General features: G+C 46.5%; 41 protein-coding genes and 1 tRNA gene (1 of these 42 running past the window's edge). 17 read left to right on the plus strand and 25 right to left on the minus strand.

Features of this window, described 5'->3' with window-relative positions; genetic code table 11:
* Positions 1-33: 33 nt before the first annotated feature.
* Together H5T88_00005 and H5T88_00010 are read right to left on the minus strand one after the other, a co-directional pair.
* Positions 34-2274, minus strand: a complete 2241-nt coding sequence (locus tag H5T88_00005; protein ID MBC7328722.1) for a sodium-translocating pyrophosphatase — start codon at positions 2272-2274, stop codon at positions 34-36.
* A 199-nt stretch (positions 2275-2473) separates the two neighbouring features.
* The gene (locus tag H5T88_00010; protein ID MBC7328723.1) at positions 2474-3502 is read right to left on the minus strand and encodes a hypothetical protein; all 1029 of its coding nucleotides are present in this window, start codon (positions 3500-3502) and stop codon (positions 2474-2476) included.
* 222 nt (positions 3503-3724) lie between these two features.
* Here H5T88_00010 and H5T88_00015 point away from each other — a divergent pair, with 222 nt between their 5' ends.
* The 5 genes from H5T88_00015 (at position 3725) to H5T88_00035 (ending at position 12259) form a co-directional block, all read left to right on the plus strand.
* Positions 3725-4933: a serpin family protein gene (locus tag H5T88_00015; protein ID MBC7328724.1), complete on the plus strand. Its 1209-nt coding sequence runs from the start codon at positions 3725-3727 to the stop codon at positions 4931-4933.
* 8 nt (positions 4934-4941) lie between these two features.
* Positions 4942-6150, plus strand: coding sequence for a serpin family protein (locus H5T88_00020; GenBank protein ID MBC7328725.1), 1209 nt, complete (start codon positions 4942-4944; stop codon positions 6148-6150).
* 145 nt (positions 6151-6295) lie between these two features.
* The gene (carA, locus tag H5T88_00025) at positions 6296-7384 is read left to right on the plus strand and encodes a glutamine-hydrolyzing carbamoyl-phosphate synthase small subunit (protein MBC7328726.1); all 1089 of its coding nucleotides are present in this window, start codon (positions 6296-6298) and stop codon (positions 7382-7384) included.
* Positions 7377-10595: a carbamoyl-phosphate synthase large subunit gene (gene carB / locus H5T88_00030; GenBank protein ID MBC7328727.1), complete on the plus strand. Its 3219-nt coding sequence runs from the start codon at positions 7377-7379 to the stop codon at positions 10593-10595. The genes carA and carB overlap by 8 nt, the downstream gene beginning before the upstream one ends.
* A 65-nt stretch (positions 10596-10660) precedes the next feature.
* Complete coding sequence (locus tag H5T88_00035; GenBank protein ID MBC7328728.1) at positions 10661-12259, plus strand: hypothetical protein; 1599 nt, start codon at positions 10661-10663, stop codon at positions 12257-12259.
* On the opposite strand, the gene H5T88_00040 is transcribed toward H5T88_00035, so the two are convergent.
* Positions 12237-15038 (minus strand): hypothetical protein, encoded by a 2802-nt coding sequence (locus tag H5T88_00040; protein ID MBC7328729.1) that lies wholly within the window; start codon positions 15036-15038, stop codon positions 12237-12239. The two genes, H5T88_00035 and H5T88_00040, sit on opposite strands and share 23 nt — an antisense overlap.
* Before the next feature lie 55 nt (positions 15039-15093).
* Positions 15094-15939, minus strand: a complete 846-nt coding sequence (locus tag H5T88_00045; GenBank protein ID MBC7328730.1) for a sugar phosphate isomerase/epimerase — start codon at positions 15937-15939, stop codon at positions 15094-15096.
* Positions 15940-16078: 139 nt separating this feature from the next.
* On the opposite strand from H5T88_00045, the gene H5T88_00050 reads away from it, so the two are divergent.
* Positions 16079-19267, plus strand: a complete 3189-nt coding sequence (locus H5T88_00050) for a family 78 glycoside hydrolase catalytic domain (GenBank protein MBC7328731.1) — start codon at positions 16079-16081, stop codon at positions 19265-19267.
* A 7-nt stretch (positions 19268-19274) separates the two neighbouring features.
* On the opposite strand, the gene H5T88_00055 is transcribed toward H5T88_00050, so the two are convergent.
* From H5T88_00055 to H5T88_00075, 5 genes are read right to left on the minus strand one after another with little or no spacing between them, the layout of a single operon-like run.
* A complete protein-coding gene (locus H5T88_00055; GenBank protein MBC7328732.1) occupies positions 19275-20264 on the minus strand; it encodes a (4Fe-4S)-binding protein in 990 nt (329 codons plus the stop codon).
* 29 nt (positions 20265-20293) lie between these two features.
* Complete coding sequence (locus H5T88_00060; protein ID MBC7328733.1) at positions 20294-21286, minus strand: hydroxyacid dehydrogenase; 993 nt, start codon at positions 21284-21286, stop codon at positions 20294-20296.
* Positions 21274-22647: a mandelate racemase/muconate lactonizing enzyme family protein gene (locus H5T88_00065; GenBank protein ID MBC7328734.1), complete on the minus strand. Its 1374-nt coding sequence runs from the start codon at positions 22645-22647 to the stop codon at positions 21274-21276. Before H5T88_00065 ends, H5T88_00060 begins: the two co-directional genes overlap by 13 nt.
* Positions 22644-23351, minus strand: a complete 708-nt coding sequence (locus H5T88_00070) for a glycerophosphodiester phosphodiesterase (protein ID MBC7328735.1) — start codon at positions 23349-23351, stop codon at positions 22644-22646. Before H5T88_00070 ends, H5T88_00065 begins: the two co-directional genes overlap by 4 nt.
* Before the next feature lie 8 nt (positions 23352-23359).
* On the minus strand, positions 23360-25342 hold the full coding sequence (locus H5T88_00075; GenBank protein MBC7328736.1) for a hypothetical protein: 1983 nt from the start codon (positions 25340-25342) through the stop codon (positions 23360-23362).
* A 90-nt stretch (positions 25343-25432) separates the two neighbouring features.
* Here H5T88_00075 and H5T88_00080 point away from each other — a divergent pair, with 90 nt between their 5' ends.
* From H5T88_00080 to H5T88_00105, 6 genes are all read left to right on the plus strand, one after another.
* Positions 25433-26413, plus strand: coding sequence for a hypothetical protein (locus tag H5T88_00080; GenBank protein ID MBC7328737.1), 981 nt, complete (start codon positions 25433-25435; stop codon positions 26411-26413).
* 4 nt (positions 26414-26417) lie between these two features.
* Positions 26418-26777, plus strand: a complete 360-nt coding sequence (locus H5T88_00085) for a prepilin-type N-terminal cleavage/methylation domain-containing protein (protein ID MBC7328738.1) — start codon at positions 26418-26420, stop codon at positions 26775-26777.
* A gap of 77 nt (positions 26778-26854) precedes the next feature.
* Entirely contained in the window at positions 26855-27127 is a 273-nt protein-coding gene (locus H5T88_00090; protein ID MBC7328739.1) for a hypothetical protein, read from the plus strand.
* Positions 27128-27150: 23 nt separating this feature from the next.
* Entirely contained in the window at positions 27151-30495 is a 3345-nt protein-coding gene (locus H5T88_00095) for a beta-galactosidase (GenBank protein ID MBC7328740.1), read from the plus strand.
* Positions 30492-31367 (plus strand): NAD(P)-dependent oxidoreductase, encoded by an 876-nt coding sequence (locus H5T88_00100; GenBank protein ID MBC7328741.1) that lies wholly within the window; start codon positions 30492-30494, stop codon positions 31365-31367. The genes H5T88_00095 and H5T88_00100 overlap by 4 nt, the downstream gene beginning before the upstream one ends.
* Positions 31348-31950 (plus strand): hypothetical protein, encoded by a 603-nt coding sequence (locus tag H5T88_00105; protein ID MBC7328742.1) that lies wholly within the window; start codon positions 31348-31350, stop codon positions 31948-31950. Before H5T88_00100 ends, H5T88_00105 begins: the two co-directional genes overlap by 20 nt.
* A gap of 2 nt (positions 31951-31952) precedes the next feature.
* Here H5T88_00105 and H5T88_00110 read toward each other — a convergent pair whose 3' ends face one another.
* From H5T88_00110 to H5T88_00120, 3 genes are all read right to left on the minus strand, one after another.
* The gene (locus tag H5T88_00110; protein MBC7328743.1) at positions 31953-33173 is read right to left on the minus strand and encodes an ATP-binding cassette domain-containing protein; all 1221 of its coding nucleotides are present in this window, start codon (positions 33171-33173) and stop codon (positions 31953-31955) included.
* A gap of 73 nt (positions 33174-33246) precedes the next feature.
* The gene (locus H5T88_00115; GenBank protein MBC7328744.1) at positions 33247-33768 is read right to left on the minus strand and encodes an ECF transporter S component; all 522 of its coding nucleotides are present in this window, start codon (positions 33766-33768) and stop codon (positions 33247-33249) included.
* Complete coding sequence (locus tag H5T88_00120; protein MBC7328745.1) at positions 33765-34487, minus strand: DUF1559 domain-containing protein; 723 nt, start codon at positions 34485-34487, stop codon at positions 33765-33767. The genes H5T88_00115 and H5T88_00120 overlap by 4 nt, the downstream gene beginning before the upstream one ends.
* Before the next feature lie 588 nt (positions 34488-35075).
* Between H5T88_00120 and H5T88_00125 the strand changes: the two genes are divergently transcribed.
* A tRNA-Pro gene (locus H5T88_00125) sits at positions 35076-35150 on the plus strand.
* A gap of 25 nt (positions 35151-35175) precedes the next feature.
* Positions 35176-36420, plus strand: coding sequence for a hypothetical protein (locus H5T88_00130; GenBank protein MBC7328746.1), 1245 nt, complete (start codon positions 35176-35178; stop codon positions 36418-36420).
* Position 36421: 1 nt separating this feature from the next.
* Here H5T88_00130 and H5T88_00135 read toward each other — a convergent pair whose 3' ends face one another.
* The 13 genes from H5T88_00135 to H5T88_00195 form a co-directional block, all read right to left on the minus strand.
* Positions 36422-37576 (minus strand): hypothetical protein, encoded by a 1155-nt coding sequence (locus H5T88_00135; protein MBC7328747.1) that lies wholly within the window; start codon positions 37574-37576, stop codon positions 36422-36424.
* Positions 37577-37593: 17 nt separating this feature from the next.
* Entirely contained in the window at positions 37594-38034 is a 441-nt protein-coding gene (locus H5T88_00140) for a hypothetical protein (protein MBC7328748.1), read from the minus strand.
* Positions 38035-38115: 81 nt separating this feature from the next.
* Entirely contained in the window at positions 38116-39981 is a 1866-nt protein-coding gene (locus tag H5T88_00145) for an S-layer homology domain-containing protein (protein MBC7328749.1), read from the minus strand.
* A 346-nt stretch (positions 39982-40327) separates the two neighbouring features.
* Positions 40328-40738 carry a hypothetical protein gene (locus H5T88_00150; GenBank protein ID MBC7328750.1) on the minus strand — a complete coding sequence of 137 codons (411 nt, stop codon included), beginning with the start codon at positions 40736-40738 and terminating at the stop codon, positions 40328-40330.
* Positions 40739-42223, minus strand: a complete 1485-nt coding sequence (locus H5T88_00155; protein MBC7328751.1) for a DUF3084 domain-containing protein — start codon at positions 42221-42223, stop codon at positions 40739-40741. It lies immediately after the preceding gene.
* 563 nt (positions 42224-42786) lie between these two features.
* Complete coding sequence (locus H5T88_00160) at positions 42787-43869, minus strand: LptF/LptG family permease (GenBank protein ID MBC7328752.1); 1083 nt, start codon at positions 43867-43869, stop codon at positions 42787-42789.
* Complete coding sequence (gene lptB / locus H5T88_00165; protein ID MBC7328753.1) at positions 43859-44569, minus strand: LPS export ABC transporter ATP-binding protein; 711 nt, start codon at positions 44567-44569, stop codon at positions 43859-43861. Before lptB ends, H5T88_00160 begins: the two co-directional genes overlap by 11 nt.
* On the minus strand, positions 44566-45075 hold the full coding sequence (locus H5T88_00170) for a hypothetical protein (GenBank protein ID MBC7328754.1): 510 nt from the start codon (positions 45073-45075) through the stop codon (positions 44566-44568). The genes lptB and H5T88_00170 overlap by 4 nt, the downstream gene beginning before the upstream one ends.
* Positions 45072-45629: an LPS export ABC transporter periplasmic protein LptC gene (lptC, locus tag H5T88_00175; protein ID MBC7328755.1), complete on the minus strand. Its 558-nt coding sequence runs from the start codon at positions 45627-45629 to the stop codon at positions 45072-45074. The genes H5T88_00170 and lptC overlap by 4 nt, the downstream gene beginning before the upstream one ends.
* Positions 45572-46249 (minus strand): glycosyltransferase family 2 protein, encoded by a 678-nt coding sequence (locus H5T88_00180; GenBank protein MBC7328756.1) that lies wholly within the window; start codon positions 46247-46249, stop codon positions 45572-45574. Before H5T88_00180 ends, lptC begins: the two co-directional genes overlap by 58 nt.
* Positions 46246-46932 (minus strand): metallophosphoesterase, encoded by a 687-nt coding sequence (locus H5T88_00185; protein MBC7328757.1) that lies wholly within the window; start codon positions 46930-46932, stop codon positions 46246-46248. Before H5T88_00185 ends, H5T88_00180 begins: the two co-directional genes overlap by 4 nt.
* Entirely contained in the window at positions 46932-47483 is a 552-nt protein-coding gene (locus H5T88_00190; GenBank protein ID MBC7328758.1) for an HAD hydrolase family protein, read from the minus strand. Before H5T88_00190 ends, H5T88_00185 begins: the two co-directional genes overlap by 1 nt.
* Positions 47484-47636: 153 nt before the next feature.
* The gene (locus tag H5T88_00195; GenBank protein ID MBC7328759.1) at positions 47637-48977 is read right to left on the minus strand and encodes a hypothetical protein; all 1341 of its coding nucleotides are present in this window, start codon (positions 48975-48977) and stop codon (positions 47637-47639) included.
* A gap of 118 nt (positions 48978-49095) precedes the next feature.
* Between H5T88_00195 and H5T88_00200 the strand changes: the two genes are divergently transcribed.
* The 3 genes from H5T88_00200 to H5T88_00210 form a co-directional block, all read left to right on the plus strand.
* On the plus strand, positions 49096-50745 hold the full coding sequence (locus tag H5T88_00200) for an alpha-L-fucosidase (GenBank protein ID MBC7328760.1): 1650 nt from the start codon (positions 49096-49098) through the stop codon (positions 50743-50745).
* Positions 50746-50856: 111 nt separating this feature from the next.
* Positions 50857-54084 (plus strand): hypothetical protein, encoded by a 3228-nt coding sequence (locus H5T88_00205; protein MBC7328761.1) that lies wholly within the window; start codon positions 50857-50859, stop codon positions 54082-54084.
* An 84-nt stretch (positions 54085-54168) separates the two neighbouring features.
* Positions 54169-57671, plus strand: the 5' portion of a protein-coding gene (locus H5T88_00210; protein ID MBC7328762.1) for an Eco57I restriction-modification methylase domain-containing protein. The gene runs 331 nt beyond the window's last position; 3503 of the gene's 3834 nt are visible here — the first part of the coding sequence; it begins with the start codon at positions 54169-54171; the stop codon falls past the right edge of the window.

Below are 57671 nucleotides of genomic sequence, written 5' to 3' on the forward strand. Positions count from 1 at the left end.
GGGGGCGGAGCAAAGCTCCGCCCCCCCAACTCTTTACTCTTTCTTTTCTGGATTACCAGCTACTGCTCCTGCTGCCCTTGCTTCCTCCGCCAAGCCTCCACGCTTGCTCATCCACACAGCTACCGCTAAGGCTACGACTGCCAATACCGCAACTACTACTTTCACCCCAACAGCCATCTCCTTTATGACCATAGGAGCAATCAATATGCCCACCAAGTTCATAACCTTTATCAAGGGGTTTATCGCCGGACCAGCTGTATCCTTTAGAGGGTCGCCAACGGTGTCTCCGATAACAGCCGCTTTATGATACTCCGTCCCCTTGCCACCGAGATAGCCGTCCTCTATCTTCTTCTTTGCGTTGTCCCAAATCGCGCCGGTGTTTGCCATGTAGACAGCCAAGAGCTGACCAGTTAATATCGCTCCTGCGAGATAGCCTCCAAGTCCACCCGCACCAAGGCTGAACCCAACGAAGATGGGGGTAGCAATGGCGAGAATGGCAGGTCCAATCAGTTCCTTTTGTGCCTCGGCGGTAACTATATCAACGCATCGTCCATATTCAGGCTTCGCTTTCCCCTCCATCAATCCAGGAATCTCCCTGAACTGCCTCCTTACTTCCTCAACAACCTTAAAGGCAGCTCTTCCCACTGCCTTTATAGCAAAGGATGAGAAGAGGAAGGGAACAGCTCCACCGATAAGGAGACCTACAAAGACGGAAGGTATGTTGACTTGGATACCAGTATGGAGTAGTTGTGCCTCCTCGGTGAAGGAGCGGAAGAGGGAGATAGCGGCTATTACGGCAGTTGCTATTGCAAGCCCTTTAGTGAGAGCCTTTGTTGTGTTTCCTATCGCGTCGAGCCAGGCAACTATCCTTCCTGCCTGAGAGCCCTCCGGTGGGCGAACGCCTGACATCTCAAATATGCCATTTGCATTGTCTGTAATCGGACCATAAGTATCCATAGCGAGGATGAAGCCCGTGGTGGTCAATAGACCCAAACCTGCAAGGGCTATTCCATAGGCGCCCAGCGCAACGCTTTCAGGGAAGATAATCATTGAAAGGATTATGGTTGCGGCAATAGATAGAATAGCCCAAACGGAGCTCTCAATACCGCTCGCCATACCGGTGAGGAGCATAGTAGCTGCGCCTGTGCGGGTGGAATAAGCTGTTTCGGTTGTAGGGTTTTTGTCAGGATGAGTGAAGTAGTTGGTGAGCGCCATTGTAGCAAGGGCGAGGAGGATACCGATTGTTGAGGCAATGCCGAAGCGAATATCGTTGAGATAGAAGTAGGAGAGGAGGAAGAACCCGACCACGGAGACGAGCGCCGATGTCCAGTAGCCCATAGAGATGGGACGCATAGGGTCTCCCATCGCTTCGTCTCTTGCTCTCACGGACCATGTTCCTATTATGGAGGAGAAGACGCCAACTGCTCTTACCATTAGAGCGTAGAGGACGAGCTTGAGTGCGAAGAGGGTGGGGTCGGCGAAATGGCGGTGGAAAGCTGGGTCGGCGAGGCAGCCGACCGCCAAGATAATGGCAGCGACGAGGGTCACCTCATAGGATTCAAAGACATCCGCTGCCATACCGGCGCAGTCTCCCACATTATCTCCAACATTATCGGCGATTACAGCGGCGTTTCTCGGGTCGTCCTCGGGAATCCCCGCTTCTACTTTTCCAACCAAATCCGCGCCGACATCAGCTGCTTTTGTGTAAATCCCTCCACCTACTCTCATGAAAAGGGCTACGAGGCATCCCCCGAATCCGAATCCCACCAAAACCTTCATAGCGTTTTCTTTGAATAAAAGGAAGATGAGCGTGGCTCCCAGGAGCCCCAAGCCAACGGTGAACATCCCGGAAACAGTTCCCGCTTGGAAGGCGAGTTCCAGAGCCTTTTTGAAGGATTGGAGGGCGGCGTTAGCAACTCGCACATTACCTTGCACTGCCAAGGTCATTCCCACATAGCCAGCGCTGAAGGAAGCGAGGGAGCCCAATAGGAAAGCCAGGGCTATTCCTATGGGGATAAAGATGTTATCGGGATAGACGGGACGGTAGACGAAGAAGAGACCAACGGTTATGACGATTATGAAGATGATGAGCGCCTTGAACTGGCGGGATAGGTAAGCTATCGCTCCCTCCTGAATAGCTTGTGCGACCCTTACCATCTCTTGTGGTCCTTGTTCCTGCCTCAAAACTTTCGCCCTCAAATAGGCGCCGTAAAGGAGGGCGATTATAGCGGAAGCAAGGACTACATAGAGGATGGCCAAGTGCTGACTGCTCATGGGAGGGAGGGAAACTGCTTCCCCTTGAGCAAAGGCTAGGCTCACGGGTAGAGCCGGAAGCAAGAACTTCATCCAACGGTGCAAAGCAATCACCTCCTAAAAAGAAAAGGTTAAGTTCAAAAGAAGATTATATAACGAGGTTTAAAGAAAAGCAAATTATTGTATAATGCCATAGCATTTGGGCTTCTTAGGAGACTTCCTATTTACCTTGCCAATCGCTAATCGGCTTTATTGGTCCTATGTAGCTCTTGGCGACAACTATATTATCGAACCAGACCCGGCTTATATGTCCCTCTGGCGATTTGGTGATATATAGAAGCACCCAGATGAAATTAATTTTAAGATTTGGGTCTTTTCGCCATCGGAATCCTTCAAATGGTGCTCCTCCCTCTGGAACCTTGAAATGCTCTGGACCACCCTTCTCATCGCTCCAGCGAATGCATTCGCCCCCTTGACCGGGAATGAACTTATCGTATACCCATTTCCCCTTAGGGAAACCCTTTCCCAAATGGCTGACGAGCTTGCCATTAATCCATAGCGCCATCTCCCCGTTATTATCATCCACTGGGTCGTTCATTTTCATCATAACCTCAACGCAAATCCACTTTCCCTTTTCAACTTTAAGCTTGGGGTCCCTTATGAAGCTATTCCCCCATGTCTTTCCCTCTGGCGGGCTTCCCCGCATTTCCATCCAATATGTGTAATAATCCCAAACCCAAGCGTCGCCGTAGGGTTCAATTCCCGTGGTGAATCGCTCGTCTCCCCTTGGACGCTCTCCCGCCCCTCCCTGTGGCCAAGGCGTAGGAGGATTATAACCACCTATGTGGAAGAAGTGATGGATGGGGGCGCAATCCGGGTCGAATTTGACATAGAAACGGATGAAAAGCTGGTCATACCCGGGCAGGAGTCTACGATATAGATGCCCACCTGTCCCTTCTCCGCCTATGTGGGTCATTAAAAGAGAACTTTTGCCGAAGCTATTGGGTGGGGTATCGGAGGATAGGGACATAATTTCAGGATGAGATATGTTCTCCCAGCGACCTTTCAATTCTTCAATTGAAGCTACCTCAAAGCCCTCAAAAAATATAACTGAGGGGTCTTTTTCTATCCCCTTATCTCCTGGGTACTTGGCGGATATCCCATAACCCTGAGGAAGACTCTTTTCTCCTCCGTGCGCAGCGAGGGCGAAGAAGGTGAAGAGGGGAATTAAAAAGAGAAGATTCCTCATATAATATCACCTCCCCAAATATTCTATCTCTTTTTGAGGAAATGATTAAGCTCTCAGAGAAACTTTTTGCTTTCAAAGGTGGTCTAAAAATTGAAAGACAAAGCCCAGATTTAACGAGATTGTGATTTACTGATAAAATTGTAAGCGATGAGAGAGGATTTGGACATGATTTTAGCGGAATTAAATAGCCATCAAAAGGTTCAAGAAAGGAGATGATTTTGAATGAGGAGTTTTCTTCTTTTGCTTCTTTTCCCCCTCGTTTTCGGAGGGGCAGATGGGATGCTTTCCTCCGACTCCCAAAGCGTTAAGGCGGTCGTTGAGTCTAACAATCGCTTTGCCCTTAAGCTTTATCTCTTTTACAGGGAGAAGTATAAAGATGACAACATATTTTTTTCTCCCTTCAGCATATCCTCTGCCTTCTCAATCCTTTATGAGGGAGCGAGGGGAAGAACCGCTGAGGAGATAAGAAATGTGTTTCTCTTTCCCTCTCAGTCAGATGTGAGAAGGGGAGGGTATCTTTCCCTCTATGAGGAGATGAACAAGCCTGGTAAGAAGTACGAGCTCGCCCTTGCTAACGCTCTCTGGGTCCAGAAGGATTATCGGTTCTTGAAGGAATATCTGAATTTGATTAAGGAATATTATGGTGGGAAAGCGACGAATTTGGATTTTCGGAGAGACCCTGAGGGCTCACGAAAGGTAATTAACGAATGGGTTGAAAAGACGACGAAGGAGAAGATAAAGGATTTGCTCCCAAAAGGGAGCATAGATTCGCTAACGAGGATGGTTATAACTAACGCGATTTATTTCAAAGGGTTATGGATTTTCCCTTTTGATAAGAAAAAGACAAGCGATGCGGATTTCAAGATAAGCCCTGGGGAAATAGTGAAGGTTAAGATGATGAGCTTGCCTCGTCCTCAGAGATTCAATTACGCCGAGACGGAGGACCTTCAGATATTGGAGATGCTATATGAGGGAGAGGAGCTTTCCATGCTCGTTTTGTTGCCGAAGGAAAATTCGCTTGAGAAGTTGGAGAAGAAGTTGAGCTTGGAGAATCTAAATAAGTGGAGGGACATGCTTCAAAGCAGGGAAGTACTGGTTTATTTACCCAAGCTGAAGATTGAGAGGAAATATGCGATGGTTGATGATTTGAAAAAGATGGGGATGCCAAGCGCCTTTGACCCCTCAAAGGCTGACCTATCGGGACTCACTGGGAAGAGGGATTTGTTTGTAACGTGTGTTTACCATCAGGCTTATGTTGATATAAATGAAGAAGGGACGGAGGCAGCGGCTGCCACAGGGATAGTGGTTGGGAGAACAGCTGTGGAGAAGAGGATAATCTTTCGTGCCGACCACCCCTTCATATTCTTGATTCAGGATAGGAGGAATGGGAATATCTTGTTCATGGGCAGGGTTTACAATCCCACAAAATAGGGGAGGTTATGGTGAGGAATTTTCTTTCTTCTCTACTTCTTCTTTTCCTAGCTCTCGGTTTGATTTGCGAAGCATCCTCCCCAAAACTGCAAAATATAAAGGCTGTAATTGAGGCTAACAATCGTTTTGCCTTTGACCTTTACCACCTATATAGCCAAAAATACAAAGAAGAGAATATATTCTTTTCTCCACTCAGCATCTCAAGTGCCTTCTCAATGCTCTATGAGGGGGCGAGAGGAGAGACAGCTGAGGAGATAAGAAAGGCGTTCCATCTGCCCGGTCAGGTGGATGTTTTAAGGGACGGCTATCTTTCGCTATACGAGGAGACGAAAAAGCCAAAGGAATACGAGCTAACATTAGCGAATGCTCTTTGGGTTCAAATGGGTTATCCCTTTCTAAAGGAATATCTGAGCGTTGTAGAAAGGTATTATGGAGGTAAGGCAACGAATTTGGATTTTCGGGGAGACCCTAAGGGTTCTCGTCAGATAATAAACGAGTGGGTTGAGGAAAAAACAAAAGGAAAAATAAAGAATCTGGTTCCTGAGGGAAGCATAAATCCAGAGACCACAAGACTCGCAATCACGAACTCGCTTTACTTTAAGGGTTTGTGGCTTAATCCTTTTGACACTGAACTTACCAAGGAAGCCTATTTTAAGATTAGCCCCCAAAAGAAGGTCAAGGTAATGATGATGTGCACTCATGGTCCCTGGAGTTTTCAATATGCTGAGACGAAGGACTTACAGATATTGGAGATGGAGTATAAGGGGGAAGGGATTTCTATGCTCGTTTTGTTGCCCAAGGGTTATTCCCTTGCAAAATTGGAGGGAATGCTTAATTGGGAGAATCTGAAGAAATGGAGGGGAATGCTTCGAAAGGAGGACCTAATGGTTTACTTCCCGAGGTTCAAGATGGAGAAAAGATATCAGATGGTTGATGACCTTAAAAGGTTAGGGGTGATTAGTGTCTTTGAGCCTGCAGAAGCTGACCTTTCTGGTTTAGACGGGAAGAGGGACCTTTTTGTCTCAAGGGTTTTTCATTCCGCAAAGATTGAGGTAAATGAGGCGGGGACGGAGGCGGCGGCAGCGACTATTGTTTTTGCCGAGGGCGAATTTGAAGTGAAAACATTCCGCGCCGACCATCCCTTTGTTTTCATAATTCAGAACAATAACACGGGAAATATCTTGTTTATAGGGAGAGTTTATAATCCGGAAAAATAAGGATTTGACGGGTAAACCATTTCGCGTTAAAATTTTAATGACAATTAAATATGCCCTTTAAATCTAGTCCTGTGAGGCTAGGAAGGGCAGGCGAGCTATAAATTGCCCTCCTGTGGCTCACAGGGGGGCAATTTTTTTGACTAAAATGGAGAAAGCTTATCTGGTCTTAGAAGATGGGACGGTCTTCGCCGGCAAGCCCCTTGGCAAAAGGGGAACTGTAGCTGGTGAAGTTGTTTTCAATACCTCTATGACTGGCTACCAGGAAATCCTCACTGACCCATCTTACGCTGGGCAAATCGTAACGATGACCTATCCACTCATCGGTAATTATGGCACCAACAATGACGATATGCAGTCCCGCAGGGTCTGGGCGAGCGGTTTCGTCGTAAGGGAAGCTTGCCCCTTGCCATCAAATTTCCGAGCGGAAAATCGGCTTGAAGAGTTTCTCATAAAATGGGATGTAATAGGGGTTGAGGGCGTGGATACGAGGGAGCTCACTCGCAAATTGAGGTCTTATGGCGTAATGATGGGAGCAATTTCCTCGGAGATGGACCCTGATTCTCTCTTGGAATGGCTTTCCAATCAGCCTCGCTATGATGAGCAGGATTTCGTGAGAATCGTCACAACTCCTCAGCCCTATGAGTGGAAGGCAGAAGGTGAGGAGAGATTCCGATTAGCAATATTGGACTGCGGGGTTAAATACAATATACCGAAAATCCTTGCCTCTCTTGGCTGCACAAGCACGATTTATCCTGCCTTCACTTCTGCTGAGGAGATTCTCTCCGGAGGTTACGATGGCATCGTATTTTCCCCTGGTCCAGGCGACCCAGCAAAGCTCGGCTATGTAATAGAGACGATTAAAAAACTCTTGGGGAAGAAGCCGATTTTGGGAATTTGTTTGGGGAATCAGCTTTTGGGCTGGGCGCTTGGTGGCAGAACCTTCAAGTTGAAGTTCGGGCACAGGGGTGGGAATCATCCCGTTAAAGATTTGCGCACGGGTAGGGTACATATAACGAGCCAAAATCACGGCTATGCGGTTGACCCCGATTCAATAAAAGGCTCAGGCGCGATGGTATCCCATATAAATTTGAATGATGGGACGGTTGAGGGATTAATGCATCCTGAGTTGAAAATAATCTCCACCCAGTATCATCCTGAAGCGGCTCCCGGTCCAAGGGACAACATCTACATATTCAGGGAATTCTTGAAAATGATAGAGGGAGGATATGCCTAAAAGAAAGGATATAAAATCCGTTTTAGTTATAGGCTCTGGTCCGATTGTAATCGGGCAAGCGGCGGAGTTTGACTATTCGGGCTCGCAAGCTTGTAGGGCTTTGAGGGAAGAGGGGATAAGGGTGATTCTCGTGAACTCCAATCCTGCGACTATTATGACGGATACAGAGATGGCGGATAGCGTTTATATTGAGCCCTTGACGGTTGAGTTTTTGGAGAAAATTATCGCAAGGGAAAGACCAGATGGTCTCCTACCAACTTTGGGAGGTCAGACGGGTCTGAATTTAGCTACCCAGCTTTATGAGGAGGGGATACTGGAGAAATACGGAGTTCAGCTTCTTGGAACGCCGATAACCGCTATCAGGGATGCCGAGGATAGGGAATATTTCAAGAGGTTGATGCAGAGGATAGGAGAGCCTGTTCCGGAAAGCGTGACCGTGAACGATGTGGAATCAGCTGTTGAGTTCGCTAAGCAGATGGGCTTCCCCTTAATAATCAGACCGGCATATACGCTTGGAGGGACGGGAGGAGGGATTGCTCATAATATGGAGGAGTTGAGAGAGATAGTGCATAGGGGGCTCCTCCTTTCTATGAGGAAACAAGTGCTGGTTGAGAAATGCGTTTTGGGTTGGAAGGAGATAGAATACGAGGTAATGAGGGATGCAAACGACAATTGCATAACCGTTTGTAATATGGAGAACTTAGACCCAATGGGGGTTCATACGGGAGATAGCATAGTGATTGCTCCCTCTCAAACTCTCTCCGATGAGGAATATCATATGCTGAGGACCGCTTCGCTCAAAATAATAAGGGCTTTGGGAGTTGAGGGCGGATGTAACATACAGTTCGCTTTGGACCCGAAATCGTTCCAATATTATGTGATAGAGGTGAATCCCAGAGTATCTCGTTCGTCGGCGCTTGCTTCCAAAGCGACTGGTTACCCGATAGCGAGGGTTGCCTCAAAGATAGCCATTGGTCTTACCTTGGATGAGATTCCCAATAAAGTAACGGGTAAGACTATGGCCTGCTTTGAGCCAGCTCTTGATTATGTAGTTGTAAAGATTCCGCGCTGGCCTTTTGATAAGTTCCCCACAGCGGATAGGGAAATCGGCACACAGATGAAGGCGACTGGGGAGGTAATGAGTATAGGACGCACCTTTGAGGAGGCATTGCTCAAGGCTGTCCGCTCACTTGAGATAGGAACTTATGGGCTGAATATCAGAGGTAGCGCCAGCTGGGGAGCGATGGAGCTTGAGGAGCTGATAAGCACTCCCAATGACCTGAGGCTTTTCGCCATAGCGGAAGCCCTGAGGAGGAAGATGCCGGTTGAGGAGATAGTGGCACTATCTAATATAGACAGATGGTTCATTGAGAAGATGAAGGGAATTATTGAAATGGAGGAGAAATTGAAAGATGTGAAGGGAGATAAAGAGAAATTGAAGGAGTTGCTTCTCCCTGCAAAGAGGATGGGCTTTTCCGATAGGTGGATTGGCGAGTTGGTGAGTATGAGCGAGGATGATGTGAGGAATTTAAGGCATGAGATGGGGATAAAGCCCGTTTATAAGATGGTGGATACCTGTGCGGGTGAGTTTGAGGCGCAGACGCCCTATTTCTATTCAACCTATGAGAGGGAGAACGAAAGCAAGAAAACGGGGAGGAGGAATGTGGTTGTTTTGGGAAGCGGTCCCATAAGGATTGGGCAGGGGATAGAATTTGATTACTGTAGTGTTCACTGCGTTTGGGCTCTTCAGAAAGAGGGCTATGAAGCGATACTAATAAACAATAATCCCGAAACGGTATCAACAGATTTTGATACCTCTGATAAGCTTTACTTTGAGCCTCTGACCTTAGAGGATGTTTTAAATGTGGTTGAGAACGAGAAGCCAGAAGGGATAATAGTGCAATTCGGTGGGCAAACGCCCCTTAATTTGGCGAGAGCGCTCGCTGAGCGGGGAGTTAAAATACTTGGAACATCTTTCCAAGGCATAGATATAGCAGAGGATAGGGATTTATTTGAGAAGCTTCTCAGAGAGCTTGATATACCCAAGCCAGCAGGGAGGGCGGTAGAGTCGGTGGAAGAGGCAATTTCAGTAGCCCGGGAAATTGGTTATCCTCTTCTCGTGCGTCCCTCCTTCGTTTTGGGTGGGAGGGCTATGGAAATCGTCTCCAGCGAGGAGGAGCTTCTCCGCTACATAACTTACGCCGTTTCTGTCTCACCTGAACATCCCGTTTTAATAGATAAATACATTCGGGGATTGGAATGCGAGGTTGATGCGGTTTCCGATGGAGAGGATGTCTTGATTCCCGGCATAATGGAGCATATAGAGAGAGCAGGGGTGCATTCGGGTGATTCAATGGCTGTCTACCCACCTCGCTCCCTCTCCGAGGAGGAGAAGGAGAAGATAATAGATTATACGACTCGCATAGCGAGGGCATTGAATGTCAAGGGATTGATAAATATTCAATTCGTCGTTGCCAATGGCATTGTTTATGTTATTGAAGCCAATCCGCGTGCCTCCCGCACGATTCCCTACATCTCAAAAATCACTGGCGTTCCCATGGTCTCGTTGGCGGTGCGTGCTATGTTGGGAGAGAAGCTCAGGGATATGGGCTATGGCATAGGGTTGTATCCAGAAGGAGAATATATAGCGGTTAAGGCGCCGGTTTTCTCCTCAGCAAAGCTCACGGGTGCGGAGATAGTCTTAGGACCCGAGATGAAATCAACTGGGGAGATAATGGGGATAGATAAGGATTTCGGTAAGGCGCTATATAAGGCAATGGTGGCGGCTGGCATCGGCGTACCAAGGGGAGGGAAGATAATGGCAACGATAGCGGATAGCGATAAAGAGGAAGCTTTCCCGATAATTAGGGAATTTTATGAAAGGGGATTCTCAATATATGCTACGGAGGGAACCGCTAAATTTCTTCAAATCCACGGAATAAAGGCGGAGAAGGTGAAGAAGATCGCTGAGGGAAGCCCGAACGCGATAGATTTGATAAAGAGAGGGGAGATAAAATTAGTTCTAAATACTATGTCTAAGGATGGGAAAGTTGAAAGGGATGGGGCGAAGATAAGGAGGGCGGCGGTTGAGCATGAGGTTCCTTGCTTGACTTCTTTGGATACCGCGAGAGCATTGCTTTTGGCTATGGAGAGTGAGGACGGCGGTTTTTCCTGTCTTCCCATAGACCAATACCAGCCCAAGAGAACATAAACACCAGCTAAATCCAAAAAAGAGAAACTTTTCCCCAACCAAATTAGTCTATAAAGTGAAGGGAAATGAGGAGACTTTTACTATCTCTCTTTATGTGCAGCCTTGTCTTCGCAACCCAGCCAATAGACTTTTATTGGGAAACGAAAAAAATAACCTTTGATTGTTTTAAATTGCTCGGTGCCAATGGCAGTCTCTTTCTTGAGGAGACATCTAAAGCGGGGCATTGGCTACGCCTTTCTCAATCGGTAATGGACTATTTAGGGATGAAAGGGAGATTGAAAGTGAAATGGCGTGTAGGAAGTCATAATTCTGTAACTGCCGAGCCAGGCATAGAAATGAATTATGGAAGGAAACAAACAAAAATTCCCTTTGGCGCGGACGAATTTACTTACCTAAGTGCCCTTTTGAAGATATTGGGTAAGAAGGTGAATCCCAAAGAGTTGCTTTATCGTTTACACGATTACGGAGCGCCAACTATCAGTATTGATGGAGAAAGGTTAGTGTATAGGGTTTGGCGGGATGGGAGGATGGTCGTTGTTGTGGGGGATTTGAAAGGCAAAATCTTTTGGAAATGGGGTTTCCCATTGGAGGAGGGAGAGATTCCTGCTGACCCATCTATTTCTCCCAATGGCAAAATAGCATGTTTTCTCTATGAACATCCCTCCTCCACCTATAAGCTTTATATTAAAGACCTGTCTAAAAACAGGTTCTATAAACATAACATCCCGTTACCCGACACTAAAAACGTCTATCTATATAATACCCCCTTTCTATATCCCTCGGACAAATTCGTCCTATGTGGAATAGCTTGCTATGATTTCCAAGACAAAATTGATGACCACTATGTGAAGCTATATTTTTATGAAATGGACAAGATGGTCTACGCCCTTAACGAGAAACTTCACGGTATTTTGAATTTCCTTTGGTCTCCCGACCAACAGAAGCTATTGATAGCTTTTGAAAATAGGCGAGAAGATTGGTTTAAATATTATAAAGATTTATGGGTGGTGGATGTGCCAAGGAAGAAGCTTTATCGCTTTAAGCTTTTACCGGCTCATTATACTTTCGCTTGGGATAATAACAGCAGAGGCATTTTCCTCGCCACTAAGGGGAAGAGCAGGGGAGAAATCTTCTACCTGCCAATCAAAGGTAAAAAGGCGTTTAAAGTGTATAAATGTAACGAGGGTTTGGAGATTTTTAGCCTGCAAAACGATGGGACCCTTCTCCTAAAGAAAGGAGCAACAAAAGTCCTCTTTTTCGCAAAAGGAAGAGTGGTAAAAGAAGTTAAGGCGTTCTTCCACAAATACATAGAAAATACACCTGCGTTGCCTGGTGTATGTTGTTGTGTGGAATGGATATCCCGGGGATGTTATGTAATTGTGGGACCTTTTCCCACAAATTGTATAGAAATTGGCGTAGTTAATGAACCCATATTTACAAAACATCAAATTTTCGTCTACTCTAATTACATCGTCGGAGACATTATAAGAATAAACAGGATACTTTTATCGGAGAAGAATTGGCAATGCGTAAAGGAAATCTTAGCGAAAAATACCCCAATCTATTTTGACATTCATCCCACAGAAGGAGTTGCCTTGCTTAATTCTTTGTATGGTGGCTGTGCTAAATTAGCCCTTTTCTCTATTCAATCAACAATGGAATGAGCTGTTGTGGCTGGAAGAGACAAAGCCAGCGTGGGCTGTCTTTCTCCGCAAGAACCTCAATATTTAAGCCGATTCTCTCGCCTTCCTTTATATCCAAGCCAATAATAGGGTAACGCTTAATTGAGAATGAGATTTCATAGTGCCTATCGTCTAACTTTCGGACTGTAGCTTTCATATTATCAGCGGGCGGAGCTAAGGTTGAATCTGTGAATGGCCACTTCTCCGTTGAACTTGCATTTGTTACTTCAGCCCTTAGCCTTGTCTTTTCCTCTTGCCAGTCCGTATAAATCCTAATATCAAGATTGTCAGCTCCAACATAATAGCCGTCCGCATTGCAGTCCAATTGGATGTGAATCTGGGGAACAGGGAGGTTGAAGACGAAGCGGAAATTCAACCATTCTCCATCGTGATAGAGATATATATCGCCATGGAGGGGATTTTCTATGGGAGGGATAGGGTAGGGGCGGGGAATATCAGATGTATCCTCATCAATCCAAAACCATCTCTTACTTTGGTCCCTATCTATTATAGGCTTGCATGCGTAAATAGGGAAGGGGTCGTAGCCATCAATCACTCCATCGCCATCGCTATCGGGATTTTGAGGGTCAGGCATCACATATTTCGCTCTTGCATTTATATCATTCGGCCAGACGAGGGTTTCATATACCCAGCTGGATGCCATAACCTCTCCCATATCATCTAAGCCATCTGAGTCGGAGTCCGTTTGGCTTGGGTCGCTTCCAAACCTCTTCTCATCAAGGGGGACAGCAGGGCAATCGTCGGGAATCCCATCCCCATCAGCGTCCTTGACGCTAACAACTTCCCCGAATTTATTCGTAAACCAGAGGTTTAAATCACCGTAATGCCAGTGGCGAAGCAGCCAGGCATTCCCATCGTAATGGCTGCCGAAGTTATCGGCAAAACCATCGGGAGTTATGCTAAAATGATTGAAGGGATATTCGGGATAACCGCTCTCATGATATTCGCTGTCCAATTGGTGGTGAAATTCATGGACGAAGAGCCAGGCTGGGTCGTGCCCACCAAGAAAGTGGGAGCTTCCCGGTCTCATATCCACCCCGTAAGTTCCACCACCGCTGGGAGTGAACTCGTACTGCTTCTTTTGAGGGTTCCAGTGCCTCTCGCAAGTTATCGCTACGACTGCGGGATATTCATCTAATGAGCGCCCACGCAGGCGGAGGAGCTCTTTCAAATCCTCTATCGGCTTGTCTCTCCAAAAACCGTTTCCATTATAGCCCGGTTGTTCTTTGCTTATGTTTATCCTTTTATTGATGAAGAAAAGGTCGCAATCCAACCAGAGCTTCATATTGGAATTAGTCCAATAGAAAATCTGAACCATCTCTATTTCCCGGCGAATGTAATCAAGATAAGAACGGCTAACGGGCGGAGCGGGAGGCGCTTCAGGATTGTCAACCTTCACAACATCCGAATAGATGATAACCGCAATGGGAATCCTGAGGAAAGTCGTATAGCCAGCACTGGGTTGGGTAGAAAAGGCGAATTCAAACGAATAGAGGTTGTGGGAGCTTGTGTCATCACTGAACTCTACGGCACGAGGGATGGGAACGCGGATAAGATACTGGGTTGCTGGCTCCAGTTCCTCTATTTTTAGCCTATGCTTTTTCCTTTCCCCCGGTATAGAGAACGACTGCCATCTATTTACCCCTTTCTTTGAGATCTCAACAATGCTCTGGGAGGGGAAAGGAGTTTCCCATCTTATTGTTACTTTGTTTTCTTCTGGCTTTACCGCCGGGCGGATAGGGATTTGGAAGTTGAGACGAGGGTCAAGGGGAAGGATTATAACCCTATTCCCCGTTGCAATGGCGACCTCGTTTGTTTTTGGTGAGAGAGAAATTGAGTTAGCTGGCTCAAACATATTGCCGAGCCGTCCCAGAGCGAAAACCGGAGGGACTTTCCCATCTTTGAAGATGGAGTTCCTTGAGGGAAAACCTTGTGGGGTGCGATGCCCCTGATAGACGGCGATAACCTCCCTTTCTCCTGCGTCAACGAAACCATTGAATACTCTCCAATGGGGATTACTTAACTCGGAAAGGGGAAGTCTCTTTATCTCTCCGCTGTATGAACTCAAAGCCCATAGTTCTTGGGTAGGTTGGGAAAGGGCGAGGCTCCTACAGCTCCAAAACCCTTTGAGTTCATAAATTTCGTTGGGCTCGGCAGTTTTTTGAGCTGGGAGGAATTTCCAAATTGCGACTCTTCCATTTCCTTCATCAGCGACGAAGACAAACCCATCTTCTGAAACAGCTATATCCATAGGATGGGACAATTCCCCTTTACCATTCCCCTGCTTGCCGAATTTTGTGATTTGAGAAAAGGAGGGGTATTTACTCAGGTCATATATGGAGATATCGTTGTTCTCGCCATCGGCTATGAAAATGCAATCTTTCCAGATGGCTATCCCGCTTGGAAAGCGAAAGCCATCAATTGATGCCTCCCTTCCTGCTCTTTTCTCCCCAATAGAGTAGAAGATAACCGTTCCTTTACCTCCCTCGCAAACAGCTAACTTATCCTCTTTAAGCCATAATAATCCCTGAGGCTTGCTCAAATTTTTGATTTCCACTTCCTTTCGCCAGCTTTCTTCCGTCCTTTTGAAGACGAGAACCCTATCATTTCCCGTATCGCTGATAGCGAGGAGGTCGCCGTTTGGGGAGAAAGCCACCGCTTGAGGTTGATTAAGGGGTAGGGTGAAAGCTTTAAGTTGTATAAAGAACAAAGTAATAAATAGGAAGGAAACTTTTTTCATTTTTGCCTCCGTTTTTGGGGGTGCCCCTGAAAGGGGCACCCCCAAAAAATTATTTTCAGCCGAGATACTTCTTCTTCAAGCTCTCAAGATATTCCTTCTCCTTCTTTATATCTCCCACTCTATCCGTCCCTGCTTCCCTTTCTATTATCAGCGGACCCTCATATCCTATCTCTATGAACTTCTTGATGCATTCCTCAATGTTCGCTTGCCCCTCACCTAAGATGACTTCGTGCCCAAGCTGTCCTTCCTTCTCCGGCCAGACTCCATCCTTCATATGTGTGCTTATGATATAATCCTTCAATACCTCAATGCCCTGCACGGAGAAAGCTTTTCCATAGAGAATCAGATTGGCGGTATCAAAGTTAACCTTAGCGTTCGGGTAGCCGAGCCTTTCAATGAACTCCTTCAATTCCTCTGGTGTTTCCTGCCCCGTTTCAAAAGCGAAGTATATGCCGAGCTTCTCGCAGTGGGCTACAACCTCGCCAACCGCCTTCAACATAATATCGTAGAGGGGGTCGCTTGTGTCGGAAGGGATGAAACCAACATGGGCTGCCATAGCGGGGATGCCGAGACGGGCGGTAAACTCCGCCGTCTTCTTTGCGATCTCCAATCTTTCCGGTATCTTCTCCTTGTTGGCGAAGCCAACTGTCTCCCTCACAGTTGGGATATCATCATAGCGTTCTCCGGGGAAGCCGGCGAAAACGGCAACTACCTCCAAACCGCTCTCTTCTAATTTCCTCTTCAGAAAATCCTCTTTCTCCTTATCCCCAGCGTAAGTGAAAAATGCATCTGCGCCGAGCTGGATGACGCTGAACCCCATCTCTTTGGCGAGGGAGAGCGCGGTAGGGATATCCTTCTGGGCAAGGCAGGGAAGGAAAACGCCCAAAGCCAATTTTTCCATTTTTCATCAGCCTCCTTATTTTTTTAAAAATTTTAAATAGGCGTCTTTTTTAGTAAAGAAAAATATTGCAAAAGTTTTCCGAAAGGGTAGAATAAAATAATAAAACGATTAAATTTTGTTTTGGAAAGGAGGAAAGCAGATGAAGTCGGAAGGAAGGACGAGCATTTATCCTAAAGAGCTTCGCTGTGAATACAAGGTAAACCCTTTGGGAATAGATGAGAGGGAGCCGAGATTGAGCTGGGTTTTAGAGACTCGTGATGGGACTTTGCGTGGAAGCAAGCAAACCGCTTACCAAATCCTTGTTGCGTCAAGCAAGGAGAAGTTAGAGGAAGGGGAAGCTGACCTCTGGGACAGCGGTAAGGTGGAAAGCGACCAAACTGCTCATATCGTATATAGGGGAAAAGAGCTGAAAAGCGAGATGGAGTGTTGGTGGAAGGTGAAGGTCTGGGATGAGAAGGGAGAGGTCTCCGAATGGAGCGAGCCAGCGTTTTGGACTATGGGGCTGCTGGAAAGAGAGGATTGGAAGGGGAAATGGATTGGATACGATGCTCCCTTCCAACCCTTAGAGGGTGAGCAGGAGACTGCGAAGGCAAGCCACTTTGTCGGTTCTTATTGGATTTGGTTTCCCGAAGGGGAGAAATTGGAGGAGATTCCCGCAGGGAAGCGTTTCTTCCGTAAGAAGTTTTCTATTGCATCGGGCAGGATTAAGAAAGCCATCCTCGCTATAGCGGGAGATATAAATTTCGTGGCTTATATCAATGGGAAAGAAGTGGCAAAAGCTGGAGGGGATTACAGGAATCCCTTAATTATAGATGTAGACAAGATAGAGGAAGAGGAGAATGTTCTTGCTATTGAGGGGGAGAGTACAGCGAAGGGGAAAGCGGGTTTCGTCTGTGCCTTAAGGATTGAGATGGAGGATGGTGAGGTTATTAGGGTGTTCTCGGATGGGAGTTGGAGGACGAGCAAGGATGAGAAGGAGGGTTGGCAGAATGCCAACTTTGCTGATGCACAATGGGTTCAGGCTAAGGAATTGGCTCGCTTTGGCGACGCTCCCTGGGGGTGGCTAACGAAGAGCGGGATTTTCCTGTTGCCTTCTCCTTATTTAAGGAAGGTCTTTGAGGCTAAAAAGCCGATAAGGAAGGCACATTTATATGTTAGTGCTTTGGGGATTTGCGAGGTTTATATTAATGGCAAGAGGGTGGGAAACGATTATTTCGTTCCCGGTTGGAGCGATTATAGGAAGAGAGTTTATTATAAGACCTATGATGTGAGGGAGCACTTACAATCCGGAGGAAACGCCATTGGTGTCATTTTGGCTGATGGATGGTATTCGGGTTATCTGGATATGAAGGGTAGGGGGATATATGGTTCTCATCCCAAACTCCTGCTTCAATTAAATATTGAATATGAGGACGGAAGCAGGGAGGAAATCGTCAGCGACGGAAGTTGGAAGGCTAGCTACGGAGCAATCAGGGAAGCTGATTTGTATATGGGGGAAACATATGATGCCCGTTTGGAGATTTCTAATTGGTCTGAGCCCGATTTTGATGATTCCTCCTGGGACAAGGCATCCGTTTTCAACGAGATGGAAAGAATCATTACCGCTCATCCTGGCGTTCCCGTAAGGAAGCAGATGGAACTTAAGCCGATAAGCATCAGTGAGCCTAAGCCAGGAGTTTATGTGGTTGATATGGGGCAGAATATGGTGGGATGGGTGAGGATAAAGGCTAAAGGGGAAAGGGGAAGGAAGATAGTCATTCGCTATGCGGAGATGCTTCAGCCGGACGGGATGATTTATACGGAAAATCTGAGGACCGCCCGTTGCACGGACACTTATATTAAGAAAAGCGATGGAGAAGAGATTTGGGAGCCGCGCTTCACATTCAGGGGATTCCGCTATGTGGAGGTAACAGGCTATCCTGAGAAGTTATCTGAGGAGGACATCGTCGGCGTGGTAGTTAATTCAGATATGAAAATCACGGGCGATTTCCATTGTTCGGACGAGAGGCTAAATCGCCTATTCCAAAACATCGTTTGGGGGCAAAGAGGAAATTATCTTGAGGTTCCCACTGATTGCCCTCAGAGGGATGAGAGGTTGGGGTGGACGGGAGATGCACAAATTTTCCTCCGCACGGCAACCTATAATATGGATGTCGCAGCCTTCATCACTAAATGGCTTATTGACCTCGTGGATTCCCAGAATGAAGAGGGAGCATTTGCCCATGTAGCACCCGATATAGGGTTGGGTAACGACTCCCCCGCTTGGATTGATGCGGGGATAATATGTCCCTATATTCTCTATAAAGTTTATGGCGATAAGAGAATTTTGGAGAGGAACTATTCCTCAATGGTTCGTTATATAGAATATCTGAAAAAGAACAGCGATGGCTATCTTCGTCCTGCAATCGGATTTGGAGACTGGTTGAGCGTAAATGCGGATACGCCAAAGGATTTGATTGCCACTGCTTATTTCGCTTATGTTGTCTCCCTTATGGCGGAGATAGCGGAGGTTATGGGCAAGGATAAGGATGCACAGGATTACAAGCAACTTTTTAACGACATCAAGACAGCATTTAACAAGGCATATGTATTTGATGATGGGAGGATAAAGGGAGAGACACAAACCGCCTACTTGTTGGCTTTGGATTTTGATTTGCTGCCGGAGGAGAAGATTCCCCTTGCTGTCAAGCATTTGGTTGAGGATATAAAGAGGAGAGACGACCATCTATCAACCGGTTTCTTGGGAGCAAAGCCTCTCCTCCCCATTTTAACCCGTTATGGCTATGTTGATTTAGCCTATACCCTCCTATTGCAGGATACATTCCCCTCTTGGCTATATATGGTTAAACAGGGAGCAACGACCATTTGGGAGAGGTGGGATGGTTGGACGGAGGAGAAGGGATTTCAGGACCCAGGAATGAATTCCTTCAATCACTATGCCTTTGGCTCGGTTGGGGAATGGATGTTCGCTATGATGGCGGGAATAGATTTGGAGGAGCCTGGTTATAAGAAGATAAAGATAGAACCCCATCCTGACCCAAAGGGGAGAATCAAATTCGTGAGGGCGCAATATGAATCCATAAGCGGTTTGATTAAGGTTGAGTGGAGCAAGGACGAAGAAGGGATGGCTTTATCGGTTTCGATACCGCCGAATACCACTGCTAAAATTTACCTTCCTGTAGAGGAAGGTATGGAGATTTGGGAGAACGGTCAGCCGCCTGAGGAGAGGGAAGGGATAAGGTTCTTGAGGAAGGAAGGGAATAGAATGATTTACGAGGTCGTTTCCGGTGAATATCTATTTCAAGTTGAGAAGGAGGTGGAGGTTTAAGGCGCCTCTATCTATTTAATCTCCAAGCTTTTCTTTTCCTGAACTTTTCTTTGAACAGATTCTTTATCCTTCCTTCCTCTTCGAGGTGCATCATACAGGCTCTTATGCAGCCTCTTGCACCCTCAATTGCCCCTAAGTGATGGAAAACATAAAGAGAAGAGGCATTGTAAGGAATGCTCTGTAGAGCTTGGAACTCAGGGCGGGCATAGCCCGCTCCCTTGCCATCTATTTTCTCAAAATCTATTTCCATAAAGTTTGGAGGGATAAAGGGGTTGAATTCTTTATTTCCTCCCGTATAGGCAAGCATGCATCTCTCCTCGTTTAGTTCTCCCCAGACGAATTCTCTACCAGCGATTTTAATTCTTACCACTTTTTCTTTGCTTATTGCTTTTCCCGAACACTCTTGAACGCAAAGCATACACCTGTCACATATAGACGGACCCTCATATATAGGGTCGGGTTCCAGCGGAGCATCCGTTAATAAAAAGGCAAGACGTTGTCGTGGACCGAATTCAGGGGAAAGGAATAGCTTGCTATATCCTATCTCTCCCATACCACAAATAACGGCAGCGATGCGGAAGTGGAGGAGGACATCCGGGGCAGGTCTATCTGGGGAAACCGCCGCGCTGATATTTGTTGGCTTCCCACGCAGGATTTCCACTGATGAACCTATTACCATGTTTTGTATAGGGATGGCTTCGTAGCCCTCGTCCTCAATCATACAAGCAACTTGTCTTAATACATTAGGGGCATACACGAGGTTGATATGGGCGTAGCCCATAGATGGGTAAGCGGCGAAATATGTTCCCTCCTCAATTCCCCGTAGGCTGCCTCGCAGAATGCGAAAGCCAAAGCCTATTATCGCCTTTGCCTCTGGGAAGATATATCTCGGGTCCATTTCCTTGGGCGCTCCCTCAAATCTATCCATTGAGCCTATACCAACAATATCCGCTCCGCATTTCTTCGCATACTCCTTAACCTTTTCTGCCGTTAACATAATCATCCCTCCTTAATTTTCAATCTTTACTATGCAGTTATGTCAAGCTTTTCCAGTTTTATCTCGTTTACCAGTTCCTGACCATTAAGAAATCTCTCTATTTCCTCAAGACAGAACCTTCCCATATCTTTTAAACCGCTCCTCACACAGCCTGCTATATGAGGGGATATAACGACATTCCTCAATTTCCTCAATTTACTATTGGGAGGAAGCGGCTCATTGGGGTCGGTTACATCAAGAATGGCGAAAATTCTCTCCTTCTCCAATTCTTCGGTTAAAGCTTCCCATTGGATTATTCCTCCCCTCGCCGTATTGATGAAGACGCTCCCATCCCTCATTGCCTTGAAGAAATCCTTTCCTATCATCCCTTTTGTCTCCTCCGTTAAGGGGGCGCAGAGGCAGATAATATCGCATTTTCGGGCAAGTGCGAGCAATTCGTCAACCTTCTTCCCTCCGAGTTTCTCTATTTCCTCTGCTTTCCAATAGGGGTCATAGACGAAGATATTTTTCGTAAACTCCTTGAGAAAAGATAATGTGTACCTTCCCACCCACGACATAGAGATTATGCCTATATTCAAATGGCGAACCTCATCGGTGTAATTCCAAAGAAACTCATTATCCCTCCAACCTCCGCTGTTTTTAATGTGTTCATCCCACCAGAAGATTTTCTTGGCTGAGAGGAGGATGTAGGCTAAATTTGTCGTCGCCACACATCTCGCTTGAACATTTGACGCGGAGCTCACCCTTATCCCTTTTCCCATCAGATTTCTATCCACATAAGGTTTTATCGTTCCCGCAGCATGAAAAACGAACTTCAGATTCGGAGCGATTTGGAGAATTTCCTCCTTAAGCATGGGGGAGCCCCAGCTCGTTATGACGATTGTGGCTCCCTCAAGGAATTCTCTTATATCTTCACCCTCCCATCTCTCTAATTTCCCGAATTCCCCCAATTTCTTTAAGACTTCATCCTCAAAGATTTGGTGAGCCAATTCTTTTTTAACCAAGAGTTTTATTCTCTCCATTGCAATATCTCCTCCATTCTAAACCCGAAGCCATGACCTCTTATGCTCTCAAGATTCAGAAAGCCGTTTTTCCTTCGGAAGATTCCCGGATGAACCTTTGCCTCAGCGAGGGAAGCGCTGGGGAAATACTGGCAGGAATTGGATTCCAAGCCTTTAAGGGGGTAGCTTCTTCCCGCGAAACCCGCGGAATGAACGAGGGAGATAGCGGGATTCGTCAAATCCGGAATAACATAGGGGATTCCTTCCTTTTTAGCCTTTGATATGAAGATGAGCGCCTTTGAATGGCACTTGCAGGTCTTAACCGCTATTCCGCTCCAGCCGAGTTCTATAGCTAATAGAAAATCCTCCAAGCTTGTCAGGCTTTCATCTATGAAAACCGGCTTAAGGCTTGCCAATTTCCTCATATCATATTTATGCAATCTTAAATCCCGCTCCGTTGGTTGCTCAACGAAGAGTAGCTCATCGTAGGCGAGGGGATTTCTTTCCTTTATTTTCTCCAAGAGCTCTATGATATATTCTGGGGACTCGCATTGTTCGTTCGTATCTATAGAGAAGTAAAATCGCTTTGCCCTTTTATTCGCCTCGTGAGCGATATGGAAGACATCCAAATATCTCCCGAGGTCCCAAGCCAGGTCATTTCCCTTTAGTTTCACTTTCAAGCAGAATAAACCATCCCTCTTTACCCATCCCTCAAGGGAATTGGGAAGCCCATCTTGAGGGTCTGTTTCATCCACTTCTTTCTCCCTCAATTTATCCAATCCTCCAACGAGGTGGAAAACGGGTACTTTTTTCAAATATCTCTTCCTGATGAACATAGAGGGATATTTCCCTTTGAAATCCTTCCCCAGCCATTGTGAAAGGTCTCTATTCATAAAGTTCTCATCGTAGCCGTCGTAGGAGGAAATCTCGTTCACATTGCCGAAGGCATCGTGGATAGCACAGTCAACTGGTGAGGCGCTGACGAGGACAGCGAGATAGGGAAATTCTTTAGGGAAAGAGTATTTTTCATCTATTTCTTTGCTGATTTTTCCCAGTTCGGGCTCCAAATCCATAAAAATCTCAATCGGATGGGCGTATTCTTGATACTCGGTGACGAGCTTGCAAAATCGTTCCACCACTTCTCTCATTGCTTTATCCTTGAGCTCTAAATCTACCTCTGGGTCGGGGAAAGCCCAAACTGTGCTGAGAAACATTCCCCCATCGCCCCACGCAACCTTCCCCTTTCTGTTCTCCACTTTAACCCTGATATGGCAGTAGGTCGTCTCCCGCATAACAACTGCCCCGAATTTCAAAGGATATCTTGGTTTTTCCACACGGAAAATCGGAATTGCCTCCAGAACTTTTATATCGCTATCCTTCAATTACCTTCCTCCCTTTGAATTTTTTCCTTTAATATATGGGGTCTATTCGTTGTTAGGAACTGAACGCCGAAGGTGAGGCATCTTTTCAGGTCCTCCTCTGAATCAGGAGTCCAGGCATTTACCACAAAGCCACGGCTGACCAATTCCTTAACGATTCTCTTATCTAGTTGATGGAATTCTATGGAAAGTTGGCGGATGCCGAATTTTATGAGCGAATCTAAATCCTTCGGCATGCGGGAACTTATTAATGCAGTGCTGATTTCCCCGCATAGGTTCCGCACTTGCTTTATATATTCAAGGTTGAAGGAACCAACAACGATTCGCTTTTCCATTTTGAAATCCTTTATCAGGGAGACGAGGTCAGGGACATTGCACTCTTTTATTTCAATAAAGATTCCAATCCTATTTCCTACTCTTTGGAAGACATCGCTCAAAAGGGGGATTTTCTCCCCTGGGTAGCCCTTCCAGCTTCCCGCATCCCATTTGAGCAACTCGCTATAATCCATCTCTTTTATGTATCCGCATCCAGTGGTTGTCCTATCAATCGTGGCGTCGTGGCAGACGACTATATTGCCATCTTTTGCTTGATGGATATCCAGCTCAAGGAAATCTGCCCCGATTTCAATCGCTTTTTCAAAGGCAAGCAATGTGTTTTCCGGATATATACCTGAAAAACCGCGGTGGGCGACGATTATAACATTCATAAGGGAAATTACCTTTTTATCCTACTAAATACCTCTTTGACAGCGTAATAAGCTTTTTTGGGTTTCAAAGGGTAGGCAATTATGGCGTCGGAGATTTGAGGCCAGCAGTCGCAGACATTCCAGAGGAGGATTCCTCCACAATGGGGAAGGCTGGCGTAATGCTCAACCCAGGTAACATAGGCTTTAGCCTGCAACTCCTGAGTTACCTCAATGAATTCATCTAAGCTCTTTGGCTCTGGGAGATTGTTTTCCTTTATGGAGTTGAAGAGGCTCTGGATGCGGAATTTCCATCCAACCCTTACGGTGTCGGAAGCGTGATAGAACCAGTATTCGTTGAAGGGGGGCCACAACTTTTCCTCTGGAATGAAAGACAGGAGGACCTCCTTATCGGGGACGGAAATGTGTCCTATCTCGCTGACGAACCTGCTCTCGTCTTTCATATAGAAATCTGATAGGTAGCTTGTGCCGTGGGCCCAGCGATGGCTATCTCCCTCTGTGGAGTTATTCGGGTCATCACCAGAGGGGGAAAATGGGCTATCCGGGATGAAGGGCGTTTCTGGGTTAAGTTTTTTACAAACTTTTTGAAGGACTTCCCTACTCAGTCTGTGTTTTACATAGTCTTTTCCTACCTGCCAATAGCGGAAGGCGTCGTTCTCGTTGCCTCCGCTCCAAAGGGCAAGACAGGGATGACGACGCAATCTTTTCACTATATATTCAGCCTCTTTTTCCACTTCCCTCAAGAATTCGTTGTTTTGGGGATAGTTGCCGCAGGCGAACATAAAGTCCTGCCAGACGAGGATGCCGAACCTATCGCAAATGTCATAGAAAATCTCCGGCTCATAGATTCCACCTCCCCATACCCTCAGCATATTCGCATTTGCTTCCTTTACCAGCCTTAAAACCTCCTTGTATCGCTCGTTCGTTATTCTCGCGGGAAATGCATCAAGGGGAGTCCAATTGAAGCCTTTAGCGAAGAATTCTTTGCCATTCAATTTGAAGTAGAAGGAAGAACCGCCCTGAGGAAGAGGTTCCTGAATCAATTCCACCTTTCGTATTCCAAAGTTTCCCCTCCATTCGTCCAATATTTCTGCGTCCTTGCCGAGGCGAAGGCGATAGGAATATAGGTGAGGTTCGCCCAAGCCGTTAGCCCACCATAGCTTGGGATTCCTTATGGGAAATTCAAAAGTAACTGAGTGGTCGTAATCCGAAGGAAAGATTTTTTGCGATATCTCCAAAATCCTCCCACCTTGCCCATCAATTGGTCCCTCAAATATCTCAAGAGAGACATCGGCTCCCGAGGGTATCCCTCTCAACCACTCTATCTGTAGCTCGCCTTTGAGGAAGGCTTCCTTCTCTTCTATATTAAGGCTTGTTAGCCAGAAATCCGCTATCCTTCCCATACGATAAATCTCTAATCTAACGGGTCGCCAGATTCCCAAGCTTATCAGGCGGGGAGCGATATCCCATCCATAATTGAACTGCGCCTTCCGGGTGAAGAGACGGGGGAGGTTCCAGTCGCTAACTGATGAGTTATCGCTGTTAATATCAACAGAGAAAATTGGGGAAGCTATTTTCACCGCCAATTTCACAGGCTCTCCGTTTTCGGCTTGGGAGGTTATGTCCACCTCCACCGGGGTGAACATATTCTTATTGGATTGGACTTTTTTACCATTTATATAAATTGTCGCAAATGTATCTATGCCCTCAAAGACGATATGGGCTACCTGGTCGGCGGTGATTTTTGGGGGTGTGAAATCTAGCCGATACCACCAATCTTTTTCCTCTACCCATCGCCAGAGGTCGGCGTTGAGACCGTAAAAGGGCTCAGGACCTTCTCCTGCTTTTAAAAGGTCCAAATGGACATCGCCGGGCACGGAAGCCGGCAGCCACCCATCAGTTCCACCCAGTAGCAAGCTATTTAAGTTTTGCTCGTCTCTAAAGGAGCGCCAAGTTAGGCGCCACCCTTCATCTAAAACGATAACTTGTTTCATAAACTAGAACCTCCCTCATCAAGCAAAATTCACCATTATTTTACGGGAAACACTTGATTAATTGCAAGGAATTTTTATACAATATTAAAAATGAGATATACTTTCCTGATAGGTCTCTGCGTCCTATGTCTTTACGTGTTGCCTGCCAGTTTACTGAGTGGTAGCAAGATAGGTATTCATCTAATAGGGAGATACACACAAGGGGCAAAGGAAATAATTCACGCTGGACCCAGGGTAATAAAAGTATTAGACCCCCAGGCAAATAGCGAGATGAGAGAAGCCGTGAAAAACTACAAATCCCGCTATCCAAAGGGAATAGTTGTTATGCGAGTTTGGGAAAGGACGCCGGAGGTGCATTATTCTCTTCAGGATGACCCGGTTGCGAGCGCTGAGGATTTCTGGCAGAGGGTCTTGGAGCCCGCAATTGAAAAGTTGAGCGTAGAGGAGAGAAAAATGATAGATTATCTTGAGGGTCCAAATGAGGGTGAGAATACGCCGACCTGGGAGAGCGTTGAAAGCGCTCGTTGGTTTGGAAGGTTTTGGGAAAGGCTGGCTGAGAGGATTGGGAAGGCGGGATTTCGTCCCTGTGTGGGAAGCATTGCAGTTGGGAACCCTTCCGGAACTCTTGAGGAGATATGTGCTAAATTGGAGGCTTTCCTTCCCGCTTTGCGCGCCGCCAAACGCTACAAGGGTGCTTGGAGCTATCATGCTTACTCCCTTGAATATTCAACTGATATAAATGTTGAGAAGTGGTATTCTTTGAGATATCGGATTTTTTACGAATTTTTGCGTAAAAAACACCCAGATTTGGCTGACCTCCCTATAATACTCACAGAGGGAGGGATAGATAAAGCGGGGAACCCTCAGACCGATGGTTGGCAAGCGAGGGGAAGCAGGGAGAGATATCAAGCATGGTTGAAGTGGTTTGATAGGGAGCTGAGGAAAGATAAACAGGTTTTAGGTGTAACGCTTTTCCAAATCGGCAATCCCGAGGGGTGGAGTTCCTTTGACTTGGAGCCCATAGCTTTCTGGTTAGCGGATTATCTGAAAACCGTGAGGGCAAGGTGGTAAGGTAATGAGGACGAGGGTGAAAGGATTAACGCTTATTGAAGTGATGGTTGTTATTTTAATAATTAGCGTCTTATTAGTGATTGCTTTCCCCAATTGGATGACGGTGAGGGAAAACGCTCGCTTGAGAGCTTGTGCCGCAAATATGAAGAAGATAGAGACCGCTTTGGAGCAGTATGCTATTGACCATAGACTCTCGGGATATGACCCTCTACCGAATGTTGACCAACTTTTCTTGGATGGTTATTTCAAAACACTCCCTATTTGCCCATCGGGTGGCAATTATACAATTGAGGGGAATATAACGAGCTACGAGATAAAATGCGATGAGCACGGGAAGCTAACCGATTTGGCAGGGAATCTCTGATTCACCCTGGCTTTATGCGTGGGAAACAACTTGGTATAATCATTAATGATATAAATTTGTAGAAACGGAGGATGGTTATGAGCTACAAAGGCGAAAGAGTAAAAGTTGCTAAAGGCTCCACCGCGTTAGTTGCTGGAGGGGCTTTTATGATAACTTTGACGGGAATTGCGATAAACTCAGCGAAAATAACGATTGGCGCCGTAGGGCGTCCAAATCAATATGCGGAAATAAACCTCGGGGAATTTATCCACTATGATGCTGGAGAGGCGGGAGAATATGAGATAAGGTTGCTCTCCGTTAACCTCGCTTATGAAGAAGCAGCTGAATTCTTAATCAGCAAGATAAAATGAAATCAGAAGGAAGGTGATATGCCATGGGGAGGAATTTATCAATCCCTCTTATTGTTCTTCTTTCTTGTTTCATAGGCTTCTCCTTTACCTATAAAGAGGATTTCTCCCGCTATAAGGAGGGAAGCGACGGCTCTCCAGAATGGTATAGCTCCTCCATAAATTGGCGTATAGAGAAAGGTGTAATGTTAAATGATAGCTCGGGAAGGCTAATACTTGAGAAATCTCCATATGGGAGGGTTTTAACGCTCTCAGCGACAGTGATGGTTAAGGAGAAGAAGGTGGCTGGCTGGAAGGTAGCGGGAATAACCATCTACTTAGATGCGGAGCACTTTTGGCATCTTGCCTTAGTTGAGGCACCCGAGGATATGGGGAGCAGGCATTTTGCCGAGCTCGGGCAAATGCTTGATGGCGAATGGCCTACTCAGGGGAGATTGAAGATGATTGAAAACATAAACTTTGAGAACTTTCCATGGGAATACAATAAGCCCTATCGTTTGGAGATAAGGTTAATGGAAGACAGAATTGAAGGTTCAATATACGATATGAAGGGAAATCTGCTCGCAAGGCAGGTTTTTTCCCTTGAAAATCAAAAGGCGGTTAAGTTTGGTAAAGTCGGGCTGACAAACAGCGGATTTCTCACCGCCTTTGATGATGTGGAGGTGAATATTATGAAAGAGGAAAGCTATATTCCTCCCAAGCCAGTTTATCCTCCCTACAAAGGGAAAGGATGGAAAGAGATAAGGGCTGAAGCAAAGGGATTTTTCTACACTAAAGAGATAAATGGTATCTGGTGGTTGATTGACCCCGAAGGTAATGCTTTCTATTCTGTGGGAACCGACCATTGCAACTACAATGTTCACTGGGCGGAAAAGCTTGGCTATGCCCCGTATCATAAGTCAGTTGAGGAGAAATACGGAAGCGAAGAGAAGTGGGGGGATTCCGCGGTTCAAAGATTGCTCTCTTGGGGTTTTACATCCTTAGGGGCAAATTCCTCCCGTGGGGTGAGATATAAGGGTCTCGCCCACACAGAGTTCGCAGCTTTGGGTTCAAGCTTTGCCCAAATTGATTATATCACGAAACCGATTAACTGGACGGGTTTCCCCAATGTCTTCAGCCCCAAATTTGAGGAATATTGTATTAAGCAGGCAAAGGAGAGATGCGGTCCCCATAAAGATGACCCTTGGCTGATTGGCTATTTCATAGATAATGAGCTTGAATGGTTCGGCAAATCCGGCAGGGAATGGGGGCTTGTTGACGACATATTCAGACTGCCTCAGGGCCATAGCGCTAAATTAGCTTTGGTGAAGTTTCTCCAAAATAAATATAAGAACAAAATAGAAGCTTTCAATAAGGCTTGGGGGTTAAAGCTCTCTAAATTCAGCGATATAGATGCGATGAATGAACCTCCTCAAACGACGAGCGAGCAGGCGATAAAGGACAAGATGGAATTCGTCGGTATAATCGCGGATAGATATTTTGAGATAACCACCAAAGCCATCAAGTCCGCCGACCCCAATCACCTCGTTCTTGGCTGTAGATTCGCTTGGACAGCTCCTGACCCCGCATGGATTTCCGCAGGGAAATACTGCGATGTGATATCGGTGAATATGTATCCCTGGGTGGATTTAAAGAAAGAGGAAGTGAGGGATGTTGAGGAAATTCTTCGGAAGAGATATCAGCAGACTCATAAGCCCTTTATGCTCACGGAGTGGTCGTTCCCTGCCCTTGATAGCGGTCTGCCCTGCACCCACGGAGCTGGAGAGCGCTTCGCCACCCAACAGGAAAGAGCTAAAGCCTTTTCAATTTTCCAAAAACTGCTCTTTCAGCTTCCCTTTATGGTCGGCTCTCACTACTTTATGTGGGCGGATGAGCCGAAGGAAGGGATTTCCACAGGTTTCCCAGAAAACACGAACTACGGTTTAGTAAATGTTAACGACGAACCCTATCCCCTGCTCGTGGCAGAAGCAAGCAAGTTGAATCCCCTAGTTTATCATATCCATTCAGGTAGAGTGCCAAACCCGAAAATTGAGATAGGGGAGGGGAAGATAAAGCTGACTAACAAGGGAGAGGTTGATGAGGTTGAATTGAGGATAAGCGTTAATGGGAAGGAGACGGAGAAGAGGATTTCATTGCCTCGCCAGCTTGTAATTGATTACGAGTTGCCTTCTGCTCCTGGAGCTTATCTCGTGGATGTGAAAGTTAAATGGAGGGATTGGAAGGTTGCAGAGGCGAGGAAGGTTATCTATCGCAAGGGAGCGGAATGGTTTGGCGAAAAGGAGAGGGTTCCTTTGATTATAGTTAACGAAGGGGAGGAAGTGGGGAGGAACATATTTATAAGCATTCCAATAGAGAAGTTGCCATTCAAGATAGGGAAAAATGTAAGCGTTGCTGTAAGGGATATTGAAGGGCACGTTTTGCCAGCGGATTTCTCTCCCGCTGGGATAGACTTCAATGTGAGTGAGATAAAACCGCTTTCAGCTCTCGCTTTATTCCTTTATCCGATTTCCGCTCAATCGGAGGCGAAGGGCGAGGAAATAAGGGTAACTGGCAACGGAAACAAGTTTGAGATAGATAATGGGGAATTGAGATTGGTAAAAGATGAAGAGGATGGTGATTTGATAGATGCCGTCTATTTTAGGGGCGTTAAGTTGGGAAGTTATCAGCCTTTGATAAGGCAGGATTTAGCTCAGCCTCTTTGGGTAGCCACCAACAGGTTGGAGAAGGTGGAGATAAGGAAATCGTCCTCAAAGGTTATCGTTGATATAATCGCTAGATTCGATGGGGAGAGGGCGCTGACGGAGGTTGGTGAGGGAGGGGAGCTTGCTCCGCAAAGGGTTATTCCTTTAAGCTATAGAGTTGCCTATCGTCTGATTATTTATCCTAGGGTTCAATGGTTCATTGGGAAGTTCCTTTGGATAGAGAATACATCCCAGAAACCCCTTCCATTGGGTGCCTATTATCACTATCTGCCTTCCGAGATAGGAGGGGATGCAAGCGACGACGAACCAGATTCAACGCCAAGGCGATATTGCTATATTCACGAAAAGGAGGAGATTGTTCCCGCTTATTATGATGCGCTTCCCGGGGCAAGCTGGTGGGATAAAGGCTTATCAGCTTGGTATGGAGCGATGCCGATTTGGGAGAGCGATTTCAAATTCACATTTTGGAAGGACGAGGGAGGAAGGGAACATCCCGATATCTGGAGGGAAGTGGGCAAAGTTCTTAACCCTAGGGAGGTTTATAAAGATGATAAGGGAGTATTGTTGATATACGGTGCGTTAGGAAGGGAGAATTTAGAGCGGTTGGCAAGCGAGGTAAAGGGTTGGCAGGATATCAAATGGGAGTTTAAGGGAAAGGAGAAGAAATGAGAGTTTTGATTACCGGCGGAGCTGGCAATCTCGGTAGATATGTTATTGAGGAGATGAGGGGCTATTATGAACTCGTGATTTTTGATATAAAGGAGCCAGAGAATAAAGATTTCAAGTTTATAAGAGGAGACATCCTTGATATACATTCCCTTGAAAGAGCTTTGAAGGGCATTGATGTTGTTGTTCATCTCGCTGCTATTCCCCATCCCTTGTCCGAGCCTGCTGAGAGAGTTTTTAATGTGAATGCTATGGGCACTTTCAATGTATTGGAGGCAGCATCCAAATGCAAGGTTAAAAGGGTCGTTATGGCGAGCTCTGATTCCACATTGGGTTTCGTCTTCCGGGTGAACGATTCGTTAGCTCCTGAATACTTTCCAATAGATGAAGCCCATCCCTGTAAACCTGAGGACCCTTATGGGTTGAGCAAACTCGTAGGGGAAGAGATTTGCGAGGCTTATACTCGCAGGACTGGTATTGAGACTGTTTGCCTTCGGATTTGTTTCGTTTGGTTTCCACATTTGAAGGAAAATTATCGTCCCCTTTTTGAGGAGCCTGATACATGGTGGAAAACCCTTTGGGTCTATGAGGATGCCAGGGATGCAGCCCTGGCGTTCAGGTTGGCTGTGGAGAAGGAAGAGCTTAGGCACGAGAGAATGTTCATCTGTGCAGACGATAACGGAACGAAAGAGCAATCTCTTGAACTTATCAGGAAATACTATCCGAAGGTGAAAAGAGTAGACGAGGAAAGATTGAAAGGGAGAGCCTCCTTGGTCTCAAATGAAAAGGCGAAACGAGTTTTGGGATTTTATCCCAAGTATTCATGGAAGGATTTATTTGAGGAGGGTTCAAACATTGAACAAAGCACTGGATAGGAAAAAGCTTGCGGATTTTTTCTCGCTTTTATTTCATCCCTCTGCTGTTGCCATTTATTTGTTCGGTTCCGCCACTTTTTTCACCCAAGGAGAAATTTATGTGAGAATTGCCTGGGCTTTGCTCGCCATTTTCTTTTCCGCTTTAATGCCTGCACTTGTCGTTTTGGGATTGCTGAAGATGGGTTTGCTTTCCGATGCCGATATCAGCAATAGGGCTGAACGAGTGAGACCCTATATCCTAATAACCTTTTTCTACTTTCTCGGCTCTTTCTTGCTTCTTCACTTTCCCCCTCACCCGATAAACAAAGTCTACGGCACCCTGATGTCCTGCTATGCTACCGTGACCCTCGTTGGAACAATAATAACCTATTTTTGGAAGATAAGTATGCACCTCGCGGGCTTGGCGGGACCTCTAACAGCTGCGATATTCTTCTGGAAACTTCCCGCCGTTCCTTTTCTTATCTCCTTGCTCCCCCTTTCCTGGGCACGCCTTTACCTGCGCAAACACAACATCTGGCAGGTTCTGGCTGGTATAATGATGTCCTCTCTTGTAACCTATCTGACTTGTTATTTCCTCACTTAAAGTCATAAAATCCCACTTTCCATTAATATATCCTCTCTTTCAAACAAGTCTTCCATATCACCATCAAATACAATCTGACCCTCAAAAAGCACAATTGCTCTCTCGCATAACTCTTTCACAAAACCCAAATCATGAGAGGCAATGATTAGAGTCCCCTCAAAATCTTTGAGGATTTTTAGCAATTCCCTCTTCCCCTTACCATCCAAATTGGCACTGGGCTCATCCAAAAGGAGCACATCCGGTCTCATAGATAAAACCCCTACCAAGGAGGCTTTCCTCTTCTCCCCTTGCGATAAATTATGTGGATGGATTTCTTCATATCTTTCCAAACCGAATTTCTTCAAATTCTCTCTCGCTATTTTCTCAGCTTCCCCTCTATTGTAACCGATGTTCAACAGCCCGAACATAACATCTTCCAAAATCGTCGGCATCAATAGCTGGTCGTCGGGGTCTTCAAAGAGTATCCCCACCATTTTCCTCAACTTCGCGAGATTCTCCTTCTTCACTTCAACCCCGAATACCTTTACCTTCCCCTCTGGCTTCAAGAATCCACTGATAACCCAAAGAAGGGAGGATTTCCCCGCTCCATTCGCTCCCAAAAGAGCGACCTTCTCCCCTTTCTTGATTTTAAGATTAATGTTCTTCAACGCCATTTTCCCCGTTGGATAAGAGAAAGAGACACCTTCAATCAATATATAGTCCTCATCGGGAACTGCTCTCTCTATTCCTTCCCATCCCCTTGCCTCAATAGCCATAGCAATCACCTCGCTTCTTCTGAGAACTCTCAAAATATAGTTAATGAAAAGTTTAAAGGATTTAAGAAACAATCGCTTGATATTTCCACTTCTTGCTTTCGCAGCCCGAATCATCTTTTCCCCTTCTTCTGTAACAAGTGAGATATAGCGGTATAGTAGATAGAAGAAAAGGGAAAGGGAGGAATGTTTTCCCTTTGGAGAGAAAATAGAGATGATTTGGTTTGGAGGGATTTTTAGCAGGAGGGCAGAGGATAAGAGGAAGATTCCCGCACAGCGAATTCCTATATCAATTACCTTCTCCAAGTTAGCGCCGAGGAGAAGGGAGAAGGCGGAGAGAGAGCCAAGGGAAAGAAGAAAGGGCGAGAACCGCTTTTTAAACCAAGCCCAATCGGGATTGGAAAAAAGAAGGAGGCTAAGGGATATTATAAGGAAGAAAAAAAGGGGCATTCCCCTCGCTTGGGGAATCAAAAAGGGGATGGCGAAAAGGATAACTAAGGGGATAAAAGACCGATTGATTGTTTTTCGCCTCCCAAACTCTTATTTAGAAGGAGCTTTTCTTCTCAATCAGATAAATTATGGGAGGGATTAAGACAATTTGCAATATTATCCCGGGCAATCCCGTTATCACAGCGACGCTTACATAGGCAATAGCTGATTTTATCTCAAGGTATCTTCCCAGAAGAAAAGCGATGATGCCAAGAACGATTCTATCGCCAACGATTCCGCCTATAAGACTTGCCCAAATCCCCACTTTAGCCCTTTGATACAAAATCGCCGTTATTCCGCCTAAGGCGGAGAGCTCAAAGACCATAAGGGGCATAGTGGGAACGATGGGAGGCATACCTGTGAGGACGGAGGAAAGGAAGGGGACAACTGCGCCAAGGAAAGCGGCGAGGGTAGGGGGGAGGAGGAATCCGCCAACTAAGATGGGCAAATGCATAGGAAGGAAAACCTTGCCTGCCCCAAATAGATGGAAGAGGAAGGGAAGGGCAAGCCCAAGAGCTCCTAAAAGGCTTGCCCTCGCGATATCCTTAACAGACCATTGAAAAGCTTTCATCTTCAATAATTCGTATCCCAATAAGTCCGCCAGACTTGCTCTGAGACAACAGCGGTGGTTGGGTCTATTGGGTTGCCGTTCTCGTCTACAGGGATGCCATTGGCATCTATATGGTCGGTTGTGCTGTGATATTGTTCCGGTCTCATCCATCTCACATGTCCATCGGCAAAGAGAACATTTGAGCCACCATTGTGAACTCTACAAACCGCCCAGTAGGAGGTTGCCCCTCCGTGGAAGAGTCCTACCGGACCAACAGGCGGTCCAGAATTGCATCTATCCCACTCGGGGGCGAATATCTTCGTTGAGGGATTGGTGATTGAGGAATCACTTCTTCCCGGTGCATTTGGATTGGGGATTCCTCCGGGGAGGAGGGAAACCAACTCAACGAAGCCGTAGACCGGAGGGTAAATGCCCCCATAGCCAATGTTGTAGCCATGTCCGTAATACCAGGGGAGATGGGTTCTGCTTGGGCATTTGAATAGTTCCGTGCTCTTCATGTAGGGTTGAAGACGAGTTTTCCATAGTGCGGCGGGTGGATAGCGTTCATCCCAATCCTGAAGGTACATACGAAGAGCTAATCCAACCTGACGCATATTGCTGACGCATTGGATTGCCCTTGCCTTTTCCCTTGCTTTGGCGAAGACGGGAAAGAGGATGGCAGCGAGGATAGCGATTATCGCTATGACAACTAAGAGCTCAATCAAAGTGAAGCCTTTCCTTCTCAATGTTCTTCCTCCCTTCGTGTTATTTTTTAGAAAATAGTAGCATAAATTTCGGGAAAGTCAAATGATAAATTTTAAAAATTTCTCCTGAAGATATCAGATTTGCTACGAAATCAGGATTTTATTTTATTGTCAGCCCGTGTTTGCCTTAGGCGGGCTCGCAGCAACAAAGACACTGCCTTCTTATTAAAAAGAGATTGCCACGCTATCTGCGGAACAGAAGGCTCGCAATGAGAGCAGGGTTCTTGCCCCGCTAGGGAAGGAATTGCCACTAAAACCTATACCCATTGGATGCAAGCGATAGCGAAGCAATCTCTTCTTGAGTCTCTAAAGAGTAGAGATTGCGGAGAGCAAAGCGACAAGGCAATGTCTCTTTTGCCATTGCAAGCCTGACCGCGAATAGTGGTCAGGTTTAGCCAAATTTCGGTTTTTTTGTGGTCTTTAAGAGATTGCCACGCCTGCCTTAGGCGGGCTCGCAATTCTTTTTTCCTCTCTAAAAGAAATTAATTTCGTCTTTATGCTCCTCGGAAATAAAATAAGGAATTAAAAACCTTGCCAATAATTAGGGTATTCTGTATAATTCAACTTGGTCGGGGCGTGGCGCAGTGGAAGCGCACTGGCATGGGGGGCCAGGGGTCCCGGGTTCAAGTCCCGGCGCCCCGACCATCTATATATAAGGAGGCGATAAAATATGTCCAGTTCACTTCCCTCTGGCTTGATGGTTTTTCTTTTAATCCTCTTATTAGCCTCTTTAATGGGGAACGCAGGTGTGGTAGACGAATTCATCATAACATATTGGTGTGGACCCCCCTTGAAGGAAACAACCCTGGAAAGATACAAAGAGATAAAAGATGCAGGTTTTAACATTGCAGCGGTTTCCATTGACGGTGCCTTTAAAAAGGAAGATAATCTGCGCCTCCTTGATATCGCTAAAGAAGTGGGATTGAAATGCGTAATTGCTGACCAACGCCTTACTTGGGACATCGCTAGCAAACCAAATTGGGAGAAAATTGTGGACGAGGTGATTAAAGATTATTCCTCTCATCCTGCCCTCCATGGCTATTTCATAATGGATGAACCAAATGCCTCTCATTTTCCTCTACTCGCAAAAGTTGTATCGTATATAAAGGAAAAGGACCCTAAGCATATCGCTTACATCAATCTCTTTCCCGATTACGCTACCCCAGAACAGCTCGGCACACCCACTTATAAAGACCATGTTGACCTATTCATCCGAACTGTCAAACCCCAGCTATTATCTTATGATTATTACACCTTTCTTCAAGGTGGGGATAGGGAGACATTCTTTGAAAATCTAAGGGTTGTTAAGGAAGCAAGCGAGAAGGCAAGGATTCCTTTCATTGTAGTGATACAGATGGTAACCCATGGTCCATATAGGGATTTAACAAAAGGGGAGATAGCCTGGCAAGCCTACAATTGTTTGGCTTATGGGGCTAAGGGAATTTGCTACTTCACCTATTGGACACCTCCAGATGACCCAGTTTGGCACTGGAGAAACGGAATCATCAGCTGGGATGGAAAAAGAACCGCTCACTATGAGGAAGTTAAGGAAGTAAACAGTGAGGTTAAAGTTTTAGGCGATTTCTTAAACAAACTTAAATCCATAGATGCTTATCATACGGGGAAGGTTCCAAGGGGAGGCAAGCCTTTGCCGGTGGGGACTCCGATAAAAAGAGTGGAAGGTGGGGATGCCACTCTCGGCTTTTTCAAGGATAAAAACGGAACAATTTATTGCCTTGTTGTGAATATGGATTACAGGAATCCAAAGGAATTCAAGATATATACCGAAAGAAAGCCGAAATTATTCAATCTGAAAACGAGGAAATGGCGAGATAAGAGTTTAAAGAAGGAAGAAGGCATTGGATATTTTGAATTGACATTGCCTGCTGGAAGCGGTGCTTTGTTGAAATTCTGATTTACATCTCAAAGCCAACGAGCTTCATTTGGAGCTTGATGATATTGCCTCTTTTCTGCCAGGATATCCCCGGCTCCAAACAGTGTAGCTTTTTATAAAGGGAAATAAATAGGTCATATAGTTTCCCCTCTTTTAAATCCTCAACCCAATCCATTTCAAATTTCCAGTTCCCCATATCCCTTGATAATGACAAGCGAGCGTAAGAGGGCAATTCTTCCTTATCGAAGAGAAAGGGAGTTGAGCCTCCCAAAGCTTGATAACCAAGAGAGAGGATTGTCTTATTGCTTCTCGTTTCCCTCCCGATTGAAATTTCCCCTCCCACGCTTCTATATCTGGAATCATCGCTATAAAATGAGCAAAAGCTGTTGAGCGAGATTTTCAAAGAAGTATTTTCACTCAAGGACTTCTCTAAAACTGGTTGGGAGAGAGAAAGGCGGAGACGAGTAGCGTGCTTATTTGTTGGCTCTTCAGAGAATCTTCCAAAAGAATAAGAAAAGCCTTTCCTTTGAAAGAGTAGATGTGGGCTCTCGCTGATGAAGATTGGGGAAGTTCTTTTACCGGTTATCTCTTCATACCTGCTGAGATTTAAATATATGGAAGGTGTAAGGGGAATAGAAGCTTTCCCCGACAATCCCATCTTTTGCAAATAACCAATCTTTACTTTAGTGGTATCTTCTCTGAAGGGTAGGGAAAATGTTGTGCTCAATGATAAGCCTGTTGTTTTGCTGTAGCTTATGCGGGGCAGCTCTAATGCTCCCTCTTCTAATCTATCTTTTGGGTTTAAGGAGAAGCGTAGGGTTGGGAGGGAGAAAATTTTTGTATCGCCGAGGAGGAGGGATGCGCCCTTTACGGTGACTTTTCTTTTCGTTCCCACGATAGGGTAGGACAAGTATTTTGCGGAAATTCTGTAATGAGGATGAGGTAGCTCACAGGTTGTGAGATAGGCGTTCTGCATTATTATTTTATTTTTCTCAATTGAAAGATTTGAGGCGGAGAAGAAGATTCCTTGATATTCAACATGAGCGTTTTTAATAGAACCAACTTGAGCTTCCCAAAGAAGCTCAAGTTGGTCTCCCTCTAAGATGAGATTATTTTGAGGATTTGGGAAAGATAACGCAGTTAAGAAGATAATCCCCCATAAGGCAACGAGACGCATTAAGTGAAAGGGGGATTTTAAGGCTTTACATCGATGACAGCGGATATGCCTACCCCACTAACTCTTTGCAGATTCGTTATCTTCCCTCTTTCCTTTATAGGGACGAGCGCCTTTACCCTGAACATTTCGTTGTGGAAATTTCCCTCTATTTGGGCTACAGCCTGCACCTCAGCGACCTTATCCTTTGGACCGCTTACCTGAGCGGCGCCGACATAAAGGGCTTTCCCAACGCTTATAATAGGGACGACCTTAGTTGCTTCCGTGACGGGCAACTTCTCGTTCATCATCAGCTTGTTGATGAAATCGTTCAGCTGACCTGAAAATTTATCCACGAGGAGAGCGATAGCTCCGCCCACTATGGCTTTCTTGAAGATTCCGCCCAAATCAAGGGCGTAAGAGGAAGCGACAAAGGTGATGATTAGGAACAAGGCGATTAAGGGGATGAGAAATTTTCTCATCAGGAACACCTCCTTTTTTAATTTTTAAAAAAAGGAGGGGGAACCCTTTAAGGGTTCCCCCTCCTTGCATAGCTTCGGCTTTTAGAACTTCACCGAGACCTGCGTCACAATCAGGTCGCCCTTCTGCTCAGGCGCAGCACCCCACTTCAGGTCTATGTTTTGATAGAGTAGCTTCAGAGCAGCGTCCTTGCCGAGCTCATAGGACACGCCGACGGTGAGGTATCCAAGCTTATCCTCGGCTCCAGCGGTCGGCTTGTACTGTTTGTATTCATAACCGAGCTGGAGACCTATCTTGGAAGTGAGGGCGTACTTGACCTCAGCGAGATAGTGGTTGATCTTATCACCGGCGGATGCTCCTTTGTCGATTTCGTAGAATGCGCCGTGGATGTTCAGCGCGAGATTCTTCAAGCCCGTCCAGGAGATGTCGCCGTATGCGCCCTTGATGTTATTGAGATTTCTCTCCCAGAGGATTCTCTCCCAATAACCAGGGGTCATGAAGTTCTGCTCGACCTGCTTGTATCCAGCCTTCACCTTTATATCATCTGTCACTGCGTAGGCAACAGCGACATCATATGCGTTATTATCCTCGTCTATGTCCAAAGCGCCGGTATCATCCTTAGCTCTCATCTGAGCCCATTCGCCGACAATTGAGAGGTTCTTGACCGGCGGAGCGATGACGATGTTCGCGCCGTAAACATCAACATATGGGTTGACCAATCCTGCTCCAGAGAGACCAGCCCTATAATAGGTGACTCCGAGCGACGGAATCAGCTCTATCAGGTTGGGGAGCTCAATCCTAGCGCCAGCGAATTGGTAAACAGTGACATCTTCATCAGGAACAACGATTCGCAGGTCGGCAGGTCCCTTATTTGTTGCGGCGAAGAGGCTGACCTTTGCGGGCTTGACATCCACATCCAGCTTTCCACCGGAGACGATGTAGTTGCCCTCGTCAAACTTCGGAATAACCGTGTAGACATCGGGGTCCGCGAGCTTCAGCGTGTATGGAGTGAGCTGGAAGGGGAACTTACCGACCGTTAGCTTGGCGTTCTCCATAGGAGTGGTCGTGAGGTAGAGCTTGTAGATGGTGGCGGTATCGGCTGCGGAAGCCATCTTGGAAGGATTTGTCCAATCCCTTCCCCAAATGGCGAGAGAGATGTCGGTCGTATCGTTGACCTTGAAGCCCATATTCACATCAGCGTCATAGCCAGCGAATAGATTTCTGAGCATTTTGTCATTGGGTTTAAGAGCTACGCCATTGAGGTCTATTGGTGGATTTTTTACATCCTTCGGCTTCTCGCCCCTAACAATATAGGTGGCGAAACCGGAGACGGAGAACTTGCCTACCCTCTCCTCAAGGGCGACCACCCTCTGGGTCAGGGCGTCAAGGTCCTTGCGCATCTCGTCAACATCTACGCCCAAAGTTGCCAACTCATCCCTGAACTCGTTTATCAGCCTGCGCAGCGTCTGAATGTCCTCGGGGCTTATCTGGATAGCCGCAACCTTCTGCTGGAGAGCCGCTACCTGGTTGCGAACAGCCTCAAGCTCCGCCTTGGTGGCAGCCTGTTGTAGCTGCTGTTCAACGGCGGAGAGCCTGTTCACCAGGTCAGCGGGAACGCCTCCAGGGGCTGCCTTCTCCAATGCTGCAACCCGGGACTTGAGGTCGTTTATGGCGTTCTGAATGGAGGTCAGATTAACCTCGGGTGGAGTGACTTCCGCTTTGATGCGCTCAAGGGCATTCCTCAAAGCGCAGGCAAATTCGTAGCGAGTGAGGGGTCTATCGCCCTTGAAGTAGCCATCGGGATAGCCGACGATGATGCCCTTCTCAGCGAGCGTCGCTACGGCGTCGTAAGCCCAGTGGTCCCAGGGGACATCGGGGAAGGTCTGGGCTACCAGAGAGCCCAAGCCAAACACCAACGCCAATGCCAAAACTACAGCTAACTTCTTCATACTTCATCCCTCCTTGGGATTTTGTTTTGCCCTTCCCTCCCAAGGAAATCGGAGCCAAGGTATCCTCGTTTCCCTTTGCCCTTTTCCTCAAGAGGTACGGGCTTTTCTAAACCATCCTCTCTTCGGGAGTGGAGACTCCCAAGAAGTCTTTTTCACCTCCTTTCTATCGCCTCCCTCCCTTCCCAAGAGGATGATTTATTCTCTCTTAAATTGTAAAGAAGCAACAATATCAAGTCAAGCAAATTCTTCAATCTTCAATTAATTAGACTACAATAGGTGCAAAAAGTTACATCATCCAATTCAAAATATAGCTTCAAATCGCAAATCCGTCAATACTTTTTTCAATTTAAATTTTAAATCGCTCTTCGTCTTGGTCAATAGTTTTCAAGAATCGCTCGCCAATGATTTGGGCGGAAAGGTCATCAACGGGACGAGCGGGAAGGTTAAGCCATTTCCTTACCAACCAAATCAACCCTTTCCTCTTTTCCTCCTCAAAATATCTCCTCTTTGCCTCCTCCGTCGTCCCTCTCTCCTCTATAAGAACAACTTTTTCTTTCAGCCCTTTTTCCTCCATAAATTTATATATCGCCTTCCATCCCGTCCCTTTACCTAAAACAACCCTCTCCATCGTTTTAAATTTTATCATAAAGTCTGCCAATTTGTCAATAGGAAAAATTCCCTTCTCAACCACTTTATCTCCATTGAAAATCGCATATCCGATTTTTTCTTTCCCCGGGTCGAGGGCGATTATCTTCATCTATGAGCTTGCCTCGCTCACCTGCAGGGTTATGGAAAGGGGATTGGCGCTATATATGCGCTTCGTGGCGACCGCTTTCAGCAGGACCTTCCCTCTATTCTCTTTAACGCTCGCTATCGTGTTTATTATGTCCTTCAAGGAAAGCTCTCCCACGGTTTCATCTTCTCCGGGAATCAAACCCCTTTCTAAAGCCTTTTCCCTCACATCTTTCCTCAAAAAAGCGATGACCTTCTCCAAAAGCTCACTCTCTGAACTTCTCCCATCCAAAATAGTCGTAGCGATGACCTCCCCTTTGTCAAAAACTAAGGAATTTCTATAAAGCTCCAAGTCGCAAACGATTTGTTCGCCTTTGGTGAAATTGCGCAGAGCGACGAGCCGTGCTACAACGCTACCCTGCATCTGAGAGAGCTTCATTGCAACTCCCTCAAGAACCGATTCCTCGGGAAATACATAGATGCCATCTCGTCCCTCAATAAACTTCATTAGAGATACTGCCTTTCCATCGGCTCCTGTTCCCGCTCCCTTCTTTATCGCCTCATCACTCGCCAACTTTATGAGAGACCTGAGGCTTACCTTTATCCTATCAGCCGGACGCCCACATTCTATAATTCCTCTTATAACTTCCTTCCCCTTTGGATAGATTAATTCCCTTCCCAGTACCTCACCATAATAGCTCGCCACCGCTAAAACTTCCTGTTCCTTCTTAGCTAATTCTCCTCTTAAACTCTCGTTTTGCACTCTCAATTGCTCTAAATCCCTCTCCAAGTTATCCCTTTCTGCCCTCAGCTTCGCCACTGTATTGGATAACTCCTTTCTCGTAGCTTCAAGATTCCTCAATTCGTTCGTTAGGCGCTGTATCTCCCCTTGGGTATCCCTTAGTCTTTGTGCGTAAGTCGTTAGTTCCTTTTTGTTTTTTTCCAGTTCGTTTTTGCTCTCCTCAAGCGCTGTCAAAGCTTTGCGGTACTCAATGCTTATACTCGCAAGCTCCCTTTTTGTTTTTCCCAATTCGTTTGTCAATCTCCTAAGTTCTTTTCCAGCCTTATCAAGATAGCTTTCCAATCTCTTCTTTGCGTTCATAAGGGATGAAACTTTAAAGGAAAGCTGGGAGAGCTTTTCGCTCTGCTCTTTAGCTTTCTTTTCCACTTTTGAGAGCTGTTCGTTTCTTTCTGCTATTTCCTTTGTTAACTTTGCTTGGGTTTTGCGAAGCTTCGCAACCTCTTTCTCCAATGTGTTTCTTTCCTGAAGTAGGCTTTCTACGCCGAATAGGGCAACGCGAACGGGGTAGGAGAATTTGCTCAGAACCAATAAAGTAAAGAGGGAGATGAAGATGCCCGTTATGACGCTGAAGACTATGGCGGTGTAGCGGGGTCTCAGTCGGATGAGGCTTACTCGCTTTTTTCCGAGTTTTCTTCCCAGGAAGTCGCCAAGAAAGGCGATGAGCCCGCTAACTAAGAGCAGCATTCCGATGAGAAGCCAGCTATACATATTTCATCACTCCCATTTTAAATGGGTTTAAATAATTATAAAGACAGGACAGGATTTTGTAAAAATGCCAAGAACAGGGTTTTAAAGGCTTGTCAGTAATTTAATTGTTATTGTGAGCGATATTGATGCAATACTATAGAGATTGCCACGCCCGCCTTCGGCGGGCTCTCATCTATGGTTTAGGTTTTAGCGACAATTCCTCCCGTAGCGGGGTAAGAACCCCACTGTCATTGCGAGCCTTCTGCGAAGCAGAAGGCTCGCAATCTCGTATTAAATCATAGAGAAGGAATGAAATTGTCAGGTTCTCTTTTGTCGGACTCGCGTCTTTGGCTATAGATTTTTATATGAACATTTTGTTTTTCGTTATTTTAAATCCACCATATTTTTCAAAAACCTTTACCCATGCCAGCAATGCCAGACTTTTAAGCTCTTCAAAAGACGAGATTGCCACGGGCTCCCGTAGGGAGCCCTCGCAATTACGGAAAGACGGAGACCTGCCCCGGCTTCCCTTTGGAGGGTGATGGCAAAGAAAGGATGACCTTCCAGCCTTTGGTTGGCTTCCCTCATTTAGGGGAGCGGGTGAGGAGAAGGATTCCCGCTATTAAGCCCAATATATTAGGCAAGTAAGCGGAAACATAGGGATTTAATAGCCCCTTCTCCCCAATGATAGCGGTGTAATGCCAGACAATGTAGTAAACGAATATCACAATAACGCTCAATCCCACCCCTATGCTCTTCCCTTTATATGGCTTCAAGCCGAAGGGGACACCCAATAAAGCGAGCACCAAAGCGGCGAAGGGGTCGGCGAGCTTTCTGTGAAGCTGAACGATTAAATGGGAATAACGCTCGCCCATCAACTTCAAGTGTCTTATATAAGAGGAAAGCTGGCGAAAGGACATATCTTCCGGCTTAATACTTCCCATCGCCAATTCCTCAGGCGAGCGAGGGAAAAGAACCTCTTTCTCTTTGAACTCTACACGAGATAGATTTTCTCCTCCCAAACTCCTTATTTCCCCCTCTTTGAACAACCACTTGCTTCCCTCCCAAACCGCACTCTTCGCCGAGAGAACTGTTGAGGGCTTTCCTCGCCAGAATTCAATCGCCACAACTCCTTCTAAAATTCCTTTCTCGGGGATGAGGCGTTTAGCATAGAGGACAAACTGCACCTCCCCGTTTCTCTCTTGCTTAGCCACGATGTTCTCCCTTTCCCCTCCGGTCCTGCTGATCTCCCTCTCTATCTCCGTAACCCTTTTATTGGCAAAGGGAACGATATATTCATTGAAAGCGAGGGCTGTTAAGCTAACTATTATGGAGAAAAGAGCGATTGGCAAAATCACTTTCCAAAGGCTTAAACCGGCGGTGAAGAAGGCGACTGTTTCGCCATCGCTTGAGAATCTGCCTAATCCCAGAATGACGCCTAGGAGGGTAGCCATGGGGAGGACGAGGACGAAAATGGGAGCAAGTCCGTAGATAAAAAGTTGAAAAGCTTGCAAGAGAGTGGCATTTCGCTCAACGAGAAGCTTCGTTATCTCAAAGAGGAATTTCCCTCCGATGAAAACGAGGAGAAAGATGGCGACGCCGAAGAAAAAGGGGCGAAGGAGCTCGGTTATTATATATCTCGTGAGGATTCTCATCTCATATCTCAAACCTTTCTCCGAGATAGAACTTCCTCGCCAATGGGTCTTTGGTCAATTTATCCGCCGGTCCCTCTGTCAATATCCTCCCTTGATAGATGATATAAGAGCGGTCTGTTATGGAGAGGGTATCACGAACATTGTGGTCTGTGAGAAGTATGCCGAGATTCTTGCTCTTCAAAACGGTTATTATCCTTTTTAATTCCTCAACCGCAATGGGGTCAACTCCTGTGAACGGCTCATCAAGGAGGATGAATTGGGGATTGCCGGCCATAGCCCTTGCTACCTCAACCCTTCGCCTTTCCCCTCCCGATAAGTCTTGTCCTCTGCTCTTCCTTATATGAGTGAGGGAGAATTCCTCAAGAAGCTGGTCAACGACTTCTTTTTTATTCTTAACGCCTCTTGCCTCCAGAACCAATAGGAGGTTCTCTTCAACGGTCAATCTGCGAAATATAGATGGTTCTTGGGCGAGATAGCCGATGCCGAGAAGCGCTCTTTTGAACATGGGCCATTTCGTTATGTCCTTGTCTCCAAAGTAGACCTTTCCTTCATTTGGCTTGATTAGCCCGATTATCATATAGAAGGTCGTCGTCTTTCCCGCTCCATTCGGTCCCAAAAGACCTACCACTTCCCCTCTGTTTATCACCAGAGAAACCCCATCCACCACTCTCCGTCTTCCATATATCTTTACAAGCCCTTCCGTCCTTATCATTTCTGACCTTGAACTTGGGAGGGTAGGGGAAATTCAAGATGGACATTCCCCTCCGCTTTCAAGCTCTTCTTCTCCATATCAACGCTTATCTTGTCAGCCTTAATCAAAGAAGTCCCCTCTCTATCGGACCTCATCACCTTCGCCTCGGCTCCTCCCTCTAATAAGAGGATGTTATTTCCCATCAGCGTAGCTCTCTCCGCCTTTCCCTCTATTTCCTGTTTAATATTTCCCCTCAAAACTTGAACAATCTTTAACAAAACGCTTCCCTCGGCGACTACCTTATCTATGTTTCCCTTTTCGTTCAAATAGACTGTTATCTTTTTAGCCTGCGCCTGAGTATCGGGAAGAGTTAGGGTTGGATTGGGGTAAGCTGTTAATGTGTTCTTATCCCAATCTATATCTATCTTATCAGCCCTGAGGATTCCTTGAGGGAGCTTAGCCTCCTTGGGCTGGACCAAAGTGAGACCACAGGTTAGCAGGAGGGAATAGAGAAAAAACTTTCTCATCGCTTTTGCCTCCTTTTTAATTCTATTTTAACAACTGCTCCATTATTTAGCATTCCCCTTTTCAATCCCCAATCCGCAGTGAATTCCTTCCCCTCAATTGATAACTCACCCCATTTCAGATGGACATCCTTTCCTTTTATCTTCTTTTCCTTAAATGAAACCTCAATATAATCGCAGGAGATATCGCTTTTCCTTTTTACCTCCTTCAGATTGCCTCCCTTATCTAAAATCAGAAAACCCTTCTTTGGCTCATAAATAGCTGAGGGAGCGGATAGCTCCGCGAAGGGCTGCCCTTTCTCATATAGTGTGGATTTGACTCCCTGAAGCAGTATCCTTTCTTCTTCCCCCTTGCTTGCACTAGCCCAAATCTCCAACAGCTTTTTACCCTGAGAATCTGTTTCAAGGAAGTGAGCCTTTTCAAGGGACACGGTTAGCTTTTCCTCCTTCCCGGGCTGGGGAGGTTGCTGAACTTCTTTCTTCCCTCCACAACCAGCTATCAGGAGAAGAAGCGATATTTGAATAAGGTATATAGCGCCTTGAATCCGTCTTTCCAATTGACCTTCTTCCCTTCCTTTTTAGTGCGAGGGGTATAGGATATGGGAATTTCCCTTATCCTTAAACCCCTCTTCCCTATCTTAGCTGTTACTTCAGGACAGAATTCAAATCCCTTGCATTTCAAATCAAGGGATTTAAGAAGCGAGGTCTTGAAAGCCTTATAACAGGTAGCTTCATCCGTTAAGCGTCTTCCTAAGAGTAGGCTTGCCGTTAGGGCGAGGATTTTATTGGCGATGAAATTGAGGGGACGCATCCTCGGTCTTCCCCTGAGGAAGCGTGAGCCATAAACGACGCTTTCCTTTCCCTCTAAAATCGGTTTCAAAAGGGTCGGCAACTCGGAGGGATTGTATTCCAAATCCGCATCCTGTATTACCACTGCCTCTCCTTGAACATAAGGGAGAGCTGCTCTTATCGCCGCTCCCTTGCCGAAGTTGCGTGGTAGGGAGATTATGCGGATTTCCGGGTCTTTTATCTCCTTCAAAATCTCCTTCGTTCCATCCGTTGAGCCATCATCAACGATGATGATTTCCTTATCCAAAGGGACTTCCTTCAATCTCCTTACGAGTTCCCTAATAGTTTTCTCCTCATTGTAAACGGGCACGATTATGGATACCTTCACAGCTTTTCTATCCATCCCTTTATTCTTCCCCTTTCAAACTCTATGAGCCAGCAGTGCTTGGCATAACAGCCCGAATGGAATATGTAGCTATTATTGATAACGATGGGCTCCCTTAACAATATGTGATTATGACCGCCCAGAATTAAGCTTTCCCTTTCTATCTCTTTCGCCAGCATTATATCCCTTGCGATTCCCAGATGGGTTAGAAAGATAAAGAAATCCACATCTTCTCTCAATTCCTCAGTGAGTTTTATGGCGCAAGGGATGGGTTCCGAGAATTGAAGGAAGGGAAAGCGCCTCCAAAATCCCCTCACTTGGGGAAGCGTTAACCCGATTATTGCGATTCTGTAGCCGTCTATTTCAATTTTCAAAAAGGGAAGAATTGAATTGAAATTATTTGGAATGAGATTAGCCGAGAGGTGGTGGAAATTTGCATCCCTTAGTTTCCATCTGAGGAGGGATTTGATAGGGTGGAATTCCCTATTTCCCACTGCCCCGGCTGTATAGCCTGCGAGGCTCATCAGTCTTAGGGTTCTCTCGCGCCAGCGAATATCCAAATTTCCCGCTGATAGGGCGTCTCCTGAATCCAATAGGATTGCTCCCCGCTTTTTAAAGTTGAGGAGTTTCTTGACTTTTTCAGGGGAGAGTTTTCCGTGCATATCTGATGTATGGATTATGAGCACTACTCCTCCAGTTCTTCAAGGAAGAGCCTGCGAGCTTCCTCGTATTTCCCCTGTTTTCGCAGGATTTCCTCAATTGCTTCCCTCACAGCTCCCTTTCCGCCCTCTTTTGAGAGGAGCAAATCGGCTCTTTCCTTTATTTCCTTGCTTGCGTTTCCTACAGCTATCTTTAATCCCGCGAGGATGTAGGCGGGATAATCGTTCAAATCGTCCGCTATATAGGCGATTTCTTCGCTGGATAGCTTGAGCTTTTTACAAGCCTCCCTGAGCGCCCTTGCTTTCCCCCTCGCTCCCTGAACGAGGAAATCCACTCCCAATTCTTTCGCCCTTCTCTCAACTACGGGAGAATTTCTTCCCGTTATCCAGATGATGAGGAGTCCCGCCTTCTTGGCTAGGGAGATGCCGAGACCATCTTGGGCGTTGAAGACCTTGGCTTCATTGCCTACGGAGTCATAGATAATGCCGCCGTCGGTCAACACGCCGTCAACATCCATAACGAGAGCCTTTATGCTTTTTATTATGGGAAGGTGAAAATCTTTTCTCCATTTAGCCATTTAAAAAATTTTATCAAAAAATGGGAAGTTTAACAAAGGAAGGAAGAGTAGGTGGAGAAATCCTTTTATCTATTTGCGGTAATATCCGTTTTAGTTTTTGCTTGGTGTGGAGATTGCCACGCCCGCCTTCGGCGGGCGTGCGATAACTAAATCTTACTCCCTCAACAGGAGAAACAAAGTGGATAAGGGCGGAAGAGTGCCTTCCCATAGAGCGGTTCCCAATTCAACTGAATGGGTTTCCGCAACCTCTAATCTCTCCGATTTGGGATTGTCTATAAAACTAGAATGCTGGGAATCTATCCGATAAACTTCCATTCTTCCTTTTCTTAGCGGGAGATTTCTGATGATGACTCTCAATTGCTTTTCTCTTTCGCTTTCGTTCCATATCACCACTCCTACCTTTTCCTTATCGCTTCCCGCCAAAACTCCCACCTCGCCGTCCCTCAAATCGTATTTACAGGCTTCCTTCGGAAGGAGCCTTTGATAGATATAAAAGGCGTTGAATATAGCCTTGCGATGAAGGTCGTTCGTCAGCAATCCCAGAGCATCGTCAATCCACTGCGCCCAATAGACCTTTCTCAAAAGCGGATAGTATCCCAACATCTTTTTCAAATCACGGAAAAACGCTGACGCTGCCTGATATCTGCTCACGGGCGCAAGTAAGCCGAACTCGTTAAAGGAAGCGTATTCGCTCAGGTAGATGGGAATATCGTCCCTGATGAGGCTTTTAGCCCAGTCCAAATGTCTGATTAAGGTCTCTGGTCCATAGGCGTGGATGGATATGAAGTCCACTCTCCCTCCCGAGGAGAGGATAGCTTGGTTGTAAGCTTGATTCCACGCCACACCCGCCCCACCAACACTTGCTTTGCAATCGCCCTCTAACAATCCCTCCACGGCGAATTTATACACCTTGGAGTAGATAGATGGGTCGCCATAGAAGAAATCCTTCCAGCCATTATGACCCAAATCCGGCTCGTTCCATATTTCATAGGAAGCGTGAAGCCCGAGCTCGGCGAGATGCTTGGCGAAAAGCTTGCAGACATATCGCCAGGCGATGAGAGAAGAGGGTGGGTCTTTCCAAGCTTCCCATCCCTCAAGGGATTTAAGGGGGTTGGGGCAATATGAGATAACGAATAGGGGATGGATTTTGAGGTTTCGGAGAGCTGAGAAGAAGGGGTCAAGGGGCGAGAAGTCGCACTTTATTTTCCCAAGGGAACCGCTTATACAATCAAAAGCAAGGGCATCCGGCTTGCCCCAACCGAGTTCATAGCGAAGGTCTTTAATTCCTATTTCCTGAAGGAGAGGGAGGGAGCGGAGGAGTTTATCAAGTGGTTGGAGGGGAGTTTGATAAACTCCCAAGAAATCCTTTGGAAAGGTTTGACCAGTTTTCAAATTTGCAAAGACTTCTATCTCTGTGGCATCCGCTCTTAGAATGGGGATAGAAGGAATCAAGAGTAATAATAGGAAACCCAACATGTTTTGCCACTTTTTCATAGATGATATTTATTAAACTAATTCTAAAAATTTTAAAGGGCAAGTGTAAAATTTTCTCTCTTGCTTGTGTATTTTCCCCTCATTAAAATGATAGAAAATCCAAAAGGGAGGGATTCTTATGATGTACGCTCTATTGCTTGCCTCAGCTGTATCCTCGCCTATTCCACCAGCCGAGCGCCTCGCCTGGTGGAAGGAGGCGAGATTCGGGATGTTCATCCACTGGGGAGTTTATTCCATACTCGGAAGAGCGGAATGGGTGATGTACAACGAACGCATTCCCATCCCCGAGTACGAGAAGCTCTACCCCCAGTTCAATCCCACGAAATACAATCCCGATGAATGGGTCAAGCTGGCGAAAGAGGCGGGAATGAAGTATATCGTCATAACATCCAAACACCACGATGGCTTCTGTATGTTTGATAGCGCCCTCACGGATTACGACTGTATGAGCACTCCTGCCAAAAGGGATTTCATCGGCGACCTCGTCAAGGCTTGCAGGAAGCAGGGGATGAGGATAATGTTCTACTACTCCCTTCTTGACTGGCATCATCCCCATTATGTCCCTCGTCCCGCCTGGGTTGAGGACCCTCCCGGACATGAGCGAGATTTCAACAAGTATCTTGAATATATGTTCGGGCAGATAAGAGAGCTCTGCGAGAAATACAAGCCTGATGGTATATGGTTTGATGGCGGTTGGGAACACTCTCCCCAAGAATGGAGAGCTGAGGAGCTTTTGAAGATGATATGGAGGATTCTTCCCAATGCGGTCATCAACGACCGCACGGGATTGCCAGCGGACTTCTCAACTCCTGAGCAGTTCGTTCCGGGAGCGGGGATGGGTGAGCGTCTCTGGGAAACCTGTATGACGATAAACGACAGCTGGGGCTACAACGCCCACGACCACGCCCACAAATCCGTGCGTCAATTGATTCAAACCCTGGTTGATATAGCGAGCAAGGGTGGGAACTTCCTCCTCAATGTTGGTCCTATGCCCACGGGGGAGATTCAGCCTGAATTCGTTGTGAGGTTGAAGCAGATGGGCGCCTGGCTGAAGCAATATGGTGATGCAATCTACGGCACGGAAGGCTCTCCCTTCCCAGTGCATAATCCACCTCTTAACGGATGCACGGTAAAGGGGAACAAGCTCTTCCTCCACTTCTTTGAATATCCCACCGCTCCCGTTAAGATTGGGGGGTTGAAGACGAAGGTCAACAAGGCTTATATTATGAAAGACAAGACGCCGATTGAGTTCAAGCAGAAGGATTTGGAGCTTGTTTTGGATTTCCCACCCATTGTTCCCGACCCCTATGATACGATAGTTGTTTTGGAGCTCGCTGGTAAGCCGGAGGTTGAGTTTGCTATTCATCAATCCGAGAACGGCGAGGTTGAGCTACCGGCTAGGGTTGCTAAGGTTCATGGGCAGACCGCTCGCTATGAATCGGGTGGTGGGAAGGATAACATAGGCTATTGGACGGATGTAAACGATTGGGTCTCTTGGGATTTTGTTTTGGAGAAGGGTGGGGATTTTGAGGTAGTGATAACCTATGCTTGTGATAAGGGGACGGGAGGTAGCGAGTTCGCTGTGGAGATTGATGGGCAGAGCTTGAAGGGAGTAGTTGAGGAGACCGGTTCTTGGACGGATTTCGTGGATAAGAGCTTGGGGAATGTGAGTTTGAAGGCTGGTAAATATACATTGGCGGTGCGGCCATTAACGAAGCCCGGTGGTGCGGTGATGAACCTCAAGAGCGTGAAGCTATTGCCGAGATAAAGAGGAGAGGAAAAGCCAAAATAGAGGGGGCGTCCGAAGGACGCCCCCCTCTCTTTTACAATCTCTTGAAAATTTCTTTGAAATTGCCAAAATTTATCTTGGTGAAGAGAAATGAAAGAGGAACGACCCTCGTTCTCCCTTCCCGATTTGATTGACAATCGCAAGGTCACTGGCAAGACTTTAGCGGATGTCCTGAAAACGCTCCTCTTGGAAAGCAATCAGCCTAAATTATCCATTGCTACGGCTTTCTTCAACTTAGATGCCCTACGCTCCCTTGAGGAAACCGTCCTCAATCTATCCTCCCTCCGACTCCTATTGGGGAAAGAACAGGAGCAAAAATTCGTTTTGAAAGGATTTCGGGAGGACCTTGAAACCGCTGTCTCCCAATCCCTTTCAGTCTCCATTTCAGAAATCCAAGATTGGCTTGATTTTCTCAAAGACGACCTCGTCCAAGTTCGCCTCTACGAGAAATCTTTCCTTCATGGCAAGGCTTACCTCCTGGAGGGCGTTCCCTTCCTCGGAAACATAGGGATAGTGGGCTCCTCTAACTTCACAGGGGCGGGATTGAAAACCAATTTAGAGTTGAACGCAGTCTTGAAGCAGGAGAGCGCGGTGAACGAGCTTAAGAGATGGTTTGAAGCCCTCTGGGAGGAAAGCGTTGATTATAAATCCGAGTTTCTCTCCATCCTGAGCGATTTCACTCACCATTATACCCCTTACGAGATTTACATAAAGATTCTCTACGAAGCTTGGAAAGACCGCTTTGAAACGAGCCCCTCGGAAAAGGATGGCAAACCCTCGCCAATTGCCCTCACGGATTTCCAGCATCAAGGCTATCTTGCCGCGAAGGAGATTTTGGAGAATTATGGCGGTGTCATGATTGCTGATTCCGTTGGGCTCGGCAAAACCTATCTCGCCCTTCGCCTCCTTGACGATTACGCCTACCACGAGCGTCAAACAGCCCTCATCATCTGCCCCGCTTCTCTCATAGATAGCCTCTGGCGTCCACTTCTCCAGAGATACGCTATCCCTTACGAACTCATATCTATGGAGAAGGTAAGCCAAGCGGATTTCCCCTTCGCCGAGTATGCTGAGAAATTCAAGATTATAGTCGTGGATGAAAGCCACAATTTCCGCAATTCCCAAACCAATCGCTGGAAAAATCTTTTCCAGCTCATATCAAGGGGAGACAACGATAAAAAAATAATCCTCCTAACCGCTACCCCAATCAACAACAGCGTCTTTGACCTCTACAACCAAATTCGCTTTATCACAAGGGATTTTCGGGATTTCTTCAAATCTGTTGGGATTAAAGACCTTTTCCGCTATTTCTGTAAGGCGGATGGTGATAAAGATACCCTCTATGAAGTGCTTGAGGCGATAGCTGTGCGGAGAAGCAGGCAGTTCATTCGCTCAAATTATCCCCGAGCATTGATTGATGGTAAGCCAATCCATTTTCCCGAAAGGGAGCTCCATTCAGTCCATTACAGCCTCTCCGCGATTTACGGCAAAGACCTCTATAATAGACTCGCTTATGCGATAGAGAATCTCTTCTTCGCCCCCTATCAACCAGATTATTTCCGAAAGGATTTCATTGAAGCGATGAAGAGATGGAGTAAAAGGGAGGAATATCGCTATTGGGAATCTTTGAAGAGGCGATTAATGGAACTCGGCTGGGATGAAGACAAAGCGGAGGATTTCGCGAAAACTTATGGGAGGCAGAGGGCTCTCGTTCAGATTATGCGCATCTTATATCTCAAAAGATTGGAGTCATCCGTGGAGGCGATGCGGAATTCTCTAATTTATCAAAGGGATTTCCAGAAGGCTTTCCTCCAAGCCCTCAGGGAGGGAAGGCTTTTGGATAGCAAATCCTATCGCAGATGGCTCCAGGAGCTATCAGCCGATGATGAGGGAGAGGAGGGAAAGGATATAAGGGAAATCTTGGACAGCTTGCCCCTTCTCTCCAGTAAGGACTACGATATTCAAGCCTTGGAGCAAGCTGTGGAATCGGATATCCAAAGCCTTGATGAGCTCATTGGAGATTTGGAGAAACTGCGGGCGGAAAGGGACGATAAATTGGAGACCCTGCGAAATCTCTTGTTGAACGAGGTGAAGGGGAAGAAGGCGATAATCTTTTCCTATTTCAAGGATACAGCTCGCTATATTTATAATCAGTTGAGGAACGATGAGGATTTTATGCGGGGGATGGGGCTAACAGCCGAGCAATTCTCAATAATTGATAGCGGAGTAAAGCCGGAGGAAAGATTGGACCGCATCCGTAGATTTGCCCCCGAGGCAAACGAATTTAAGGACAAGACAACACCGGATAGGGAGATAAACCTCCTCATAAGCACGGATGTCCTGAGCGAGGGGCAGAATCTGCAAGACGCTTGCGTCCTCATCAACTACGACCTCCATTGGAATCCCGTTAGGATGGTTCAGAGGGCGGGGAGGTTGGACCGCATCGGTTCGCCCCACGATTTAATTCACATCTACAATTTCTTCCCCGAAGATGAGCTTGAAAGCCTTCTTCATCTTCTCCAAAGGCTTTATGAGAAGCTGGAGGCGATAAATCGCGCCGTTGGCTTGGATGTTTCCGTCCTTGGGGAAATGCCCAATCCTATGGATTTCAATACCCTGAGAAGGATTGAGGAGGGGGATGGCAGTGTAATGGATGAGTTGGAATCTGAAAGCGAGCTGAATATAGGGGAATTTCTTATGGAGGACCTGCTGAATTTCCTCAAAAGAATAGGGGAAAGGAAACTGAGCGGGATACCCAATGGTGTGGGGACGAGCAAGAAAGGGGAAAGGAGGGGGTTTTTCCTTTCCCTGAAGAATTTAAACACGGATAAACATTACTGGCTGTTTGAGGATGAGAATGGGAAATTGATAGGACTGGAGGGAGATAGGCTTGAGGCGATAAAGATGATTCGCTCCAAGCCTGATGAGCCAGCCCTCCCCATCCCTCCCGATTTTGACCCTCGGACAAAGATAGAGGAATTGAGGGAGAAGCTGTTGGAAATCCTTCGCCAGTCCGCTTATCATAAGTCTCCCCTGAAATCCCCCCAAAACAAGGTTGTCAGTTGGCTCAGAACCCTTCCTCCCTCATCTATGAGGAACGAGTTGTTAAGTTATTTCTCCCAGCCTCTGAGCGAGCTTGCCCTGAGGGAACTGCGAAGGATTTGGCGTGAGAGGACGAGGAAGAACGAGCAGGAATTTATGAGGGAATTGGAGGATTTTAGCAAACGATATCCCCAAGTTAAGGGGAGTGAAACGAAAGAGCAACGGGAGATAAATAAGGAGGATTTAGAGGTCATCGGTTGGGTATTGTTGCAATGATTCCCCGCTTTTTGCGAACCGTGATGGCGAAGCCGATTTCCTTCATCTTGCGAACTCACACTTTTATGCTAAAATAAAAGGTGATTGGCGATGAGTAACGGAGAACTAATGGAAATAAAGCAAAAGCTTGAAAAATGCGAGAATATTCCCTCACTCTACGAATTCTTCTCTTTCCTTGGCTATCCCGTTCTTCGGTCACTTGAGCGCGCCCCGGAATTCTCCGAACTTCCTACTGGCGCCCAGCAGCTCATCCATTCCGCCCACCTCATCTCCGATATAGATATAAACCAAATCTTCCGCATCTACCACATTGAGCTCAATCAAGATAAAATAAGAAGAACGGATATACGCAGAATCCTTGAGCCCTTCTATAGAAAATATTCCCACATTTATGCCCTTTTCGTCTTCTCTACGCCCAAAACTCCCTATTCGGAGCTTGCCTTCGTCTCCCCGGACTTCATTCCACTCAGAACGCGCGAGGGAAAAGATGGAATTCGCCTCCGTCTCCGCACCCTTTCCCTAAACCCCAAATCTCCCTACCGCACTGAGCTGGAAATCCTCAATGGGATTCGTCCCCATGGCGTCCTTGACCCCAATGAAATTTGGGAAAAACACAAGCAAGCCTTCAGCGTTCAGAGGGTAACCAAGCAGTTTTATGAGGGCTATAAACAAGTTTTTAACGAGCTCTTCACTCTCCTCAAAAGCCAACAGGGAGATTCCACCTGGGCACACTCCTTCTCCCATCAGCTCCTCAATCGTATTATGTTCTTGTATTTCATTCAAAGGAAGGGCTGGCTGATGGGGGAGAACGGCGAGCCCGCAAAGGATTTCATTCGCCAATTCTGGAACGCCTACAAGCAATCCAATCAACCTCCAAATACCTTCTACTCCAAATGGCTCTTCTACCTCTTCTTCTACGCCTTCAATAAGCACTCGCAGGCAAGATACGAATATCCGAAATGGCTCCCCAGTTGGATAGTAAAATCCTTCTCCGAAGCTCCCTATCTCAACGGCGGTCTCTATTCGGAAAACGAGTTAGATAGACAGCTTCAGGCAACCATTCCCGATGAATTCTTCGTGCACCTCTTTGATAGAACCAAAGACAATGACGGCAAAGATGATGAGAACACGCCTGGCTTCTTTGAACGCTACAATTTCACCATCGTTGAGAGCGGGCGCTTTGATGAGGAAGTCGCGGTTGACCCCGAAGTGATAGGGAAGGTATACGAGAGCCTTGTGAATATAGAGGAAAGGGGAGAAGAGGAAAAGGAGATAGATAAGCGGGGAATGGCTGGTATCTTCTATACTCCAAGGGTGGAGATTGACCTTATGTGTAGATTGAGCCTCGTTGATTACTTAACTAATCACTTGGGGGAGGGGTATCGCCAGCTTTTGAACGAGCTCGTCTTCTCCTATGAGGAAAGTGATAAGAACGATATTGACGGAAAAGTGGGAAAAGCGGGTTTGTGGAATCGTTTAGACCGCCTTCTAAGGGAGGTCAAAGTCTGCGACCCCGCCTGTGGCTCCGGCTCCTTCCTTGTGGGAATGCTCCTCGTCCTTGACGACCTCCAGGAAAGGGCAAATAGGTATTTGGGAAGAGAGGAAACCCCTTATGAGCGAAGGAAGAGGATAATTCGCGACCAGCTCTATGGCGTTGATGTTATGGAATGGGCTGTCCATATCGCCGAGCTCAGGCTCTGGCTTCAGCTCGTCGTTGAGACGGAACTACCAGAAAAGGCACTGCTTAGCAGTCCGCTCCTCCCTAACCTCTCCTTCAAGCTTCGTTCAGGCGATAGCTTGATTCAGGAGGTGGCGGGAATTAACCTCTCCCATTACCGCGAATATCTTGATATACCCTCAAAATTGAGGGATAGATTGAGGGAACTTGAGGAGAAGAAGAGGGGATACTACGAGGGAGAGCAGTGGCTAAACGAGGGTGAATTAAAGGCTGAGGAGAGAGAAATTTTCCTCGGCATCTTGGCGCATAAGAAAAACGAGCTTTTCAAGAGGAGAAGCGAGCTAAAATTAAAGATTTCCGCTCCGCCACAATCGGCGCTTCCCGGCTATGGAGAGCCAAGATATCCAAAGGAGAGGGAGAGCTGGCAAAGGGAGCTGCGGGAGGTAGAGAGGGAATTGAAAGAAGTGGATAAGGTAATACAGGAGCTTAAAAGAGAGGGGAAGACGCCTTTCCTCTGGAATATCGCCTTCCCGGAGATATTCAGCAAGGATAAGGGGGGATTTGATATCGTGATAGGCAATCCTCCCTATGTGAGGCGGGAGAAGATAGCACCTCCTCTTATGCGGGAGGAGGATTTTCCTCCTCGGGTTTGGGAGAGATTGAAGAAGGAATATAGGGAGAAATTGCAGGAATCGGTGGCTATGATTTGGCGGGATTTCTTCCGAAATAATCGCAGGCTTCAGGGGAAAAACGACCTCTATGTTTATTTTTATTTCCACGCCCTCAGCCTCCTAAATAAGAAGGGTTCTTTCTGCTTCATCACCTCCAACTCATGGCTTGATGTTTGGTTCGGGAAGGATTTGCAGGAATTCCTTCTCAGATATGGGCATCCGAAGATGATAATTGATAATAGGGCGAGGAGAAGTTTTGAGCAGGCGGATATCAATACCGTGATAGTTCTCTTGGCTCCGCCGAGCAAGGAAGAGGTGGATGATGAGGAGAAGGAGAGGAGATTCGTTCGCTTCGTAACATTCAAGGTTCCCTTTGAGGAAATTCTCCATCCCGTTATATTTGAGGAGATATGGGATGATGGAGAATATGAGAGGCGAGTGGATGTTGATATATTGGAGAGACGGGAATACAGGGCGATAAGAAGGGATGCTTACTCATTGTTGGTGGAGGGAATGGAGGAGAGCAAGATAGGTAAGGGGGTATATAGAGGGAACAAGTGGGGAGGGATATATCTGAGGGCGCCCGTGATATTTTTCAAGATAATGGAGAAGGGAGCGGGGAAGCTCGTCAAGCTCGGGGAGATAGCGAAGGTTGAGACGTATTTAAATACGGAGGCCGATGGATTTTTCCTCGTTAGGAAAGTCGGTGGCGATGAGTATATTTGTGTGATTCAAAATACATCAGAGGAGGGGCAGGGTAGAACATTTGAGATAGAAGCGAGATTCGTTAAGCCTTTGATCAAATCTCCTAACGAGCTTAGGCGAATTATTGTTTCAGCGAGTCAAACTCAATGGCTGCTTATCGTGTTCCCAGAAAAGGAGGAATTATTAACGGAAAGGGCTAAGGAATATATTAGATGGGGCGAAAGGATGGGATTTAGTCAAAGACCAGGTTGTCGGAAGCGTAGACCTTGGTGGAAGCTTCCACGACAGGCACATCGTCCCGGTAGAATAATGTGGAGTAGACTTCACCATGACCGCCACCTTGTTTTTTACAATCCGGAAGAGGTAGCTTATACCAATTTTTATGCAATATGGCCCACTGGTATGGACGAAAAGGTATTTACTGCTTTATTGAACGCAACATATTTAGTGCTCTTCAGGGAATTGGTAGGCAGAACGCCATGCGGAGGCGGTGTTCTAAAAACCGATGGTGTTGACATACACCGAATCCCTGT

This window comes from bacterium (genome assembly GCA_014360495.1).
Classification (GTDB): Bacteria; Armatimonadota; JACIXR01; order JACIXR01; family JACIXR01; genus JACIXR01.

Bases quoted from the DNA above. Each gene is read 5' to 3' on its own strand.
- H5T88_00190 (MBC7328758.1), bottom strand. From the start codon at position 47,483: ATGGCTAAATGGAGAAAAGATTTTCACCTTCCCATAATAAAAAGCATA.
- H5T88_00015 (MBC7328724.1), top strand. From the start codon at position 3,725: ATGAGGAGTTTTCTTCTTTTGCTTCTTTTCCCCCTCGTTTTCGGAGGG.
- H5T88_00090 (MBC7328739.1), top strand. From the start codon at position 26,855: ATGAGCTACAAAGGCGAAAGAGTAAAAGTTGCTAAAGGCTCCACCGCG.
- H5T88_00050 (MBC7328731.1), top strand. From the start codon at position 16,079: ATGAAGTCGGAAGGAAGGACGAGCATTTATCCTAAAGAGCTTCGCTGT.
- H5T88_00035 (MBC7328728.1), top strand. From the start codon at position 10,661: ATGAGGAGACTTTTACTATCTCTCTTTATGTGCAGCCTTGTCTTCGCA.
- H5T88_00040 (MBC7328729.1), bottom strand. From the start codon at position 15,038: ATGAAAAAAGTTTCCTTCCTATTTATTACTTTGTTCTTTATACAACTT.
- H5T88_00085 (MBC7328738.1), top strand. From the start codon at position 26,418: ATGAGGACGAGGGTGAAAGGATTAACGCTTATTGAAGTGATGGTTGTT.
- H5T88_00140 (MBC7328748.1), bottom strand. From the start codon at position 38,034: ATGAGAAAATTTCTCATCCCCTTAATCGCCTTGTTCCTAATCATCACC.
- H5T88_00095 (MBC7328740.1), top strand. From the start codon at position 27,151: ATGGGGAGGAATTTATCAATCCCTCTTATTGTTCTTCTTTCTTGTTTC.
- H5T88_00155 (MBC7328751.1), bottom strand. From the start codon at position 42,223: ATGTATAGCTGGCTTCTCATCGGAATGCTGCTCTTAGTTAGCGGGCTC.
- H5T88_00005 (MBC7328722.1), bottom strand. From the start codon at position 2,274: ATGAGCAGTCAGCACTTGGCCATCCTCTATGTAGTCCTTGCTTCCGCT.
- lptB (MBC7328753.1), bottom strand. From the start codon at position 44,569: ATGATAAGGACGGAAGGGCTTGTAAAGATATATGGAAGACGGAGAGTG.
- H5T88_00135 (MBC7328747.1), bottom strand. From the start codon at position 37,576: ATGCGTCTCGTTGCCTTATGGGGGATTATCTTCTTAACTGCGTTATCT.
- H5T88_00075 (MBC7328736.1), bottom strand. From the start codon at position 25,342: ATGAAACAAGTTATCGTTTTAGATGAAGGGTGGCGCCTAACTTGGCGC.
- carB (MBC7328727.1), top strand. From the start codon at position 7,377: ATGCCTAAAAGAAAGGATATAAAATCCGTTTTAGTTATAGGCTCTGGT.
- H5T88_00100 (MBC7328741.1), top strand. From the start codon at position 30,492: ATGAGAGTTTTGATTACCGGCGGAGCTGGCAATCTCGGTAGATATGTT.
- H5T88_00150 (MBC7328750.1), bottom strand. From the start codon at position 40,738: ATGAAGATAATCGCCCTCGACCCGGGGAAAGAAAAAATCGGATATGCG.
- H5T88_00020 (MBC7328725.1), top strand. From the start codon at position 4,942: ATGGTGAGGAATTTTCTTTCTTCTCTACTTCTTCTTTTCCTAGCTCTC.
- H5T88_00200 (MBC7328760.1), top strand. From the start codon at position 49,096: ATGATGTACGCTCTATTGCTTGCCTCAGCTGTATCCTCGCCTATTCCA.
- H5T88_00080 (MBC7328737.1), top strand. From the start codon at position 25,433: ATGAGATATACTTTCCTGATAGGTCTCTGCGTCCTATGTCTTTACGTG.
- H5T88_00145 (MBC7328749.1), bottom strand. From the start codon at position 39,981: ATGAAGAAGTTAGCTGTAGTTTTGGCATTGGCGTTGGTGTTTGGCTTG.
- H5T88_00130 (MBC7328746.1), top strand. From the start codon at position 35,176: ATGTCCAGTTCACTTCCCTCTGGCTTGATGGTTTTTCTTTTAATCCTC.
- H5T88_00195 (MBC7328759.1), bottom strand. From the start codon at position 48,977: ATGAAAAAGTGGCAAAACATGTTGGGTTTCCTATTATTACTCTTGATT.
- H5T88_00055 (MBC7328732.1), bottom strand. From the start codon at position 20,264: ATGTTAACGGCAGAAAAGGTTAAGGAGTATGCGAAGAAATGCGGAGCG.
- H5T88_00070 (MBC7328735.1), bottom strand. From the start codon at position 23,351: ATGAATGTTATAATCGTCGCCCACCGCGGTTTTTCAGGTATATATCCG.
- H5T88_00205 (MBC7328761.1), top strand. From the start codon at position 50,857: ATGAAAGAGGAACGACCCTCGTTCTCCCTTCCCGATTTGATTGACAAT.
- H5T88_00045 (MBC7328730.1), bottom strand. From the start codon at position 15,939: ATGGAAAAATTGGCTTTGGGCGTTTTCCTTCCCTGCCTTGCCCAGAAG.
- carA (MBC7328726.1), top strand. From the start codon at position 6,296: ATGGAGAAAGCTTATCTGGTCTTAGAAGATGGGACGGTCTTCGCCGGC.
- H5T88_00010 (MBC7328723.1), bottom strand. From the start codon at position 3,502: ATGAGGAATCTTCTCTTTTTAATTCCCCTCTTCACCTTCTTCGCCCTC.
- H5T88_00060 (MBC7328733.1), bottom strand. From the start codon at position 21,286: ATGGAGAGAATAAAACTCTTGGTTAAAAAAGAATTGGCTCACCAAATC.
- H5T88_00170 (MBC7328754.1), bottom strand. From the start codon at position 45,075: ATGAGAAAGTTTTTTCTCTATTCCCTCCTGCTAACCTGTGGTCTCACT.